51 protein-coding genes, 1 tRNA gene and 1 other RNA gene (1 of these 53 only partly in view) are annotated in these 54,769 nt (G+C 33.9%); 12 read left to right on the top strand and 41 right to left on the bottom strand.

Features of this window, described 5'->3' with window-relative positions:
• Positions 1-407: 407 nt before the first annotated feature.
• From EF514_RS04465 to gltX, 10 genes are all read right to left on the bottom strand, one after another.
• Complete coding sequence (locus tag EF514_RS04465; protein ID WP_127724228.1) at positions 408-608, bottom strand: helix-turn-helix domain-containing protein; 201 nt, start codon at positions 606-608, stop codon at positions 408-410.
• A 9-nt stretch (positions 609-617) separates the two neighbouring features.
• Positions 618-1,088: a DUF2975 domain-containing protein gene (locus EF514_RS04460; RefSeq protein WP_127724227.1), complete on the bottom strand. Its 471-nt coding sequence runs from the start codon at positions 1,086-1,088 to the stop codon at positions 618-620.
• 143 nt (positions 1,089-1,231) lie between these two features.
• The gene (locus EF514_RS04455; protein WP_127724226.1) at positions 1,232-1,627 is read right to left on the bottom strand and encodes a SixA phosphatase family protein; all 396 of its coding nucleotides are present in this window, start codon (positions 1,625-1,627) and stop codon (positions 1,232-1,234) included.
• On the bottom strand, positions 1,624-2,910 hold the full coding sequence (gene eno / locus EF514_RS04450) for a phosphopyruvate hydratase (RefSeq protein WP_127724225.1): 1,287 nt from the start codon (positions 2,908-2,910) through the stop codon (positions 1,624-1,626). The genes EF514_RS04455 and eno overlap by 4 nt, the downstream gene beginning before the upstream one ends.
• 4 nt (positions 2,911-2,914) lie before the next feature.
• Positions 2,915-4,438, bottom strand: a complete 1,524-nt coding sequence (gpmI, locus tag EF514_RS04445) for a 2,3-bisphosphoglycerate-independent phosphoglycerate mutase (protein ID WP_127724224.1) — start codon at positions 4,436-4,438, stop codon at positions 2,915-2,917.
• Position 4,439: 1 nt separating this feature from the next.
• Positions 4,440-5,189: a triose-phosphate isomerase gene (tpiA, locus tag EF514_RS04440; protein ID WP_127724223.1), complete on the bottom strand. Its 750-nt coding sequence runs from the start codon at positions 5,187-5,189 to the stop codon at positions 4,440-4,442.
• 4 nt (positions 5,190-5,193) lie between these two features.
• Entirely contained in the window at positions 5,194-6,387 is a 1,194-nt protein-coding gene (locus EF514_RS04435; RefSeq protein WP_205666369.1) for a phosphoglycerate kinase, read from the bottom strand.
• Positions 6,388-6,436: 49 nt separating this feature from the next.
• Positions 6,437-7,453, bottom strand: coding sequence for a type I glyceraldehyde-3-phosphate dehydrogenase (gene gap / locus EF514_RS04430; RefSeq protein WP_127724221.1), 1,017 nt, complete (start codon positions 7,451-7,453; stop codon positions 6,437-6,439).
• 4 nt (positions 7,454-7,457) lie between these two features.
• Positions 7,458-8,510 (bottom strand): sugar-binding transcriptional regulator, encoded by a 1,053-nt coding sequence (locus tag EF514_RS04425; protein ID WP_240649003.1) that lies wholly within the window; start codon positions 8,508-8,510, stop codon positions 7,458-7,460.
• Between the two features lie 312 nt (positions 8,511-8,822).
• Positions 8,823-10,298, bottom strand: coding sequence for a glutamate--tRNA ligase (gene gltX, locus EF514_RS04420; protein WP_127724220.1), 1,476 nt, complete (start codon positions 10,296-10,298; stop codon positions 8,823-8,825).
• 180 nt (positions 10,299-10,478) lie between these two features.
• On the opposite strand from gltX, the gene EF514_RS04415 reads away from it, so the two are divergent.
• Entirely contained in the window at positions 10,479-11,966 is a 1,488-nt protein-coding gene (locus EF514_RS04415; protein ID WP_127724219.1) for a hypothetical protein, read from the top strand.
• A 122-nt stretch (positions 11,967-12,088) separates the two neighbouring features.
• Here the strand turns inward: EF514_RS04415 and EF514_RS10775 are convergent, their stop codons facing one another.
• The 6 genes from EF514_RS10775 to EF514_RS04390 all read right to left on the bottom strand — a co-directional run bounded on the left by EF514_RS10775 (position 12,089) and on the right by EF514_RS04390 (position 16,300).
• Positions 12,089-12,235 (bottom strand): hypothetical protein, encoded by a 147-nt coding sequence (locus tag EF514_RS10775; protein ID WP_164845541.1) that lies wholly within the window; start codon positions 12,233-12,235, stop codon positions 12,089-12,091.
• Positions 12,236-12,244: 9 nt separating this feature from the next.
• On the bottom strand, positions 12,245-14,392 hold the full coding sequence (feoB, locus tag EF514_RS04410; protein ID WP_127724218.1) for a ferrous iron transport protein B: 2,148 nt from the start codon (positions 14,390-14,392) through the stop codon (positions 12,245-12,247).
• Positions 14,393-14,396: 4 nt separating this feature from the next.
• Positions 14,397-14,633, bottom strand: coding sequence for a FeoA family protein (locus EF514_RS04405; RefSeq protein WP_127724217.1), 237 nt, complete (start codon positions 14,631-14,633; stop codon positions 14,397-14,399).
• 14 nt (positions 14,634-14,647) lie between these two features.
• Entirely contained in the window at positions 14,648-14,875 is a 228-nt protein-coding gene (locus EF514_RS04400; RefSeq protein ID WP_127724216.1) for a FeoA family protein, read from the bottom strand.
• A gap of 1,067 nt (positions 14,876-15,942) precedes the next feature.
• Positions 15,943-16,207: signal recognition particle sRNA large type (gene ffs, locus EF514_RS04395), an RNA gene on the bottom strand.
• Between the two features lie 3 nt (positions 16,208-16,210).
• Positions 16,211-16,300 (bottom strand) — tRNA-Ser (locus EF514_RS04390).
• Positions 16,301-16,423: 123 nt separating this feature from the next.
• Between EF514_RS04390 and EF514_RS04385 the strand changes: the two genes are divergently transcribed.
• The 6 genes from EF514_RS04385 to EF514_RS04360 all read left to right on the top strand — a co-directional run bounded on the left by EF514_RS04385 (position 16,424) and on the right by EF514_RS04360 (position 22,880).
• Positions 16,424-17,401, top strand: coding sequence for a biotin--[acetyl-CoA-carboxylase] ligase (locus EF514_RS04385; RefSeq protein ID WP_127724215.1), 978 nt, complete (start codon positions 16,424-16,426; stop codon positions 17,399-17,401).
• A gap of 136 nt (positions 17,402-17,537) precedes the next feature.
• The gene (locus tag EF514_RS04380) at positions 17,538-18,080 is read left to right on the top strand and encodes an ECF transporter S component (RefSeq protein ID WP_127724214.1); all 543 of its coding nucleotides are present in this window, start codon (positions 17,538-17,540) and stop codon (positions 18,078-18,080) included.
• A 228-nt stretch (positions 18,081-18,308) separates the two neighbouring features.
• On the top strand, positions 18,309-18,830 hold the full coding sequence (locus EF514_RS04375; RefSeq protein ID WP_127724213.1) for a nitroreductase family protein: 522 nt from the start codon (positions 18,309-18,311) through the stop codon (positions 18,828-18,830).
• 90 nt (positions 18,831-18,920) lie between these two features.
• On the top strand, positions 18,921-20,507 hold the full coding sequence (locus EF514_RS04370) for a hypothetical protein (protein WP_127724212.1): 1,587 nt from the start codon (positions 18,921-18,923) through the stop codon (positions 20,505-20,507).
• A gap of 160 nt (positions 20,508-20,667) precedes the next feature.
• A complete protein-coding gene (locus tag EF514_RS04365; protein WP_127724211.1) occupies positions 20,668-21,783 on the top strand; it encodes an MGDG synthase family glycosyltransferase in 1,116 nt (371 codons plus the stop codon).
• A gap of 38 nt (positions 21,784-21,821) precedes the next feature.
• Positions 21,822-22,880 carry a lysylphosphatidylglycerol synthase transmembrane domain-containing protein gene (locus EF514_RS04360; protein WP_127724210.1) on the top strand — a complete coding sequence of 353 codons (1,059 nt, stop codon included), beginning with the start codon at positions 21,822-21,824 and terminating at the stop codon, positions 22,878-22,880.
• Between the two features lie 52 nt (positions 22,881-22,932).
• Here the strand turns inward: EF514_RS04360 and EF514_RS04355 are convergent, their stop codons facing one another.
• Positions 22,933-24,597 carry a DEAD/DEAH box helicase gene (locus tag EF514_RS04355; protein WP_127724209.1) on the bottom strand — a complete coding sequence of 555 codons (1,665 nt, stop codon included), beginning with the start codon at positions 24,595-24,597 and terminating at the stop codon, positions 22,933-22,935.
• A gap of 318 nt (positions 24,598-24,915) precedes the next feature.
• On the opposite strand from EF514_RS04355, the gene EF514_RS04350 reads away from it, so the two are divergent.
• Positions 24,916-25,614: a tyrosine-protein phosphatase gene (locus EF514_RS04350; protein WP_127724208.1), complete on the top strand. Its 699-nt coding sequence runs from the start codon at positions 24,916-24,918 to the stop codon at positions 25,612-25,614.
• A 511-nt stretch (positions 25,615-26,125) separates the two neighbouring features.
• Here EF514_RS04350 and EF514_RS04345 read toward each other — a convergent pair.
• From EF514_RS04345 to ftsE, 9 genes are all read right to left on the bottom strand, one after another.
• The gene (locus tag EF514_RS04345) at positions 26,126-27,220 is read right to left on the bottom strand and encodes a peptidylprolyl isomerase (protein ID WP_127724207.1); all 1,095 of its coding nucleotides are present in this window, start codon (positions 27,218-27,220) and stop codon (positions 26,126-26,128) included.
• A 53-nt stretch (positions 27,221-27,273) separates the two neighbouring features.
• Positions 27,274-30,753 carry a transcription-repair coupling factor gene (gene mfd, locus EF514_RS04340; RefSeq protein WP_127724206.1) on the bottom strand — a complete coding sequence of 1,160 codons (3,480 nt, stop codon included), beginning with the start codon at positions 30,751-30,753 and terminating at the stop codon, positions 27,274-27,276.
• 58 nt (positions 30,754-30,811) lie between these two features.
• Complete coding sequence (gene pth, locus EF514_RS04335; protein WP_127724205.1) at positions 30,812-31,384, bottom strand: aminoacyl-tRNA hydrolase; 573 nt, start codon at positions 31,382-31,384, stop codon at positions 30,812-30,814.
• Positions 31,385-31,388: 4 nt separating this feature from the next.
• Positions 31,389-32,363 (bottom strand): ribose-phosphate diphosphokinase, encoded by a 975-nt coding sequence (locus EF514_RS04330; RefSeq protein WP_127724204.1) that lies wholly within the window; start codon positions 32,361-32,363, stop codon positions 31,389-31,391.
• 15 nt (positions 32,364-32,378) lie between these two features.
• Entirely contained in the window at positions 32,379-33,755 is a 1,377-nt protein-coding gene (gene glmU, locus EF514_RS04325) for a bifunctional UDP-N-acetylglucosamine diphosphorylase/glucosamine-1-phosphate N-acetyltransferase GlmU (protein ID WP_127724203.1), read from the bottom strand.
• Positions 33,756-33,865: 110 nt separating this feature from the next.
• On the bottom strand, positions 33,866-35,035 hold the full coding sequence (locus EF514_RS04320; protein ID WP_127724202.1) for a S41 family peptidase: 1,170 nt from the start codon (positions 35,033-35,035) through the stop codon (positions 33,866-33,868).
• An 18-nt stretch (positions 35,036-35,053) separates the two neighbouring features.
• Positions 35,054-36,226 (bottom strand): murein hydrolase activator EnvC family protein, encoded by a 1,173-nt coding sequence (locus tag EF514_RS04315; RefSeq protein WP_127724201.1) that lies wholly within the window; start codon positions 36,224-36,226, stop codon positions 35,054-35,056.
• A gap of 11 nt (positions 36,227-36,237) precedes the next feature.
• Positions 36,238-37,137 carry a permease-like cell division protein FtsX gene (gene ftsX, locus EF514_RS04310; protein ID WP_127724200.1) on the bottom strand — a complete coding sequence of 300 codons (900 nt, stop codon included), beginning with the start codon at positions 37,135-37,137 and terminating at the stop codon, positions 36,238-36,240.
• On the bottom strand, positions 37,124-37,810 hold the full coding sequence (gene ftsE / locus EF514_RS04305; RefSeq protein WP_127724199.1) for a cell division ATP-binding protein FtsE: 687 nt from the start codon (positions 37,808-37,810) through the stop codon (positions 37,124-37,126). Before ftsE ends, ftsX begins: the two co-directional genes overlap by 14 nt.
• A gap of 186 nt (positions 37,811-37,996) precedes the next feature.
• Between ftsE and EF514_RS04300 the strand changes: the two genes are divergently transcribed.
• Together EF514_RS04300 and EF514_RS04295 are read left to right on the top strand one after the other, a co-directional pair.
• Positions 37,997-38,575 carry a 5-formyltetrahydrofolate cyclo-ligase gene (locus EF514_RS04300; RefSeq protein ID WP_127724198.1) on the top strand — a complete coding sequence of 193 codons (579 nt, stop codon included), beginning with the start codon at positions 37,997-37,999 and terminating at the stop codon, positions 38,573-38,575.
• On the top strand, positions 38,575-39,756 hold the full coding sequence (locus tag EF514_RS04295; RefSeq protein ID WP_127724197.1) for a coenzyme F420-0:L-glutamate ligase: 1,182 nt from the start codon (positions 38,575-38,577) through the stop codon (positions 39,754-39,756). Before EF514_RS04300 ends, EF514_RS04295 begins: the two co-directional genes overlap by 1 nt.
• Before the next feature lie 29 nt (positions 39,757-39,785).
• Here EF514_RS04295 and EF514_RS04290 read toward each other — a convergent pair whose 3' ends face one another.
• The 12 genes from EF514_RS04290 to EF514_RS04235 all read right to left on the bottom strand — a co-directional run bounded on the left by EF514_RS04290 (position 39,786) and on the right by EF514_RS04235 (position 50,820).
• On the bottom strand, positions 39,786-40,619 hold the full coding sequence (locus EF514_RS04290; protein ID WP_127724196.1) for a DnaJ domain-containing protein: 834 nt from the start codon (positions 40,617-40,619) through the stop codon (positions 39,786-39,788).
• Positions 40,612-40,986: a metallopeptidase family protein gene (locus EF514_RS04285; RefSeq protein WP_127724194.1), complete on the bottom strand. Its 375-nt coding sequence runs from the start codon at positions 40,984-40,986 to the stop codon at positions 40,612-40,614. Before EF514_RS04285 ends, EF514_RS04290 begins: the two co-directional genes overlap by 8 nt.
• A gap of 112 nt (positions 40,987-41,098) precedes the next feature.
• A complete protein-coding gene (locus EF514_RS04280; RefSeq protein ID WP_127724192.1) occupies positions 41,099-41,803 on the bottom strand; it encodes a hypothetical protein in 705 nt (234 codons plus the stop codon).
• On the bottom strand, positions 41,793-42,638 hold the full coding sequence (gene ispE, locus EF514_RS04275; protein ID WP_127724190.1) for a 4-(cytidine 5'-diphospho)-2-C-methyl-D-erythritol kinase: 846 nt from the start codon (positions 42,636-42,638) through the stop codon (positions 41,793-41,795). Before ispE ends, EF514_RS04280 begins: the two co-directional genes overlap by 11 nt.
• Before the next feature lie 70 nt (positions 42,639-42,708).
• Positions 42,709-42,975 (bottom strand): Veg family protein, encoded by a 267-nt coding sequence (locus EF514_RS04270; protein ID WP_127724188.1) that lies wholly within the window; start codon positions 42,973-42,975, stop codon positions 42,709-42,711.
• Between the two features lie 171 nt (positions 42,976-43,146).
• On the bottom strand, positions 43,147-44,298 hold the full coding sequence (locus tag EF514_RS04265; protein ID WP_127724186.1) for an aspartate-alanine antiporter-like transporter: 1,152 nt from the start codon (positions 44,296-44,298) through the stop codon (positions 43,147-43,149).
• Positions 44,299-44,341: 43 nt separating this feature from the next.
• Positions 44,342-44,800, bottom strand: coding sequence for an SsrA-binding protein SmpB (smpB, locus tag EF514_RS04260; protein WP_127724184.1), 459 nt, complete (start codon positions 44,798-44,800; stop codon positions 44,342-44,344).
• Positions 44,801-46,882: a ribonuclease R gene (rnr, locus tag EF514_RS04255; protein WP_127724182.1), complete on the bottom strand. Its 2,082-nt coding sequence runs from the start codon at positions 46,880-46,882 to the stop codon at positions 44,801-44,803.
• The gene (locus EF514_RS04250; protein ID WP_127724180.1) at positions 46,882-48,051 is read right to left on the bottom strand and encodes a D-alanine--D-alanine ligase family protein; all 1,170 of its coding nucleotides are present in this window, start codon (positions 48,049-48,051) and stop codon (positions 46,882-46,884) included. Before EF514_RS04250 ends, rnr begins: the two co-directional genes overlap by 1 nt.
• A gap of 10 nt (positions 48,052-48,061) precedes the next feature.
• On the bottom strand, positions 48,062-49,645 hold the full coding sequence (locus EF514_RS04245; protein WP_127724178.1) for a UDP-N-acetylmuramoyl-tripeptide--D-alanyl-D-alanine ligase: 1,584 nt from the start codon (positions 49,643-49,645) through the stop codon (positions 48,062-48,064).
• 8 nt (positions 49,646-49,653) lie between these two features.
• Entirely contained in the window at positions 49,654-50,421 is a 768-nt protein-coding gene (locus EF514_RS04240; protein ID WP_127724176.1) for an alpha/beta fold hydrolase, read from the bottom strand.
• Positions 50,422-50,436: 15 nt separating this feature from the next.
• Positions 50,437-50,820, bottom strand: coding sequence for a hypothetical protein (locus EF514_RS04235; RefSeq protein ID WP_127724174.1), 384 nt, complete (start codon positions 50,818-50,820; stop codon positions 50,437-50,439).
• Between the two features lie 278 nt (positions 50,821-51,098).
• Here EF514_RS04235 and EF514_RS04230 point away from each other — a divergent pair, with 278 nt between their 5' ends.
• Positions 51,099-51,338 carry a glutaredoxin family protein gene (locus EF514_RS04230; RefSeq protein WP_127724172.1) on the top strand — a complete coding sequence of 80 codons (240 nt, stop codon included), beginning with the start codon at positions 51,099-51,101 and terminating at the stop codon, positions 51,336-51,338.
• 56 nt (positions 51,339-51,394) lie between these two features.
• Here EF514_RS04230 and EF514_RS04225 read toward each other — a convergent pair whose 3' ends face one another.
• From EF514_RS04225 to mgtE, 3 genes are all read right to left on the bottom strand, one after another.
• Positions 51,395-51,928, bottom strand: a complete 534-nt coding sequence (locus tag EF514_RS04225) for a HutD family protein (RefSeq protein WP_127724170.1) — start codon at positions 51,926-51,928, stop codon at positions 51,395-51,397.
• 328 nt (positions 51,929-52,256) lie between these two features.
• The gene (locus tag EF514_RS10770; protein ID WP_164845540.1) at positions 52,257-52,421 is read right to left on the bottom strand and encodes a hypothetical protein; all 165 of its coding nucleotides are present in this window, start codon (positions 52,419-52,421) and stop codon (positions 52,257-52,259) included.
• 164 nt (positions 52,422-52,585) lie between these two features.
• A complete protein-coding gene (gene mgtE, locus EF514_RS04220; protein ID WP_127724168.1) occupies positions 52,586-53,947 on the bottom strand; it encodes a magnesium transporter in 1,362 nt (453 codons plus the stop codon).
• Between the two features lie 315 nt (positions 53,948-54,262).
• On the opposite strand from mgtE, the gene EF514_RS04215 reads away from it, so the two are divergent.
• Positions 54,263-54,769, top strand: the 5' portion of a protein-coding gene (locus tag EF514_RS04215; RefSeq protein ID WP_127724166.1) for a manganese efflux pump MntP. Its footprint extends 60 nt past the window's final position; the window shows 507 of its 567 coding nt (coding positions 1-507); the start codon lies at positions 54,263-54,265; its stop codon lies beyond the right edge, outside the window.

Raw genomic sequence — 54,769 nt, 5'->3', positions numbered from 1 at the left:
AGTGTAGTATTACTTAACTACACTTTTAACTTTTTATTTATAGCATTATGAAGCATAAATTTAAAATACCCTAACTTACAAATGTGAATAATTCATTTGTACTTTTCTTCATCCAATCTTTATTCGAAAATTAATTATACATAAAGTTATATTAGCTTCAGTCAATCCCTTAGCTTTTAAATCACTTCCAAGGCTCTCCAATTCTTCTTTAAAAGTCCAAAGTTAAATTATATCATTGAAATTTGGACTTCCCAAAATTTCAACTTGAAGTTTATCACCTTCAGGAATTTAAATTTTCAAAACTCCTCCAATTCTCCTTATAGGCTGGGAATAAAAAATTTTCCAAGTGCAATTAGGGCTAAAATAAATAAAATCCACATTATTAAAACCATTTTTCTATTCCACAATTACTCCTCATATCTTAAAATATCTCCAGGTTGACAATTAAGCACTTTGCAAATGGAATTAAGAGTAGAGAATCTTATTGCTTTCGCCTTTCCCGTCTTTAATATGGAAAGATTTGCCATAGTTATTCCCACTTCTTCGGACAATTGAGTCAATGACATCTTTCTTTTAGCCAACATCACATCTAAATCCACAACTATCATTTAATCACCTCAAATTGTAAGCTCATTGTCAGTTTTTATTTCAGTTCCTTCCCTAATAACCTCTGATAGTAGTTTAAATATCTGATTTCCCAACAAAAATACCAATACTCCGAAACCTACATAGATATTTGTTATTGAACCCCCAATATTTATTTCAGTATAGATTATTATTAAAAGTTGAAAAAACATCCCCGCTAAAAAAGAAAGACTTAAGCCTTGTAAGTATTTAACTGTTTTAAAATTAAATACCCTTCCCCTTCCATACTCAAGAAGAGATAAAAACCCGAAAATTAAGGCGGAAATTGTGGTAAGCACTACCAAGACAGCTAAAACTAAAATTGGTATTCTCATATAAGCTATAGTGGGATACATTTTCGCCACTTCCCTTGAAATAATAGAAAGAAGCGGTATAAAACCAATTAATACAACTATTGTAATCAATAACAAAACTCCTATAAAAACAACTCTGAATTTTTTCATTTAATCACTTCCTTTTAATTAATTATACTATTTTCTTTATGTATTGCAATAATTATTTATTGATATTCGATATATATTATAGCATTTCTTATCTATATTTAAAGTCTATTTTATATCCACATAAAAAATATAGGTGTCTCCACCTATATTTCCACGCTATGAATTGAGCCTCTACTAACAGTTACAAATTCTCCGGTAATTCTATATAGATAATCGGAGATATAGGGCTCATGTCCTACTAGTATATAGTCCTTATGCCCTTCTAGCTTTAAGTCATAAAGCACTGTAGATAAAGCAGCTCCCTTAAGATAACTTTTTACTTCATAGTCCGTATTTAATTTTTCACAAAGTATTTCACAAGTTTGAACCGCTCTTACTAAGGGAGAGGTAAAGACTTTGAAGTCATAACTTTTAAAAGTTTTCACAAACTCTTCAAAGGTCTCATTAAGTTTAATTCTACCTTCAATTGTAAGTTGACGATTAAAGTCTGAATCCGCATAATTTTCCGCTATGCCATGTCTTATAAAAAATATTCTCATTTCTTTAAATTATAAAAACTTTCGAATCCCTTATATTCCGCAATATCTCCCAACTGATCTTCTATTCTTAAAAGTTGGTTATACTTAGCCACTCTCTCAGATCTTGCAGGAGCTCCCGTCTTAATAAATCCTGCATTTGTAGCTACTGCTAAATGTGCAATTGTAGCATCTTCAGTTTCTCCTGAGCGGTGAGAAATAATTGCAGTCATATTATTTTGATTTGCAAGTTCAATGGCATCAATTGTTTCCGTTAAAGTTCCAATTTGATTTAATTTTATTAAAATGGAATTTGCAACTTCTTCCTTTATTCCCATTTCAAGTCTTTCCGTATTAGTTACAAATAAGTCATCACCAACTAGTTGAATTCTATGAGCAAGGGTTTCCGTCATATACTTCCAACCGTTCCAGTCATCTTCATCTAAACCGTCTTCTATGGATAAAATAGGATATTTATCTACAAGCTCCACATAGTAATCAACTAACTGTTTGGAATTAAACAGCCTGTCTTCACCCTTCATATGGTAGACTTTATTTTCATTGTAAAATTCTGATGCAGCTACATCCAAAGCAAGGTAGATATCCTCTCCCGGAACGTATCCCGCCTCTTTAATCGCCTCTATTATTACATCAAGGGCTTCGGTATTACTACTTAGGTTCGGTGCAAATCCGCCTTCATCACCTACGCCGGTAGAAAGGCCTCTTTCATTTAAAACAGATTTTAATTTATGATAGACCATCGCTCCCATTTCCAAAGCTTGAGAAAAACTACTTGCTCCCACAGGCATAATCATAAATTCCTGAATATCCACATTATTGTCAGCATGTTCTCCACCATTTAAAATATTCATCATAGGAACGGGAAGGACCTTTGAATTTACTCCTCCGATATATTGGTATAAAGGAATTCCCAACTCAGTTGAGGCTGCTTTTGCCACAGCTAAAGATACTCCTAAAATAGCATTTGCACCAAGCTTGGATTTATTTTCAGTTCCGTCTAATCTCCTTAGATAATTGTCTATGGAAGCTTGCTCAAAACAATTGTAAAAAGTTAAATTTTTGGCAATTTTTTCATTTACATTTTTAACCGCCTCTAAAACTCCCTTACCCATGTATCTGGTTCCGCCATCTCTAAGCTCAACTGCTTCATGAACTCCCGTTGACGCTCCGCTGGGGACTATTGCTCTTCCAAAGCCGCCCTTTTCAGTTCTAACTTCCACTTCAACTGTGGGATTTCCTCTTGAGTCCAATACTTCTCTTGCATATACATTCGTTATAAAACTCATTTTTCTACTCCTTTATTAAACTTTTCCCCGTCATCTCTTCAGGTTGATCTATATCCAATAATTTCAAAATAGTTGGAGATAGGTCTGATAATTTACCTTCTCTTAACTTAACATCTCCCACACCTACAAGGTAAAGGGGCACTAAGTTTGTTGTATGACTGGTAACAGGTTTATTGTCATCAGTAAGCATAGTTTCACTGTTGCCATGGTCCGCTGTAATTATAGCAGCTCCACCAACTTCCTCTAACTTTTCCAATATTCTTCCAAGACATTCATCTACAGTTTCTATAGCTTTAACAGCCGCCGGAATTGAGCCAGTATGACCTACCATGTCCGGATTGGCAAAGTTTAAAATAATACAGTCATACTTTTTCATTTCCAATCTCTCAAGTACATTTTCAGTTACTTCAAAGGCGCTCATTTCAGGTTTTAAATCGTAGGTTGCAACCTTGGGTGACGGTATTAAAACCCTGTCCTCCCCTTCAAAAGGTTCTTCTCTTCCTCCGTTGAAGAAAAATGTAACATGGGCGTATTTTTCCGTCTCAGCTATTCTAAGCTGCTTTTTATTATTATTTGCCAATACTTCTCCAAGGGTATTTTCAGGTATGGTTTCATCATAGGCTACATCTATATTTGGGATAGTCTTGTCATACTGTGTCATAGTAACTATATATAAATTTCTAAATACTTCTCTTTTAAAACCGTCAAAGTTTTCATCGGCAAGAGCTCTGACAATTTGTCTTGCTCTATCAGGTCTAAAGTTAAAGAAAATCAAACTGTCATTATCTTCTATTAGAGCAACAGGCTTGCCTTCTTTTTCAATTGTACCGGGAATTACAAACTCATCATATATTGCTTTATCATAGTTGGACTTAATAAGATCTTTGACTCTGTTATACTTTTCTCCACTTCCTAAGGTATAGTTATCATAGGCCAGCTTAGTCCTATCCCATCTCTTATCTCTATCCATGGCATAGTACCTTCCGCTTACAGTGGCAATTTCTCCAATTCCAATTTCATTTAACTTCTCTTCCAACTCCAAAAGGTCTTCTGCACCAATATTTGGAGGCACATCTCTTCCATCAAGTATGGCATGGATGTAAACTTTTTTTAAACCATTGTTCTTTGCCAAATTTACAAGAGCAATAAGATGGTCCATATGAGAGTGAACTCCGCCTTTGGAAACCAAGCCCATTAAATGTAGTGATGAGTCATTTTGCTTACAATTTTCAATGGCTTTTAAAAAGTGTTCATTTTTATAAAAACCGCCCTCTTCTATGGATTTTGAAATTCTGGTAAGGTCCTGATAAACTACTCTGCCTGCCCCGATATTTAAATGGCCAACTTCGGAATTTCCCATTTGTCCTTCAGGAAGTCCTACGGCAAGTCCCGAAGCCTCTAATCTAGAGTGGGGAAAGTTCTTCTTTAAACTATCTATAACAGGTGTTTTAGCAAGATATACTGCATTTCCCTCATATTCTTTTCCAATTCCAAAACCGTCTAAAATAATTAACATTACCGGTTTCATATTACTCACCAAAATTTACAAGGCTTTGAAAATCATCGGCTTTAAGGCTCGCTCCGCCAACTAATGCCCCGTCTATGTTTTCATTACCCATAAGTTCTTTTACATTTGAAGGCTTTACAGAACCTCCATAGAGAATTCTCATTGACTGTGAATACTCTTCGTTAAAAATAGTTGAAATACTCTTTCTTATAAATTTACACATACTTTCAGCATCTTCACTGCTGCATGTATTTCCAGTTCCTATTGCCCAAATCGGCTCATAGGCTACTACTATATTCTCGATGTTTTCAGAGATATCTGCCAATCCTTTTTTAAGTTGGTCTTCTACTATCTCTTCATGTTTGTTTTCACTTCTTTGAACCTCATCTTCTCCCACACATAGGATTACTTTTAATCCTTGGGAAAGTGCTCTTTTTATTTTTGCATTTACTACTTCGTCATCTTCACCATAGTAGGTTCTTCTTTCAGAATGTCCGATTATTACATAGGAAACTTCCAAGTCCTTTAACATATTTGTGGAAATTTCACCGGTTCTGGCACCATCTTCATACTCACTTACATTTTGAGCACCCAGCTTTATATCTGTTCCCTTTAATATTTCACCTGCCGCATCCAGTGAAGTAAAAGGAGGACAAATCAGTGCTTCAACTTCTCCATTTAAATCTTTTTTTACAAGTTCATTTAACATAACCTTGGTATCACTTACATTTAAGTTCATTTTCCAGTTTCCGGCTATAAGTTTTTTTCTCAAAAAATCACTCCTTATCTTCAATGCTATCTATTCCGGGAAGAACCTTACCCTCTAAAAGTTCCAAACTTGCTCCTCCGCCAGTTGAAATATGAGAAATTTCATCTTCTATACCCGCTTGTTTAATTGCCGCTACGGAATCTCCGCCGCCTACTATAGTAGTTGCATCTTTAAGCTTTGCTATAGTGTTTGCAATTGCAAAGGTTCCTTTAGAAAAGTCACTTAATTCAAAAACTCCGGCAGGTCCGTTCCAAATTACCGTCTTTGCACCTTGAAGAGCTTCGTCAATAAGTTCTATAGACTTTTCTCCTATGTCCAATCCCATAAGATCCACAGGCATTTTATCAAAATCAACTGTTACCTTATTTATACCCTCTTTAATTTCCCCAGCAACTACAAAATCCACAGGCAAAATTAAATTAACTCCCTCTTCCTTTGCCTTTTCCATAGTCTCTCTTGCCAAATCCAACTTATCGTCTTCCACAAGCGAAGTTCCAACTTCATATCCCTGAGCTTTTAAGAAAGTATAGGCCATTGCCCCAACTATAATAATTTTATCTACTTTAGTTAGGAGGTTTTCTATTACACCTATCTTATCGGAAACTTTAGCTCCTCCTACTATAGCTACAAAAGGTCTCTTGGGATTTTCCACTGCGCCTTGAATATATTCCACTTCTTTTTCCACTAGGAAACCTAAAGCTGAAGGAAGATACTTTGAAACTCCCACATTTGAAGCATGGGCTCTATGACTGGTACCAAAAGCATCATTTACATAAATATCAGCAAGCTTTGAAAGTTCCTTTGCAAAACCATCGTCATTCTTCTCTTCTTCTGCAACGAATCTTGTATTTTCAATAAGTGCCACATCGCCTTCTTTCAAGTTACCAACAGCTCTTATAACTTCTTCGCTTACTACTTTTTTATCCGCTATAAATTTAACTTCACAATTTAAAAGCTCTGATAACCTCTTTGCAACAGGACCTAGTGAAAGTGACTCCACATACTGTCCCTTAGGTCTTCCCAAGTGACTCATTAAAATTACAGTTCCGCCCTTACCTACTATATATTTTATAGTGGGAAGACTTTTAACTATTCTATCGTCATTGGTAATTTTATCTCCATCTAGGGGAACGTTAAAGTCCACTCTGATTAATACTTTTTTCCCCTTAAAATCAAAATCTTTTAGCGTCTTTTTCATAATTACTCCTTAAATATAAAAGCGAAAACTCCAAAGAGTCTTCGCTTAATTTTTATAGCAATCCGGCAACTTTAGATGTTAAATCAACAACTCTTTGAGAATATCCCCATTCATTATCGTACCAAGATACACATTTTATAAGTTTATCCTGTACTAAGGTTAAGCTTGCATCAAATATGGAAGAATGAGGGTTTTGAATTATATCACTTGAAACTATTTGATCCTCAGTGTATTCTAAAACTCCCTTTAATTGATTTTCCGCCGCCTTTTTAAGAGCCGCATTTATTTCTTCCTTAGTAGCTTCCTTGGAAATTTCAAAAGTAACGTCCACTATTGAGCCGGTTGGAACAGGTACTCTAAGAGCAAAACCTGTTAAAATTCCCTCAACTTCCGGAATTACTTTCGCCACCGCCTGTGCAGCCCCTGTAGTTGTAGGAATTATGTTTTCCGCTCCCATTCTTGCACGTCTCATATCCTTATGCATTGCATCATGAATTTTTTGATCATTTGTATAGGCGTGAATAGTATTCATAAGTCCTCTTTCAATACCGAAGTTTTCAAGAATAACTTTAGTTACCGGAGCAAGACAGTTAGTAGTACAAGATGCATTTGAAATAATATTATGAACTGCATTGTCATACTTGTCGTCGTTTACACCCATTACTATGGTAATATCCTCACCCTTTGCAGGCGCTGTAATAATTACCTTCTTTGCTCCGGCTTTAATATGTCCTTCAGCCTTTTCTCTTTGAGTAAAAGCTCCTGTTGACTCTATTACTACATCTACGCCAAGTTTGCCCCACTCCATTTCCTCCAGAGCCTTTCCGTCAATTACAGTGATTTTCTTTCCATTAATTACAAAACCATCCTCAACTACTTCAACAGTTCCCGGATAAGTTCTGTAAATTGAATCGTATTTAAAAAGATGGGCATGATCTGCTATATGCCCAGTTGCTTTTAAATCGGCAATATAAGCAATTTCAAATCCCGGATTATCTCTAAGTGACCATCCTCTTAAAACATCTCTTCCAATTCTACCAAAACCCATAATAGCAACTTTAACTGACATTTTTCTACCTCCTAATATCAACAATTTTATTTGCTGCACTCTCATCTATTACTAAAACCATATCGGGACGCAAAGTGGAAATACTGATTATGGCCTCGGCCTTTTCCTCTCCCCCTGCAACTCCAATAGTATTTGGAATCTTTAAAAACTCCGATAAGGTTATTCCCACACTTTGTGAATGGTAAACTTCTCTGCCCTCTATATCAAAATAATGACCAAAGGCCTCACCTACTCCACCATCACTTAATATTTTTTCCCTTAAATCCTCTGTAGTACCTCTTCTATTTGTCATAACATCCGCTCTACCCATTCCAAAAATTAAAATATCTAAATTTTTTAACTTCTCATAAGCTTCCTTTACTTCCTGATTATCCATTAACATCTTCATAGCCTCAACAGAAGCAGTATCGGGAACCGGAAGTATTTGATATTCGGCATTTAACTTTTGCGCAAGCTTTGATGCAATGGAATTTGACTGGTATCCTGCACTTCTACCTAAAGAACCTCTTGCAGGAATGACAGTGAGATTTTCTCTTTTAACACTTAAGTCCATTTCTTCAGCAATGGCGGAAAGTGTCCTTCCTCCGGTAACTCCAATTTTATCGCCGTCCTGTAATATACGGTCAATTATCTTTGAAGTGGCGGAACCCAAATTGTTAAAGACATAATCCTCTTTAGATACATCACCTTTTACAACTATAACCTCTTTAACCTTTAAGATATCACTAATCCTATTTCCCAATTCCGTCAAATTGTTAAACTCTCTATAAAGGTCTGAAAAACTTTTTAATATAGTTCTTCCCTCGTCAGTAATAGTAACCCCCGCTGAAGATACTAAAACCAGATTCATAATTTTTAATTTATTTACCTCATCTCTTATAACCCGCTCTGAAAGATTGAGTTTTAATGAGATAGTTCTTCTTCCCACAGTTCCCTCTTGAGCAAGAGTTTGAAGTATACCGTACCTTCTCATAAATATATCTTTAAACTCAGGTATAAAAGAACTTAGCAAATCCACATTCACATTATCACCACCGGTACAAATTTGTCCAGCCAAATAGTTTTTGTTCCCACTCTCTGCAAAAAATAATACAGATTACATAATAAATATATCATAAGCCTTATTTTTTATCAAATAAATATTAAGGTTATTGTCCCGTTAAAAATTCAAGCGTCTAAAAACTATAAGCGCTGGAAGTTTGAAAAAAGACATAAAGGAAAATCGCAATTCCCTTCACCCTCCCTCAACATAACAAAAGAAGAGCATAACAATTTCAAAACATTAATACTCACTCAAAACAACCCACATTAAAACTCCATGACTAAAGTTAAAAAAACAAATAAAAAAGGGAGATTTCTCCCCCTAATCCTACATATATTTCTTAACCTCATCTAATCTCTTTAATAGATTTTCCTTGCCTAGTAAACAGATTATATTTTTAAGTTCCGGTCCGTGGATATTTCCCGATATTGCCGCTCTTACAGGCATAAATAAATTTTTACCCTTTACACCTGTCTTCTTTTGAATCTTTTTCATAACTCCGCCTGCAAAATCCATATCCACTGTATCAGTTTCATTTAACTCTTCCTTAAAAGCCTCTATCAACGATGGGACTTGTTCGCCTTTAAGTTCTGCTAAGGCATCTTCTTCAGTAATTGCCAAATCTCCAAATAGGAAGGATACTTTTTCAGGAACTTCTTCAAGTACATCTAAACTCTCCCTCACCGTATCTATTAAAAGCAAGTACCAGTCATAATTATTATTTATTTCCTCTTCAGTCATAAGACCCGCATCCACTACAAAAGGCATTGAAAGTTCCGCAATGGCATCAAGAGGATACTCCTTAATATAATGGGAGTTAACCCAGTTTAATTTCTCTTTATCAAAAATTCCACCGGACTTTCCAACTCTTTCAAAGGTAAATTTTTCAATCATCTCTTCCATAGTCATAATTTCTTCGCCGTCTTCGGGACTCCATCCCACTAAAGCAAGATAATTTACAAGTCCTTCAGGAAGATAACCCCTGTTTCTGAAATCCTCTACAGATACGTCTCCCTGTCTCTTTGAAAGTTTTTTCCTATCCTTATTCAGTACTGTTGGAAGGTGGACAAACTCCGGGGCCTCCCATCCGAGAGCTTCAAATAAATAAACGTGTTTAGGAGTTGAAGGCATCCATTCCTCCCCTCTTACCACATGCGTAATTTCCATTAAATGATCATCTACAACTACTGCTAAGTGATAGGTAGGATATCCATCAGACTTTAAGAGAACCTGATCGTCCATCTCATCGGAATTAATAGTTACCTTACCTCTTACTGCGTCCATAAAAGTAATATCTCTGTTCTTTGGAAGCTTTAATCTTACTACGTGCTCTTCGCCTGCAGCAACTCTTTTCTTCGCCTCTTCCAAGGAAATCCCCCTACAAAAACCGTCATACTTAGGAACTTGTCCCTTAATTCTCTGTTCTTCCCTTACTCTGTCAAGTCTTTCCTTAGTACAGAAGCAATAGTAAGCCTCTCCCTTTTCAATTAGTTCATCTACGTACTTTTGATATATTTCAAGTCTTTCTGACTGGATATAAGGACCTGCTTCTCCCTTTTGAACAATTTCCCCATTCTCCACAAATACACCTTCATCATAGTCAATTCCAGACCATTGAAGCGAATTTATAAGGTTTTCAATTGCCCCCTCCACAAATCTTGTCCTATCAGTATCTTCAATTCTTAAAATAAATTTTCCTCCATGTTTTCTAGCATAGAGATAATTGTAAAGAGCAGTCCTAAGACCTCCTATATGCAAATATCCAGTTGGACTTGGAGCAAATCTAACTCTAACTTCCGACATTTTAATCCCCCTAATCTATTAACCAATTTCATTATTAACACGATTATAACATTATAATTATATATAAGTTTGTGATAATTGTAAAATAATATTAAATCTCATAACCGCCTCTAGCAATTATCTAAAATATATTTTTTATTTTAATTCTTAGTGATAGAATAAAAGCAAAGGAGGGATTTTATGAAAAAGAAATATGTACTTTTAGCTTCACTGTGTATTTTTACTTCAATGGTATCTATAAAAGCGGAAGCTAAAAACATAAGAGTAAGTCTTCCTAAATTTAATATCACAATTAATGACAATCTTATAAATACAAAAAACGCCAAATATCCTCTAATTGTCTATAAGGACATTACTTATTTTCCAATGACCTACTATGATATGAGATTACTTGGAGTTGAAACCCAGTGGAAGGGAGATGACCAAGGACTCTTTATTGAAAAGTCGGACATTGACGGCTCCTATGTTCCAATTACAGATACCCTTAACGGCAATATTCAAAGCGCTACTATTCCAAATTTTCCAATCACTATTAACGGAAAGGTTATTGACAACTCCAAAGAAGAATATCCACTTCTTAGTTTTAGAGATGTAACTTATTTTCCACTTACTTGGAAGTATGCCGTTGAAGAGTTCGGTTGGGAATATAACTTTGATGCCAATAGCGGATTGGTTATAAGGTCAAGCAAAGGCACTTCTACATCTGAAACTGTAATTAATTCCGACAATGTTGCAATCGATGCACCTTATTATTATTTTGCAGAGGCCAATAAAGTATATTCAGGAAAGATTAATTCCAAAGAAAAACCTAAGGAAATTTTTTCCTTAACTGATAAATATAAAGGTCTTTCCCTTACTTCCACAGGAGGCATTACTTACCTTTCCTATAGACCTGATGCCAGTTCAGCAAAAGGTCCTTATTATCATGCCACTTTAAAGGATGGAGAAGTATACAAAGTTCATGATTCCAATAATATTGAAGTGCATTATAAAAATGGAAAAGAATATTTAATCTCTTATTTACAAAATGGATTTTCTATAAAAACCGAAGATAAATCAAGAAATATAAATATTAAAGATTATAATTTAAGTGATTTTTATGAATATAACAATTCTCTATTTATGATACTTACAGATAAATCAAGAGGAACAAAAAAAGCACTCTACTCCTTAGATGAAAAAGATAATTTAAAACTCTTAAGTGAATTGGGAGACGATGTTTTCAGTTACGTACAATGGGACGGCAGTAATATGTACTATGTAAAAAATAATAAGGGTAAATATACAATCTACCAATACAACTTAGAGACAAATGAGACCAAAGAAATCCAAAGCTATAGCAACCTATCAGATGGTTGGGAGTTTAGAGTTTTAAACGGTCATATTTTTTTGAGAAGTGCCGAAACCAACTATTCCCTATCTGTTGACGGCAAGCCCCTAAACGAAAGAGCGGAGATGGGTAACTTTGAAATCTTAAACGACTTTCTTGTTGCAACTTTTATGGAAAAACCTGAAAATAAGTATAGGTTAATGGTAATAGATAAAGAAGGAAACATTGTATATAAATCAGCTGATATTACAGATATCAATAGCCTGTCAATTAAAGACGATACACTGTACTACTTTAATTTAAACTCCAAAAAAATCGTATCTAGCAAATTAAATTAATAATAGATAGCTAATTCTATAAAATTCAAACAATATATTATGATTGTTTTTAGAAAATAAAAACTTTAGTTACTGCTATAATATAAAACAAAAACGGGTGGTCACTTGTAACCACCCGTTTTTTAATGATGACAGCCGGAACATCCTCCACAATGGCTATCATCTATTCCACATCCGCAATCACAGCCCTTAGTTTTTCTAACATGTCTTACTGCAAAGTATATTACCACTAAGAGCAAAATCAGGATTAAAGCTGTTTGTATATTCATTTTCTTCTCCTATTCCGTAACGGATCTTTGAACAGTTGTGTGGATATCCTTATATCTATTAGGTCTAAATATAAAGTATAAGTATATACACAGTATTACTACTGCTACACCTGTCCAAATATTAAAGCTTTGTCCAAGTACTAGTACTCTTCCAAATTGATATATCATAAGAGCAACTGTATATGAAAACACTATTTGGTAACCTATGGCGAAAGCAGTCCACCTCTTGTCATTCATTTCTTCTCTTATAGCTCCCATTGCTGCAAAGCAAGGTACTGTAAGTTGATTGAAGAACATAAAACTGACAGCTGAAACTGTTGAGAAGTTAGATGCTATAAACTGTGAAAGACTTGGGTCTCCAGCTTCTGCATCTGCTATCCCCATTACTACCCCATAAGTTCCCACCACTACTTCCTTGGCAATAAGTCCAAGTATGGTGGCAATAGTTGCTATCCAGTCTCCAAAACCAAGAGGAGCAAATATCCACTGCAATTTTTTCCCTACAAAGGCAAGAAGTGAATCCGTTACATTTTCATCAAAGTCCATAAAGTGACCGTCTACAGAAATGTGTTGCAATACCCAAATCGCCACTGTACATAGGAGGATTATAGTTCCCGCCTTTACAATAAAAGACTTACATCTATTCCACGTGGCCTTAAAGACACTTCTCATATTAGGCAAGTGATATTCGGGAAGTTCCATTACAAAAGGTGCGGGATCCCCATGAAATCTCTTGGTCTTTTTAAGCATAATTCCCGTTATAGCAACAGCTGCAATTCCTCCGAAGTACCAAATCGGCGCATACCACCAAGCTCCTCCAAGGAAAGCTGCAAATAAGGCAATTATATCGGTTTTAGCGCCACAGGGCATAAAGGAGGCTACGACTATTGTCATACGTCTGTCGTTGTCATTTTCTATAGTTCTAGTTCCTACAATTCCGGGTACGGAACATCCTGTTCCAACCAATATCGGAATAAAACTCTTTCCGCTAAGACCGAACCTTCTGAATAATTTATCCAATATAAAAGCTATCCTTGACATATAACCTACATCTTCCAATATTGCTATAAAGAAAAACAACACTGCTATGATAGGTAAAAATCCAAGTACAGCTCCAACTCCTCCTATAACTCCGTCGCCAATTAAAGAAACCATCCAATCGGCAACTCCCAGGCCCTCAAGAAAGCCCATAAAATTTCCCGCTACTATTTCGCCAAAGAAAACATCATTTACCCAATCAGTAACAGGTCCGCCTACAATGGTCATGGAAATATAATATATCGCCGCCATTATCACTACAAATATTGGCAGAGACAAAAATCTATTTGTTAAGATTTTATCCGCCTTATCGGAAGACGTTAAACCCTCTCTTCCTTTTTTAACCGTCTTACTTACAATGTCAGTTACAAAATTATATCTTTCGTCAGTAATAATTCCCTCACCGTCATCGTCAAATTCTTCTTCTGCTCTTTCAATAATTGCACTTACTTTATTTTCAAGATCTTCACTTAAATTCGCATCTTCCATAATCTTAGAATCACTTTCAAAAAGTTTAATAGCAACCCATCTCTTAGGAATATCTTCATCTAAAGTAAGTAAATCTTCAATTTCCGAAATATATTTTTCCACCTCAGGTGAAAAGGCCTTAATTTCAATAATTTTCTTTTTAGAATTTGCCTCTTCAACTGCAACGTCTATTAATTTATCCAGATTTTCATTTCTAATTGCCGAAATTTCAACAACCCTGCAATTTAAAAGTTCCTCTATTTTCTTTGAGTCAATAGAGTCTTTGTTCTTTCTCACAACGTCCATCATATTAAAAGCAAGGACTAACGGAATTCCTATTTCCGAAAGTTGTGTCGCCAAGTACAGGTTTCTTTCAATATTTGTGGCATCTACAACGTCAATAATTACATCAGGACGTTCTTTTAATAAGTAATCACGAGAAACCACTTCCTCCAAAGTGTAAGGAGAAAGAGAATAAGTTCCCGGTAAGTCTGTAATTTTTATATCTCTATTTTTGCTGTATTCCCCCGTCTTTTTTTCAACTGTTACTCCGGGCCAATTTCCTACATATTGATAAGAACCAGTTAAGGCGTTAAACAAAGTAGTCTTTCCACTGTTGGGATTTCCGGCTAAAGCTATCGTAATACCCAATTTTTTAATCCTCCCTAACTATTTCTTCCACTTCAATTAACTCAGCATCATCTCTTCTAATGCTAAGTTCATAATTTCTCACATTTATTTGAACAGGATCACCAAGGGGAGCCACTTTTCTTATGTAAATTTCAACGCCCTTGGTTATTCCCATATCCATAATTCTTCTTTTTAAAGGGCCTTTCCCGCCTATTTTTAAAACTTTATAATATTTTCCAACTTCAACATCGCGTAAAACCATCTAAACCTCCCAGGTTATTTCACTACTATTGCTTTTGCTATATCATTTCCAATAGCTACTCTTGAGTCTTTAACCTTTACTATTAAATTTCCGTTGCATTCATTAACAACTGAAACCTTTGCGCCTTCTACAAAACCAAGATTTGTTAAGTGTCTATCGCAATTATCCATTTTACATTTTTTTTCTCTAATTTTTACAATTTGAAATTCTCTATCCTTTGGTACCATTAAAAGATTAAGCATTTCCTTCACTCCATTCAAAGTATATTTATTTTAAAGCTTTGTTACAAAGTTTTATTATCAATACCAACTGCAAATGATAATTGTTATTGATTTCTATATTCATTATAATACACTTTCTTCAATTTGGGAATGGTTATTTAGAAAAAATAAGTAAATAATTATTTTTACAATTTTTTTGAAATTTTTAATGTATTTTCTTAGTATTTTAAGAATATTTCTTTAAAATTTAATGTGATTTTTAAGTTTTAATGATTATTTATAATTGGTGATTTATAATTTTAAAGATTTTAAAAATTTAACATTTCTATGTGAATGGCTTTTATTTTTTAATGATTATTAATAATATTTCTACTGTAATTTATTATGAATTTTATATTAAAATTTTCAATTTTAAATTTTTAATCTGGTATTAAATGTCTTTTATATTTTTTTCTTCGGTTTTCTATCTATTGATGATTTTAAAGATATGTTAGATATATTTTATCTTGAGGGAGGCGAAGGGAATTGCGATTTTCCCTCATGCCCTCCCTCACACTCCCTCCCATTACACCCTTAAACGCTTGGGCTGTTTTATTTGCAATGTATTTTTAAAATTTAATATTTCTATGTGAATGGCTTTTATTTTTTAATGATTATTAATAATATTTTCACTGTAATTTATTATGAATTTTATTTTATATTAAAATTTTCAATTTTAGATTTTTAATCTACTAATTGAAATGTCTTTTATATTTTTTTCTTCGGTTTTCTATCTATTGATGCTTTTAAAGATATGTTAGGTATATTTTATCTTGAGGGAGGCGAAGGGAATTGCGATTTTCCCTCATGCCCTACCTCACACTCCCTCCCATTACACCCTTAAACGCTTGGGCCGTTTTATTTGCAATGTATTTTTAAAATTTAATATTTCTATGTGAATGACTTTTATTTTTAATGATTATTAATAATATTCCACTGTAATTTATATTGAATATGTTTTAGAATTGGTAGTTTTATTTAAAATGTTTTGTCCAAAATATATGACAATAAAAAAAGAGAAAGCTTTAAAACTTTCTCTACATATGTAGCCATGAACCCACCTTCGAAATGAAATTCCATACGGTACCCAAGTAGTTAACTCAGACCAGGCACCCCTGCGGCACACGTAAAATCTCGCTTAGTGCTGCTTCCGTCAGGACCTGACACGGTTCACGAGCATACGTTGCGCAGGACCCAATCCTCAACGCCACACACTTGGGGCAGGCTACACAATTTCAGCCCTTAGGTGGGAATTCAACCCTGCTGTAGCGAATTGCAGGTTACAAGGCATCGCTAATTCCCCGTCTATCATGGCAATGGCGGAGAGAGGGGGATTCGAACCCCCGAAACAGTTTCCCGTTTACGCGCTTTCCAGGCGGGCTCCTTCAACCTCTCGGACATCTCTCCACGTAATAATAAATTTTAACTTACTTGAACCACTTTGTCAATATTCTTATTATCTACCCTAGTACCCTAGCAGGTTTACCTTTTTAAAATTCTATAGTAAAATTTATAACAGGAGTGAAGCTAATGAAAACCAAAGATATTATTTTAAAAAAACTTGAAGAAAACAGAGATAAATATATTTCCGGTGAAGAGCTGGCAAATGAACTTTCCCTTTCCAGAACTGCCATTTGGAAAGGTGTCAATTCGCTAAAAGAAGAGGGATATATTATAAAAAGTTCCACTAATAAGGGCTATAAACTTGATGAAAAAAACGACAAGATTTCAACTTTCGGAATAGTTCACAATTTAACTACTAATCTAAAGGATATTGACATACTCTACTACGATTCTATTGACTCCACTAACACTGAAGCCAAAAGACTTCTATATACTGAGGACCTTAAAAATTTCACAGTCCTAGTTGCCGATGAGCAGACTGAAGGAAGAGGCAGAAGGGGTAAAAACTTTTCATCACCAAAGGGTACGGGAATTTATATGTCCTTCGTCCTATTTCCTGACAGTGATTTTAATCTAAGTTCCTTTGATCTTGTAACTATTAGAGCAGCGGTGGCAGTTGTAAATGCAATAAAAAATAAAACCAATCAAAATCCAGAAATAAAATGGGTTAATGATATTTTTTTAAAGGGAAAGAAAATTTGCGGTATACTATCTGAAGCCGATTCCGACTTTGAATCAAGACAGATAAAATCCATTATTGTAGGTATAGGTATTAATTTCACAACGGACATTTCCTCTTTAGATGAGAATGTTAGACTGGTGGCAGGATCTTTAAACGAAAAAAATTTACTTAGAAATGAATTAATTGCAGAGATAATAGTTCAATTTCACAAGGCCTTTTATAAAATGGAGGAAGCTGAAATTTTAAAAATATATAAGGATCATTCTTTTCTTCTGGGGAAAATCGTAACCTTTGAAAGAAATTCAAAAAATTATGAAGCCCTAGCTATTGATATCAACGATTCAGGGAATTTAATAGTTAAAATGGAAGATGGAGAAATAGTAACCCTATCCAGCGGAGAAGTTTCTGTAAAGGCAAAATAATTTGAAATTTAATTCTATTGATGTTAAAATTAAGTTTCTCTAAATCCACCTATGTGGTACTTGTTCGAGAACTCCAAGTATAAAAAACTAAACTATACTTTGCTGTTCTCCTTACTTTAAGGAGGAAATTTTAAAAATGAAAATAAATACAAAAAAACTTACTTTTATTTCTTTTTGTGTTGCAATAAATATTGTGGGAAGTTTAATTGCTTTTTCTCTTAAACTTCCTATTTATCTTGACAGTATTGGAACTGTATTCATAAGTTTATTATATGGCCCCTATGCCGGAGCTTTAACCGGAGCTTTAAGTTCCGCTTTAAGCGGTATGATTTTTGACATCTACTCTTTCTACTTTATACCAGTTCAAATTCTTTTGGGAATCCTTATGGGACATTCCAGAAGCATTTTGCAAAAACCCTTAAGAGCTAAAATAATTAAAGTCTTTATTATTTCAATACCCATTTCTCTTATTGGAGCTGTTTTAGTTGCAAGTGTATTTAACGGTGTTACAAGTTCAGGTTCCGCATATATTGTACAGCTTTTAAGAGCTATGGGAATCCACTTAGTACCTGCAGTTTTTATAACGCAGTTCGCAACGGATTTTTTAGATAAATTATTTGCAACTTTTTTAGCAGATAAAATATTAAACTCTAAATCCTTTCACTACATTGGTTTTTAAAACAAAAAAGAACGCTTACTAAGCGTTCTTTTTATGTATAGCTGGGAAGAAAAAAGATGATTGAAGAATTTTCACTAATGTGAAATATCTACAAGAGATATATTACCATGTTTTAAATTATTTTGCAACGTTTTTCCGCTATTTATTTATCTGACTAAATTGCTAATATTTTTAAAATTTATATGGATTTTACTCAGCAATGTGGTATATATAAGTTGAGGTGAAGACATGCTTAAAGAAATAATAAAAAACAGAAGAACAATTAGAAAATATGAAGATAAGCCGGTGGAAAAAGAAATTTTAGAAGAATTACTACAATTTGCCTTAATGGGACCTTCCTATGGAAATGCAAGACCTGTGCAATTTTTAGTAGTTGAAGATAAAGAAAAATTAAAAAAACTATCTGAGATTGAAACTTTCAGCACCAGGTTTTTAGCAGATGTCCCTCAAGTTATTTTAGTTATGGCCGATACTGATATATCTAAAAAAACTTGGGTTGAAGAATGTTCCATAGTGGCAAGTTACTTACAACTTCTTGCTCAGGAAGAAGGTCTTAGCACTGGATGGGTAAACTTAAAAGAGGGTGAAACCAATCAAGGCGTTGAGATTCAAAGTTACTTAAGGGAACTTTTTGACATCCCTAAAAACTTCAATACACTATGTGTAATGCCAATAGGATATGGTAATGAGAGAGTTAGAAAAAGACAGGAGTTTGACGTATCATCTAAAGTTCATTATGAAAAATTTTAAGATCAGATTATTCTGATCTTTTTATTTATAGCAAAATAGCTATATGGTAATATAGTAATATATAAGAATACTAAGGAAAGGAGTAATTATTTGAAAACCAAATTATTTAATAAGAACAGTTTTTTAATTCCCCTTGCGGCAGGACTGATTATTAACTTTATTATTTTCTATGTGGTACTGCCGCCAATAAATATTTTTTCTTTCGATTTCTATGCCTATCTTTCTATTTTTACAGTCATTTTTTATCTTTTGTTTTCTATTTTTAACAAGGATAAATTTATTAAGGTAACTAAGCTGCTAATTAAGTTTTTAGTTTCCGTTTGGGCTATTTTCTTTATTATGCAGATAATCTCCAGTATTCCTTTTCACGCTAAAAAATATGCAGCCTTAATTGAAAGGGAGGACGGTATTTTCAGCGAAGACGTTGAGCAGGTGGACTTTAATAAATTACCTGTTGTAGACAGATCTACAGCGCTTAAATTGGGCTCCCGAAAGATGGGAGAAATGGGCGACTTGGTCTCCCAGTATGACATTGATTCAACTTACAGTCAAATAACTGTAGATGGGAAACCCGAAAGAGTTACTCCCCTAGTTTATTCCGACATTATAAAATGGTTTAAAAACAGCAGAAACGGAATACCCTACTATATCTCAGTAGATATGGCAAGCCAAGAAGTGGACTTGGTTAAATTGGAAAAACCCATTAAATATTCCTTTACCGATAAATTTTCCAGAGACATTAAAAGACATATTAGATTTAAACATCCAACTGCAATAATAGATGAAATCAACTTTGAAGTTGACGACGAAGGTCATCCTTACTGGGTTGCTTCAACTTTAAAACCCACAATCGGACTTATAGGAGGTATGGATGTAAATGCTCTTATAGTAGTTGATGCAGTAAGCGGTGAAGTTAAAAAGTACGATGCCGATAATGTACCTGAATGGATTGACAGAGTTTATTCAGCTAATTTAGTTATTCAACAGTTAAATTGGAACGGCAGACTTAAAAACGGATTTATAAACCAGTACTTTGGCCAAAGAGGGGTAACTAAGCCCACTGACGGATACAATTACCTCTCCATTGGAAATGACATCTACCTTTATACAGGTATTACCTCCGTACTGGCGGATAACTCCAATATAGGCTTCGTCCTTATTAATATGAGAACTAAGGAGACTAAATTTTATCCCGTTTCCTCAGCTGATGAGTATTCCGTAATGGAATCGGCGCAGGGAGCCGTACAAGAGAAAGGATACAAGGCCACTTTCCCGATTTTAATTAACCTTTACAACAGACCTACCTACTTTATGTCTCTAAAGGACAATGCTGATTTAACTAAGATGTTTGCCTTTGTAGATGCTCAAAACTATCAAAATGTAGCGACGGGAAGTACTATTAAACAAGCTCTTTCAAATTACGATTCCTTCGGTTTAACTATAGATGGAGAAATAGACGAAAGCACATTAGAGGAAATGACTGTAACAGTAAGTGAAATTTATCCTGTTACTATTGACGGCAATACCCATTACTTTATTAAGGGAGTTGGAACGGACTTAGTCTTTATTGCTCCAATTCAAACAAGTAATAAGCTGCCTTTTATAAAAGCAGGTGATCTTCTAGAAGTAAGCGGCGAAAATATGGGAACACAATTTAATATTAAAACAATAGACTAAGGTACTTTAAGTGCCTTTTTCTATTGTATATTCCACATCTGCAATATCCAAATAAGATTAACGAATTTTTATTAATTTCTTAAAACTTTTTTAGAAGATAAGAAAGATTTCGTTAATATTTCTCCTGTATTATCTATATAAGAGAATAAGGAGGATAACAGTGAATATTTTAATTTTAACAGCAAGATTTGGAATGGGCCATATTTCCGTAGCCAATACCATTGAAAGAGAACTTAAAACTTTGGACTCGGAAATAAAAATAAGTACAGTGGATTTAATTGAATATGTTTATAGTGAAAGAGCAAAAATAATTTATAACGGATTTTCTCTACTGGTAAAGAATCATCCGGAAATTTATAATTTACTCTATAAATTTTCAGAAAAAATTGAAATGGATATAAAGCTGCCGGGAAGCAGTATTAATAAAAAATTAAATAAGCTAATTGAAGATTATAGCCCCGATATAATTATTTCAACTATTCCAATTTGTGCAAGGACTATTTCCGCTTTTAAACGCTCTACTAATTTAAATTCCCTCTTGGTTACTTCTATTACCGATATCAGTACTCATATTGAATGGATTGCTCCGGGTACGGACTACTATTTAGTTCCTTCAAAAGAAATTAAAAACCACTTAATAAAATACGGAGTGAAAGCTTCCAGGGTATTTACAACGGGAGTACCCGTAAGTAAAAATTTCAATATAAAAAAGGAAGGCTCTGCAAAAACTAAAAATATTTTAATTATGGGCGGAGGTCTTGGACTACTTCCGAAACTTGAAAACTTAATGGATAGACTTGTAAAAGAACCTAACATTTGCGTAACTATTATAAGCGGAAAAAATAAAAACAGCTATGATAGACTCTTAAAGAAGTATCCTCAAAGTGAAATAATAGGTTTTACAAAAGAAGTCCACAAATATATGGAAAAAGCCGATATTATTCTTACAAAACCCGGAGGCGTAACTTTATTTGAAGCTATTTACAGTGAAACTCCAATGTTTATTATAAAACCCTACTTGGCTCAGGAAAAAGCAAATGGAAAATTTATTGAAGAGTATATGTTGGGAAAGGTAGTATGGGAAAATTCAGAAGATATTCCAAATCAACTAATGGATTTTATAAAAGCTGAAGAAGTTCTTAACTTTATAAGAGAAAATATGAGGCAGCTTAAAACAGAATTTCCCAATGTGAATTTGAAAAATACATTGAAAACCATAGTTGAAAAAGCAAAGAGAAAAAATTTATATAATATTAATCTTGCCGATGTTATATAATAAAAATGATATTATTCTAAAAATAATGAGTTGGTATTATGAAAAACTATGGTAAAAATAAAAATTTCATATTTAATATATTAATATTAATCTTTTTGTCCGCTGTGGTCTTCTCCATAATATTTAAAAATGAAAATAAAAGAGCTCTAATGCTTTTACTCTTTTCAGCTAAGAAAATTTATATATTTTTCGGAGTCCTATGTGCTTTAATCTTTATAGTGGGCGATGCAATAAATACCAAAAGACTTCTCTATATGTTCAACTATAAATTTACCTTTTTAAGGACTTTAAAATATGCCTTTGTAGGGTTTTTCTTCAGTGGAATTACGCCGTCGGCAACAGGCGGTCAACCTATGCAAATATATGAAATGAAAAAAGACGGAGTGGAAATATCCCGCTCAACGTTGGCTCTCTTTGTAAGTATGCTTTCAAATCAATTGACCTCATTTTTTCTGGGTGTCCTTTGTCTAACGTGGTACTTAAGTCAAAATTTATATGTGAGCAAGGGTATTTTATCTCTGGTAATTGTCGGACTTATTATTAACATATGTGTAATAGCCTTTATACTGCTTTGTATCTTTAACCCCAAAATCTCTCTATCCTTTGCAAAATTTCTAGGCTTTATAATAAATAAATTGCCCTTTTTACAGGAGGGAAGAAAACAAACCTTAAAATTGTCGCTGCAAATTCAAATTGAAGAATATAATATATTTTCCAAGTACATTGTAAAGAATAAATTAACTCTTTTTAAAACCTTTCTAACTACCTGTATTCAAATGGTTAGTATGTTTGGAGTTTCCTACTTGGTCTACCTGTCCCTAGGACAAGACAAGTATTCAGTTATGGATATAATTTCAATGCAGTGTCTTATATATATTGCCTCATCCTATATGCCCCTACCTGGTTCGGTGGGAGTTAATGAAACGGGATTTCTTCTTCTCTTTGCGGATATTTATCCTAAAAATTTAATTAACGGAGCTTTACTGCTGACGAGAGGAATTAACTTTTATCTGTTGCTTATAATTAGCTTTTTGGCACTTATTCTATATAAACTTTTTTCAGCCGGAAAATCTCCCATTAATATTTCAAAAACATAAAAACAGACCTCTAAGCACTGAAGCGACCTAGAGGTCTGTTTTATTTTATATTTTATCTTGTTTTTTTATTTGCTCTCTCCACAGTTACTTTAGAGCCCTTAATATGTTTATGGTTTAACTTTGAAACCACCTTATCTGCAGATTTTTCACTAATGTCCACAAAGGTAAACTTATCATAGACATCTATATTTCCCACTTCTTTCGCAGAAATACCCGCATCATTACATAAAGCTGATAGAATGTGTTTCGCAGATACGCCCTTTTTCTTTCCCACATTTAAAAATATTCTAGTGGAATTTTTCACAGTTCTATTCTGCTTTCTGTCGCCTCTTTGGTCTCCGTCCCTCTTATCTCTTCTGGTCTTCCTACCGCCCGGCGCTTTCTTACTATTATCTACTGCATCTATCTCCTCATGTCCGTCCAGTCTATTGTCCTTCATATACAACTTTAAAATTGCAGCTGCAATATGAGTTGCAGAATATTCTTCGCTTTCTAAAAGACTTACCGTTTCAATTTGCTTTTCAAGATTTTCATTTTCCAAAACATTTCTAATTTTTTCAACGGTTTTTGAAAACTGTTTGGTTTCAATGTCCTTTAATGTAGGTAAACTTCTTCTTTCAATTACAGTCTTCGTATATTTTTCAATATCCCTTAGAATATTAAAATCTCTGCCTGTAATAAAACTTATTGCCGTTCCCTCTCTTCCGGCTCTGGCAGTCCTTCCTATTCTATGAACGTAGTATTCATTATCCTGAGGCATATCATAGTTTACCACCAAGTCCACATCATCTACGTCAATGCCTCTTGCCGCAACATCTGTTGCCACTAAAATATCAATGGTGCCTTTTCTGAACTTATTCATTACCACATCTCTTTGAGCCTGCTTTAAGTCACCGTGAAGTCCGTCGGCAAAATAACCTCTGCCCTGCAATTCTCCCGTTAACTCATCTACTTTTTTCTTAGTATTACAAAATACCACTGTCAATTTTGGATTGTAAATATCTAAAACTCTGGAAAGTACTTCTGTCTTTATACTTCCTCTTAATTCATAGTAAAACTGGGTAACCTTTGGTACTGTAAGTTCCTTTTTCACCACTTTTATAACTTGGGGATTCTTTTGATATTTTTTAGCAAAATTCATTATTTCCCTATCCATAGTTGCGGAGAAAAATAAAGATTGTCTTTCATCGGAGGTATTGCCTATTATTAATTCAATATCCTCCCTAAAGCCCATATCAAACATTTCATCCGCTTCATCTAGGACAAACATCTTTATATTGTCTATTTTTAAAGTTCTTCTTCTAATATGATCTATTACCCTTCCAGGTGTTCCTATAACAATTTGTACGCCCTTTTTTAAAGCACGCAGTTGTCTGTCAATTGACTGTCCTCCATATATGGGCAGTACTCTTAAATTTTCCTTGTACTTAGCCAATTTTGCTATTTCCTCTGAAACTTGGATACATAGTTCCCTTGTTGGACAAAGTACTATTGATTGCACTTCATTTAAACTGGAATCCACTCTTTCAATTATGGGTATTCCAAAGGCAGCCGTCTTTCCCGTTCCCGTTTGTGCCTGTCCTATTACATCTTCTCCATTCATTAAATGGGGTATTGCCTGCGCTTGAATTGCAGATAATTTTTCAAAGCCCATATCTGAAATGGCATTTAATACTTCCTGTGAGAGATTTAACTCTTCAAATTTTTGTTCTTCCACTAATTAATTTTACCTCTTTCTCATACTCTTAATTTTATATATTCACTTAAAAGAAAAAGCAAAACTCTATAAAACATAGAATTTTGCATCTTAGTTTACTATTTCAACCTAATTCTATTAATCCCGATTGCGTATTTATAATACCACAAATTCGTATAATTGTCATTTTAATATTTACGCTTTCCAAATTTTTAAATTAACTATAATTTAGTTTTCAAAATTTAATTAAAGTTTTGGTTTTTGAAATTTCTTAAAATTAATTCCAAAGGTCAATTATGTTATAATTAAGATAAGAAAATATGTGGAAAGGATATTGAAATGAAGAGTAGAATTCTTAAAATTGAAGGCGTTAGAAACGTCAGAGACCTTGGAGGAATTGAAAATCGAGACGGGAAAATTTTAAAGCGCGGTTTTTATTTTAGAACGGGTTCTCTCTACAACATTACTGATAAAGGCCAAAAAACTCTTGTAACTTTAGGTATTGACACTGTAATAGATTTACGCTCAAGAGTTGAAGTGGATAAAAAACCTGATAAGGTAACAGTTAAAAACCACTATTGGATGCCAATGTTAGATGCCTTTCAAGCTGAAATGCTAAAAGGAACCCCTCCTAAGACGGCCTTAAATGAAATGTATATGTCCCTTATAAGAGGGCAGGAGGCTGAGTTTAGAAACATTTTTAAATTAATTGCAGACCATTCCAACGGAAAGGGGATATTATACCACTGTACTGCGGGAAAGGACAGAACGGGTATACTTTCCATGCTCCTACTATCCGCTGCAAATGTCAGCTACGATAAAATTATTGAAGATTATTCAATGACATACCCCTCTAAGGAAGTTTTGGAAAAATATCCTGAGCATCTTAGATTTTTATTCTATGCCCCTCCTGAGGCAATGGACTATACTCTTAAGTGGATAGATGTAAATTATGGAGGTCCCTTAGGTTATTTAAATAAGATAGGCGTTGTTGAAAAAGAATTGGATATAATTAGAAATTCCTTTGGAGTTCTTTAATAATTTTATATTATCTTAGGACTCCTACCTGTAATTACCACTCTTTAGATTATAAATTAAACTTTACATTAGTTTACAGAAAGTTTACTCCCATTTACTTTACTTTACTATTCTAACTTCTTATAATTTAGATGTAACGTTTTCTAAAGAGTTGATAGAATAACAACCTCTATTTATTATTTGTTAGCCGTCAACTCTTCCTCATTTTAACATCCCTTATTTTCTACATAAACTAACATAGAAAAATAAAGCCTTTTAGGGCTTTATTTTTTACATTATACTTTATAAATTTACATTGAAATAGCTTTTTAAATTTTATCCCATTATTAATAAGACTTTCCAATCTAAAAATCTCTACAAATTAAAAACGGATTCTATTAAGTATATAAAATATGTCAATTTTATTTAGTAAATTTTTTATATTACAGCAATTATAATTATTTTAATTGATTTTTAATCCTGAATTTTTGAGAATAAAAAAGACACAGCCCGACTGTGTCTTAAACTTTATTTATTCTTCTGCAGTATTTTCACTTTCAGCATTACCAGTTTCAGCAGTTTCATTTTCAGTTGGAAGAGTGTTATTTACCGGTGCACCTTCTCCGGTTGCCTCTTCAGTTGGAGCAGGTTCCGGTGCTACTAGATATTCTTCTGAAACTACTATGCTAGCCGGTTTCATATACCTTTTCACGTCTGCTGCTTTTTCCACATCATTAATGTAGGTTCCAAATTTTTCCTGAGTAACTATTTGTAAAATTTGATTTTTAACATTGTCAAAAGAGTTGTCCTTTTTACTGTCAAGTCTAATAATGTGGTATCCGTATTCAGTTTGTACCGGATCGGAAACTTCTCCTTCTTTCATAACTTTAATTGCATTTTCAAATTCCGCAACCATTGTTCCGCTGGTAAACTCTCCCAGATCTCCTCCAGATTCCACACTACCCGGATCTATTGAGTTCTCCTTTGCCAGTTCTGCAAAGTCAGCGCCCTTATCAATTTCTTTTTTCAGCTTTATAGCTTCCTTTTCATCTTCAACTAAGATATGAGCAGCCTTTGCCACAAAGAAATCAGATTTATGCTCATCATAGTATTTTTGAGCATCTTCATCAGTTGCCTCAACTTCTTCAGCTATTTGAGCAGCATACTTATCCATTAATATATAGTTTTCTATATTAGATCTATAAAACTCAGGTGTAATCTTTAATTCATCAAGAGCTGCAAGATATTCCTCTTCGTTTTCATACTGCTCAATAATTGAGTTTAATCTTTCATCTACTTCCTCATTGGTAACTTTTATTCCCTTACTCTCTGCATCCTGTCTTAGGATTTCCATTTGAATCAAATCCTCTAGAGCAGTTTCTCTTAAAGATTCATCTATACTTTTAGAAGGATCGTCAAAGGAAGACTTCTCTAATATCTCCTCACTACCACCATAAAGTACCATTTGATTTCTCTGTGATACATAATTCATTATAAATTTTTCCTCCGGAATGTCCACTCCGTTTACAGATGCAATCATTCCCTCCGGTCCCTTATTACAAGCAGTGGTAAACAGCAAAATTCCCAGGGAGAAAAATGCCACTAGCTTTTTATTAAAACTTTTCAAAATATCATCCTTTCTGTATTTTTTTAATCAACTTATATTATTATACACTAATATCATTTTTTTAATATGAATTTTTTGTGTGATTTTATAATATTGACAGCTTTCTTTAAGTCCTCAATGGGATATTTTAATTTTGAAAGAGTAAATCCATGTTCCTCTCCCAATTCAAAAGTTATACTTTTAAAAGCATCTTGAAGCTCATTTATAATATTTAAATTTAAATTTTCATTCATTTTTATTTCATAGCTGTCATGCTTTTGAATTATAGAAGTAATTCCCACAGACTTGGCATTATGTCTTAAAAGAGATACATCCATTAAGTTGGAAACCTCTTCAGGTATGTCTGAAAATCTATCTATTAATTCATCTACTAAATCTGAATAGTCATCTTCACTTTCAATCGTTGCTATCTTCTTATATATTTCAAGCCTTTGAGCTTCATCAAATATATATACGCCCGGTATATAGGAGTCTAACTTTATATCCACTACAGTATCGTTCTCTTCCAAGACTTCCTCTCCCTTTAATTTGGATACGGCATCTTTTAAAAACTTAATGTAGAGGTCATAGCCTATGGAGTCAATGTGTCCGTGTTGCCTTGAACCCAAAATACTTCCCGAGCCCCTGATTTCCAAATCTCTTAGTGCTATTTTATAACCTGAGCCGAATTCCGTAAATTCCTTAATGGATTTAAGTCTCTTCTGAGCAACCTCCGAAAGCGATATGTCTCTTTCATAGGTAAAGTAAGCGTAGGCAATCCTATTTGATCGCCCTATCCTTCCCCTTAGCTGGTAAAGTTGGGACAGTCCCAGTCGGTTTGCATCAGCTACAATCATAGTATTTGCATTTTGAACGTCCATTCCCGTTTCTATAATTGTAGTACATAGTAGCACATTAAATTCATTATTTATAAAAGATATCATAGTATCTTCAAGTTCTCTTTCACTCATTTGACCATGAGCTACTTTAAAAGTTGCTTCAGGCACCAACTCTCTTAATTCAATTAATTTTTGATCTATACTTTGAACTTTATTATAGACAAAGTATATTTGACCTCCCCGCTCTATTTCTTTTAAAATAGCCTCTCTTACCATTAAGTCATTATATTCCAACACATAGGTTTGAACGGGAAATCTCTCTTCAGGCGGTTCTTCTATAACGGACATATCTCTTATTCCAATCATGGACATTTGAAGCGTTCTCGGTATTGGCGTTGCAGTCAGCGTTAAAGTATCTATATTTTCCTTTAACATCTTTAACTTCTCCTTATGTCTAACTCCAAATCTTTGCTCCTCATCTATAATAAGCAAGCCTAAATCTTTAAATACCACATCTTTGGAAAGCAACCTATGGGTACCTATGACTATATCTACAAAGCCCTTTCTAATATCCTCAATGTCCCTTTTCTGCTCAGATTTCGTCCTAAACCTGCTTAAAATTGCAATTTTAATGGGAAAGTCCTTAAACCTTTCAACTAAAGTGTTGTAATGCTGTTGAGCTAAAATCGTAGTGGGAACTAAAAAAGCCACCTGCTTTCCATCAATAACCGCTTTAAAGGCAGCCCTAATAGCCACTTCAGTCTTTCCGTAACCCACATCGGCACAAAGCAACCTGTCCATAGGTCTTTCAAGCTCCATATCCTTTTTTATCTCTTCTGATGAACGCAACTGTCCCTCAGTTTCCTCATATTGAAAGGCATCTTCAAACTCCCTTTGCCACTCAGTATCTTCACTAAAGGCAAATCCCTTTATTTCCTGTCTTTTAGCATAGAGTTTTATTAAATCCTCTGCCATGTCCTCCACATTTTTTCTGGCTTTGGCTTTGGTCTTTTTCCACTCAATGCTGTTTAGCTTATTAACTCTTGGTACTTTACCCTCGGAACTTACATATTTATAGATTAAATCCAAACTTTCCATGGGTAAAAAGAGCTTATCTTCTCCCTTGTACTCTATTACAACGTAGTCCTTTGTAATACCTTGGACTTCCAACCTCTTAGTACCTATGTACTTTCCTATTCCATGACTTTCATGGACTACATAATCTCCAAGGTTAAGGTCTTCAAAATTTAAAACTTTGGACTTTTTAGAAGTTTTTTTCTTTTCGCTTTTACTGCCGTAGATTTCAGATTGATTTATTACAGCAAGCTTTAAATCCACAATTTCAAAACCTTCGTTTAATGTACCTTCTGTAACTACTACTTCAGAGCTTTTTATTTCACTGTCCCTATCTTTTTCATATCTCACAGGAACTTTTAAATCAACCAGCGTTTGAAATAATCTCCTTGTCTTGTCTTCCTTACCGCCAAGTATTACAACTTTATAACCTCTATAGATATAATTCTTTAAGTCCTCTACAAAGAGTTTCATCTTCCCCCTATAGTTGGTCATAGACTTCATATTTATATTGACTATGCTTCTTGGATCTATACCCTTAGTTGCAACAGTAAGACTGTTTAAAGTAATTAGAGAAGATTCTTTAACTCTTTTAAAAGTACTTTCAAAGTCAAATTGAATGTTTTCATGGCTATTTAATGCTTCTCCAAAGGACAACATCTCACTTAAGTTATCCTTTTCTTCTAACTCCAAGGTTTTAACTCTGTCTATACTCCTATTCGGATCTTCCATTATAAGTAATGGGTCCTCTCCAAAGTAGTCCAGAATTGAATGGAAATTTTTACTATCTGAAAAGGGAAGCACTAAGTCCGTATTAGGTATATTCATATCCTCTTTTAAAATATCCACATATTTTAAAAACTTATCTTCCAGTCTTTCTTTTGCACTGCCTTTTAAATTTGAACTTTTTAATGCCCCTTCTAAGCTTAAAGTCATTTCTTCTCTTTGCTGTGAAGTGAAAATCAAATCACTTACCGGTGCTATCTCAATTTTAGAAAGATTTTCCACAGACCTTTGGCTGCTTATTTCAAAAGATCTGATTGAATCAACTTCCACATCAAAAAGTTCTATTCTATAGGGACTTTCAGGAGTATATATATCTATTATGGAGCCCCTTATGGCAAACTGTCCTACTCCCTCTACTTGAGGATACCTTTCATATCCCATTCCCACAAGCTTATTCTCCAGCTCCTTTAAATCCAATTCCTCAGATTGACTTATGCTTAAAATATATTTGGCAAATTGATCTTTAAGTGTAACTTTGTCTCTTAAGGCTTCAAGAGTTGTTACCACCACATCACTTCTCCCTTGAAGTACATCTACAAGGGTTTTAATTCTCTTTCTCATTGTATCAAAGCTTTTAAAATCTCTATCATATAGAAATACTTCTCTTTTAGGATATAGAGAAACTCCTTCTTTCCCTAAATTTTTCATATCTTCATAGATTTTAGCAGCCTTTAAACCGTCGGGAGCTATAATTAAAAGAGGTTTCTTCATATCGTAATTTAAACAATGACAAAAATGTCCGGTTCCACTGGCCGTAGTACCAAAAATGGAAATAGGATAGTTTTTCTCATCTATATTATTTAAAACTTCTTTGTAACTTTTTAAATTATGCATTACATCTATCAAAAAATCCATTTTTACCTCTCTAATTTTAAAATCGGGAACTCAGTTTAACTGAATCTCCCGATTTAAGTTACTTTGAAACTCTTTTATTGTACTTATTCATTGCAGAATCTATGCCATTTTCTATAATTTCAATTACGCCATCTACTGCAATTTTTACGGTATCTTCAATTTCAGCACTTTCGGACTTGGTAAAACCACCCAATATGAAATTTGCCAGGTCCTCATTGTCCCTTTTTTTTCCAACACCTATTTTAACTCTTGGAAAATCATCTCTTTGAAGTTGGTAAATAATTGATTTTAAACCGTTATGTGTTCCGGCCGATCCCTTTTGTTTTATCTTAACTGTGGCAAATTCAATATCTATATCATCTACTATTACGATTAAATTAGAAGGTTCCACTTTATAAAAATTACAGATTTCCCTAATAGATTCGCCACTTTTATTCATATAGGTTTGAGGTTTTATTAAATAAACTTTCTCACCAGCTATTTTCCCCTCACCTACAAGTCCCTTAAATTTTATTTTTGTAACATTTACATTAAGTCTCTTTGCAAGTTCATCAATGGCTGCAAAACCCACGTTATGTCTAGTTCCTTCATATTTGGAACCGGGATTTCCAAGTCCAGCTATAATATACAATCTATCACCTTTTATCAAACATTTCACTTACGGAAGTATTTGCATTAATTCTCTTTATTGCATTTGCAAATAGAGGAGCCACACTTACAACTTCAATTTTACTTCCAATAAGTTTCTTTTCAGTATCTATAGTATCTGTAATAATAAATTTCTCCATTACACTTTTTTCTATTCTATCTATTGCAGGACCTGAAAGTACTCCATGTGTTGCACATCCATATACTTCCTCCGCTCCGTGGTCAACTAAAGCCTTAGCCGCCTGGCAGATAGTTCCCGCCGTATCTACTATATCATCTATTAAAATACAGTTCTTACCTTCAATATCTCCAATAATATTCATTACTTCAGATACGTTGGCTTTAGGTCTTCTCTTTTCAATAATTGCAATTGGCAAATTTAATTCATTGGCAAAATTTCTAGTTCTGGTAACTCCTCCCAAATCTGGAGAAACTACTACAAAATCTCTTTTTTTACCTTCTTTAGGATTATTTACAATTTCTTTAAAATATTTTGCCAAGTAAGGTACTGCTGTTAAGTGATCTACAGGAATATTAAAATAGCCTTGAATTTGACCAGCATGCAGGTCCATAGTAAGTACTCTGTCCGCTCCGGCAACTGTTAATAAATCTGCCACTAATTTTGCAGTAATAGGTTCTCTAGCTCTTGTTTTTCTATCTTGTCTTGCATAGCCATAGTAAGGAATTACCGCATTAATTCTTCCTGCAGAAGCTCTTTTTAAAGCATCCAGTAAAATTAAACACTCCATTAAATTGTTGTTTACAGGACTTGATGTAGATTGAATTAAAAATACATCCTTTCCCCTTACAGTTTCGCCTATGTCTATAGATATTTCACCGTCGGAAAAAGTCTTTACTTCGCAATCCACTTTTTCAATACCAAGATTTTTACAAATATTATCCACCAATGTAGTATTTGAATTTCCTGTAATAATTAAAATATCGCCAACACACATATTCATAATTTTCCCCCCAAATTATTTTAGACCTTTTTTTTCTACCCAACCATCTACATTTCTCTGCTTAGCTCTTTCCACTGATAACTGTCCTTCAAGTACATCTTTAGTTATAGTGGAGCCTGCAGCAATATAACCGTATTCTTCAACTTTTACCGGTGCAACTAAATTTGCATTTGAACCTAAGAAGGCATTATCTCCCACTTCAGTCCTATGTTTGCCCTTGCCGTCATAATTTACAAATATAACGCCGCAGCCTACATTTACATTTTCTCCCACATCAGCATCGCCTATATAGGCCAAATGTCCCGCCTTGGAACCGTTGCCGAAATTTGAGTTCTTCACTTCTACAAAGTTTCCGATTTTAACATTGTCACCTACATTAGCCTTAGGCCTTAAATGAGCATAAGGACCAATTTTCGTACTGTCTCCCACAGTGGAATCTTCTATTAAAGCATTGTCAATAGTAGTATTATCTCCTATTTTGGAATTTACTATTCGTGTAGTTCCATAGATAGTACAGTTCTCTCCGATTTCCGTACTTCCCTGTAGTATTGCACCCGGATATATAACAGTATCCCTTCCTATTTTTACGGAACTTTCTATTATTACGCTTTTAGGATCAATAAGAGTAACTCCCTCAAGCATGTAATATCTATTAACTCTATCTCTCATAATCTCAGTACATTTTGAAAGATGGTCCCTTGAATTTACACCCAATATTTCGCTGTTGTTTCTCAATCTATATCCGCCTACGCGCTTTCCCTCTTCAAAGAGTGTTTTTATTAAATCTGTAAGGTACAACTCTCCTTGAGCATTGTCAGTATTTAAAGATTTTAAAGTTCTCCTTAAATCCTCTCCCTTAAAAGCAAATATTCCTGAGTTAATTTCTCTAATTAACTTTTCCTTTTCATTGGCATCTTTTTGCTCAACTATTTTATAAATTTTAGCATCTTCATCTCTAACTATACGTCCATATCCATAGGGATTTTCCATTTCAGCCGTTAAAATTGTACATGAAAAATTACCTTGTTCGTGATATTTTATAAACTCGTCCAAGGTTTTAGATTCTATTAAGGGAGTATCTCCGTTTAATATTATTACCGTATCTTCATCATTGTAGTCGCCATCGGCCTGCATTACTGCAAATCCTGTACCATAGGGGATACCCTCGCCCATGGGCTGTTCTCTAAATACAACATCCTTAGTTTGAAAATACTCATTTATCTTTTCTTTACCATGCCCAATAATTACGCTTACTTTTTCTATATTTGATTCTCTTGCACTGTCAATTACGTACTCCAACATTGGCTTGCCCAAAATCTCATGAAGCACTTTAGGGGTTTTGGACTTCATTCTCGTACCTTCGCCAGCTGCAAGGACAATAGAAATTTTCATTAAAAAAACACACCTCTTTACTTTTTTACTAATTCTATTATAACCATCACCTAAACTTAACTCAACAATTAAAATGGACCTGAAAAAACTTTCAAGTCCATTTTTAATTGTTATTCTCTATTGCTTAATATTTCTATTGCTTTCTGCAACTGTAGGTCCACCTCTGAGTATTCAATACCTATACCTTCAATGTCATCAGGAAGTTCAACTTCCACATCAGGTTTAATACCTATGTTGTGAATATTTTCTCCCTTAGGCAAAAAGTATTCAAAGGTGGTAAGTCTTATTCCGTCGCCATTTGCAAATTGTTTCTGACTTTGACCTATTCCCTTTCCAAAGGAGTTCATACCCACTATAGTACCCCTTCCATGGTCCTGAATTGCACCTGCAAGTATTTCCGAAGCTGAAGCGCTATACTCATTTATTAAAACCACTATTGGAAGTTCCGTTTGATTAGAATCGGAATTGTAATCAAAAACTATGTCACCGTCCTTGTTTTTGGCATAGACTATAACTCCCTCAGGAAGTAACGCATCGGCAACTTCAACGGCAGTTTCCACATTTCCGCCCCCATTTCCTCTAAGGTCCACTATTAGCCCCTTTACATTTTGAGCTTCCAATTCACCAAGTGCATTTTTAAAATCCGCACCCGTTTCATTTTTAAATTGAGTTATTCCTATATAGCCCAAATCTCCAATTTTGTCGGAAATAATAGTGGGATCTTTTATCTCTTCTCTTTTAATAGTGACGTCAAAGACTTTATTGTTGGAAGGTCTTAACAGTTTTATATCTACTTCCGTTCCTTCCTCGCCTTTCATGGAGTTAACTGCATCGTTTATCTTGTCTGCAGTGTAATCTTTTCCATCTATGCTTATTATTTTATCTCCGGCTTCAATTCCAGCCTTATCTGCAGGAGAACCCTTTACCGGTGAAATTACTGTTATAAGTCCATCTTCACCTGCACTTATATAAACTCCTATGCCGTGAAATCTTCCCGTAATATCCTCAGTGGCCTCTTGAAATTCATCTTTAGTCATATACATGGAATAAGGATCGTCCAGCCCTGCAATTACTCCTTTTAGTTCACCTGCTTCAAGGTCTTCATCTGTTACTGGGTATAGGTAATTTTCTTTTACAAATTCCTCTAAAAATCTAAGCTTTACATACTTGTTTTCACTTACTGCGGAATGTCCAATTATTGCCACATTGAAAGTAACTATATTGGTAATTACTATTAATGCTACAGCCAGTATTAAACTGATTTTCTTTCTATCTTTCATAAAATCCTCTTCTATAGATTATAAATAACTTTGCGGATTTGTAGTCTTTCCATTTACCCTTACTTCAAAGTGAAGGTGTGGTCCCGTAGAAAGTCCTGTAGAACCTACAAGAGCTATTACATCTCCTTTTTTCACCTGTTGTCCCGCACTTACCTTTAAAGCACTGTTATGCCCATAAACTGTAACCAGACCTCCATGGTCAATCATAACCATGTTTCCCAGTCCGCTCATGGTCTTTGCCATTAAAACCGTACCGTCTTGGGCAGCTATTACAGGCGTTCCTGTAGGAGCCGGAATGTCAATTCCATCGTGAGTTTTATAGGTCTTTAATATAGGATGAAGTCTGGTTCCATAATAGGATGAAATCCTAGTATGCCCAGGGAGCGGCCAAGCTAACTTTGCCCCCGGATTTAACTGTACATCTATATTTCCCGGTGTTCCTGAAGCCGATTGACTTATTTCCCTTTGAAGTCTAAGTATATCCTGTTCCAATTGAGCACTTTCAGCCTGTGCTTTGTCGTAAGCCTTTTGATAAGCTACAATGTCTGCTTCAAGAGATGCCATATAGGATTGTTTTTCACTATTTGCCGTCTCAAAACTGCTCTTTTGACTTTGTAATTTATCCTTATTTGCAACTAAAGCTCCCTTATCTCTATCTAATTTAGCCTTGGCTTCTACAATAATATTTACTTGCTCTTCAATATAATCTACAAGCTCCTTATCAGATTGGGCAATGGTGGATATTATTTCATTGTTTCTAATTAACTCCTCCATGCTCTTGGAATTTAAAAGCACTTCTAAGTAAGAAACTTTTCCATCCATGTACATTACCTTAACTCTTTCGCCAAAAAGCTCTTGCTTCTCTTTTAAATTTTCCTCAGCTGCAGTTAATTCAGCTTGAGTCTTTTCAATTTCCACATTTAAAACTGAAATTTCACCTTCAAGAGAGGAAATACTGGAACTTAAATCAATTATCTTAGCATCTAACTCCGCCATTTCACTTTCAACATTTTTAATAGTGGCTTTGTTTTCCTCAATTTTATTTTTATTTTCATTTAATTCCTTAGTTATTTCATTTTTTCTCTGTTCTTTTTCTTCTTTTTGCTTTTCAAGTTGACTTGTGGCAAATACACTTTGAGTAGTTAGCACAAAGGCCAAACCCAAAATTACAGGCCCTTTAAATTTCTTCATTAAAACAACTCCTAAACATCTAAAAATCTCTCTGTGGATACTAATGAACCCAAGTATCCAATACCTGAACCGATACATAAAAATATTACCGACAGATTATTTCTAATTTCATCAGGCGTTGAAATCCCCATTCCAAATAGATTTTGAATTTGAATACTTATCTTGTCATATAGGAAAATATATCCGTAGTAGACTATGAAAAAGGCCAATACAGCCCCAAAAAGTCCGAATATAATCCCTTCTATTAGGAAAGGTCCTCTAATATAGGAATTTGTAGCTCCTACATACTTCATTATGTTAATTTCCCTCTGTCTGTTAGATACTGCAATTTTTATAGTATTGTGAATTATCAAAACTGAAACCAAGAGCAGTATTAAGACTATGGCATATCCAATGTACTTTACTCCCTTTTCAAATACCATCATCTTTTGAACCAGCTCGTAGTGGTAGTCCACTCTTTCAACTCCCTGATTTGACTTTACCTCCTGTGCTATTTCACCGGCATAGGACAGATCTTTTAAAGTCACTACAAGAGAAGCCGGCAAGGTATTTTCAGGAAGAGATTCCAATATATATGCCTTTTCTCCAAAGCCTTCCTTAAAATCTTCAAGGGCTTTTTCCTTTGAAGTGTATTGAATTTGTTTTACTCTCTCGTCTTTTCCAATGTCGTCTATTAATTCATTAATTCCCTCTGTGGACAAATCATCTTTTAAATATACTACAACTTTGTCCAATTCGCCGCCTAGATGGTATACTGCGGAATTTATATTTAAAATAAGTAAAAATACAAAACCGAAAAGAGTTAGCATTGCCGCAACAGATACTGTTGAAGCTAAAGCCATAGTCATATTTCGCCTAAGTCCTTTAAAACTTTCCTTTAATATATTTACAGCCTGTCTAATTATCCTCATAATAGCCACCCTTTTCTACATCATATACAATGTGACCATCTAAGATTTTAACTACGTGCCTTTGCATTTTATTTACAATTTCCACAGCGTGCGTTGCCATTATAACTGTCGTTCCTCTTTCATTTATCTTTATTAAAGCCTGCATAATGTCCCAAGCAGTATTTGTGTCAAGATTTCCCGTAGGCTCATCACATACCAATATAGGAGCGTTATTCACTATTGCTCTTGCTATTGAAACTCTTTGAGATTCCCCTCCTGAAAGTTCATCGGGATAGGACTGTGCTCTATTGGACAGATTTACAATCTCAAGGGCCTCCGTAACACTTTTCTTTATTTCATTCTTACTTGCTCCTTGAATTTCAAGGGCATAAGCCACATTTTCAAATATGGTTTTTTTATCTAAAAGCCTAAAGTCTTGAAAGACCACTGATATATTTCGTCTTAACTTAGGTATATCTTTTTTTCTAAGTTTAGTTATATCATTTCCATCTATTAATATCCTTCCGCGAGTTACTTTTTCTTCCCTTATTAAAAGTTTAATCATAGTGGACTTACCTGCCCCGCTACTTCCAACTAAAAATAAAAAATCTCCCTTGGGAATGGACAGATTAATATTTGAAAGTGCCATTACGCCATTTGAATATTCTTTATATACATTTTCAAATTGAATCATAATTTTCCCTTTCCATATAGTATAATTATCAAGTACATATTATATTACAAAAGAGTTACAAATTACAACTCTATTTCTTAATTTGCTTATACTAGGAGAAATTTCTTTGCTAAGGTGCGGTTTTTAAAGATTTTTATAAAATTTTTTTAAAATTAGTGTATAATATAAGCTGTTGGAGTGATAATAATGAATAAAAAAGAATTTAGAAAAGAATTAATTAAAAAAAGAGACGCTCTTTCCCTTGATTATATGAAGGAAGCGTCGGAGAAAATAGCAGAACATTTATATAATTTGGATTTGTATAGACAAAGCTCCAATATATTTATCTTTGTAAGTTATAAATCCGAAGTCGACACCCACAATATAATTAAAAGGGCACTGTCTGAGGGAAAGAATATTTTCATTCCGGTAGTCGATAGGGAAACAAAGACTATGAAAATTTCCAGATTAAAAGATTTTTCACAGCTAAGCGAAAGCTATATGGGCATATTGGAGCCAAGAGATGAAGAAATTGACATAGTAGATCCTGAAATTTTGGATTTAATAATTACACCGGGCCTCGCCTTTGATAAAAAAGGATATAGAATCGGCTATGGCGGAGGATTTTATGATAAATTTTTCAGTAGCTTAAAGAAAAAAGTTACTAAACTGGGCATTGGATTTGACCTTCAATATGTTGAATCTTTGCCCCATGAAGATTATGACATTCAAATAGATTATTTTCTATCTGAAATAAATTTGTACACAGGGGGAAATAAAGATTAATGGAAAGGTATATAGGTACTGTTGTTAGAGGAATTAGGACTCCTATAGTTAAAAGCGGAGACAATCTTGTTGAAATAGTCTTTGATTCAGTTATTAAAGCTCTTGAATCAGAAAATATTTCCATGAGAGATAAAGATGTCGTTGCCGTAACCGAATCGCTAGTTGCAAGAGCTCAGGGAAACTACGCGGATATTGATCAAATTGCAGAAGATATCAATAATAAATTCGACTCGGACATCGGTTTGGTATTCCCTATTCTAAGTAGAAATAGATTTGCCATAATACTTAAGGGAATTGCACAAACCGGGAAAAAATTACACATTTTACTTTCCTATCCCTCAGATGAAGTTGGAAACCATTTAATGGATGAGAGAATTTTATATCAAAAAAATATAAATCCTTATTCTGAAGTTCTCAGTGAAGAAGAATATAAAAAGTTTTTTGGAAACGAAGTTAAACATCAATTTACAGGCGTTGACTATGTAAAACTTTATAAGGAAATTGCAAAGAACTGTGAAATTCACTTCTCCAATAATCCAAAGACCATACTACAATTTACAAAGGACGTACTTGTATGTTCCGTACATTCAAGGGAATCTGTAAAACAGGAACTAATTGATGCAGGTGCTGAAAAAGTATATGGACTTGACGATGTTTTAACTGAACCCATAAACGGCTCCGGTTATAATGAAAAATTCGGACTGTTGGGTAGTAACTTGGCAAGTGACCATTCAGTTAAATTATTTCCAAGAGATGGGGATAACTTTGTAAAAGCACTACAGAAAAAATTAATTGAATATTCTAAAAAACAAATTGAAGTAATGATTTACGGAGACGGAGCCTTTAAAGATCCCGTTGGAAAGATTTGGGAATTGGCAGATCCTGTAGTTTCACCGGCATATACCGAGGGATTACAAGGAACTCCAAATGAAATTAAAATAAAGTACATTGCCGACACTGAACTCTTAAATGTGGACAATGATACGGCTCAAAAGATTTTAAAAGAAAAGATTTCACATAAAGACGATGATTTAACAGGTTCAGATGAAACTCTGGGAACAACTCCTAGAAAAATCACAGACCTTTTGGGATCTCTTTGTGACTTAACGTCAGGCTCAGGTGATAAGGGAACTCCTGTAGTATACGTTCAAGGATATTTTGACAATTTTGCAAATAATTAAAGAAGTTAGCTAAAAGCTAACTTCTTCTTTTAATTTGTAGTCATATTTTTATACCTTTGAATATTGGAGTCATTTAAATATTCATAGGCGTTGTTTATCTTTTGAAACATTTCCGTTGCTCCGGGATCTTTGTTTATATCGGGATGGTACATCTTTGCCATCTTCTTATAGGCAAGTTTAATTTCATACTTGTCCGCAGTATAAGGAACTCCTAAAATATCACAAGCCCCCTCATATTCCTGTTTAAAGGAGGATGAAGTTGTAAACTGGCCACCTTGTTGCTGACCCTGTTGGTAATATCCTCCCTGACTTTGTCTAAAGAAATCCTCAAAGTCTGAAAAATCTCCAAAGCTCCAATAGGTTCCGCCACCCTGCTCAAACCTTCTCTTCCACTCTTCTTCCTGTTGTCTTCTTTGCTCTTCCTCTTTCTTTCTTTTTTCCTCTTCTCTTCTTCTTTGTTCGGCTTCTCTATCTCTTCTATACTTCTCTCCATAGTCCTCCATTTTCTCATAGGCAGCCTTTCTACCTAACAAGTAGTAGTCGGCTTTGTCATAGAAAAACTCTGTTGCCATATAATGTATATATTTAAGATAGGAAACTGCAATTCTACCTATAATAGGAACTAAAATAGATAGGAGAATCAAAGTCAATACAACAGGATTTGATAGTATTAAAGCCACAAACCAAGGATTAAATAAAAATAAAATAATTAAACAGCCGGCCATTGAAAATACAAGACCGAATATCTGTCTAAAAGATGCAAACAAACTTACTAAAAGGTCTATTATATAAATAAGCCCTCTTAAAAAGTAATCTATAATTGTACCCAGTACTTTATTAAAATATCCCAGAATTTTATTCATTCTTTCTCCTCTTAAACTCCATTAAAAATTTTGCATCTTCTATTTCCAAGTCCTTTTCTCCCGCCAGAAACTCTAAGTGGTGGGTGATTTCATGGTGTAGCGTCGACCTTACCTTATCTTTTAAAGCCTCTCTGGACATATGCCCGTAAAGTTCCATAAAAGAACCGTAATAGATCAATATGCTCTTTCCCAAAATGTCTCTTTTATAGGCACCTAAAATCACCAATCCCCCATCTTCATCTGCAGGATGGTAGCTTATATCTTCCACTATTCTTATACCGCCGTTTAAACCCTCAAGTATCCGTTTTGGAAGCTCGTCATATAATTCATTTAAAATTTCTTCAAATTCTTCAAATCTATCTACCATATCTCACCTATAAAAAAAGCAGCTCAAGCCGCTTAAATTATCTAACCACTTCCTAATACAATATTATAATATAATTTCCAATTATTACAAATAACTATAACCTAAATAAAATCTATATTTTGATTTTCCTCGTCCTTATGTAGCTTCTCTTAAATAAATCTTCACAGGCCGTATAAAAAGCTATCCGATAATCTGTTACGTAGTAACTGGACTTTCCGCCTTCTCCGCTTTTTAATTTCCCTTGAAGTTCCTCTAAGATAATATCGCTTAAAAAATAAAACTTTATTTCAGGATAGAGTTCTAAAAATTTTCCTTTTAAAATACTTAAATTACTATCCAATATAAATAAACTCTTACTATCACCTAAGTACTCCTCCATTAACTTAGAGACAATATAATCGTTACTGTCTCCCATATTAAGAGAATTTATTAAAATCTGCCCATCTATTATGTTTTTATACCCTTTTTCCTCTAAATATTCCTTAACATATTTATTTGAAAGTACGGTAATGTCCTTGTTTTCTTTTATAATATTAAAACTCTTCTCCAAGCCGTTTATAATTTCATAATCTACATTATAATTTAAATTTAAAGCTATGGCAGGATTTGTAACTATCAAGAGCTTTATAAATTTCTTTTCTATGGCCTCTTGAAGATTTATAGACAGATTTTTAATTTGACTTCTCCTAAGAGAATAGGGGAAATTTTTATTGTCGGAAATCATTATAAAATTTTCGCTACAACAATTTTCTATTGAATTTATAATAAAAACTCCTCCAAGAGAGTCATCTATAATACCCACATTGTTAAATATCATCTTCTCCTCCAAGAGTATGTGCCATAAACGTATAGGGATACTTCCCCTTAAATTTATTAAAAGCCTTTCTTATGGTTTTGGAATCCTCAAACAATCCAAATACCGTTGCACCGGTGCCGCTCATAAGAGAAGCTGCTCCCATTGATTCCAGCTCTGTTTTAATCTCTTTAATATCTAAATGTCTTTTAAAGACATAATCTTCCATTTTGTTTTCCAGGACTCCCCGTAATTTTAAGGGAGAGTTCTCTTCCATAAGATCAATTATTTTTTTAAAGTTTATTCGTCTTGAACTTAGGTCTAAATTTTCATAAACTTCCTTTGTGGAAATCTCATAGCCCGGATTTACAATTAACACTTCTATTTCATTAAAGGACTTTAAAGTTTTTAACTTTTCTCCTATTCCCTCTGCAAGGACAGTGCCTCCTTGAAGCATATAGGGAAAATCCGCTCCTAATTTTAAAGACATACTTTGCAATTCTCCAAGGGACAATTTTAAGTTATACAGTTCATTTAAGGCCTTTAACGTAAGGGCTCCGTTACCCGTACCACCAGCAAGACCTGATGCAAGCGGAAGATTCTTTTTAAGTCTTACTTCCAAGGGAAGCTCCTCGCCTACATATTGACATAGGGCTGCCCAGGATTTATAAATTAAATTTTCCTCCAACTTTAAAGTTAAGTTGGAATCTATTACTATTCCCCCACTGCCTTTTTTAAACTCCATCTCATCATAAAGCGAAATTTTCTGCATAATGGTCTTTATATTATGATATCCATCTTCTCTTTTATTTATTACATCTAGAGCCAAATTTATTTTCCCATAGGATTTTACTTTCATAGCATTACCTCAAAATAATTATATCACAATATAAAATATACAGAAATAAAAAGAAGACCTTTCGGTCCTCTTATGAAATCTTCTTCACATCTGTATATTCAACATCATCTTCTAATATTAAAACTCTAACTGTCTTAGTCAACACATCTGAATAGGTAAAGGTTGACGTAGTCTTTTCATTTCCGTTTTCTAAATCAATTGAAAACAAACTTGGATAAACGGCTTTAAGCACTCCACATTGAGTTATATACTTTTTTCTTCCCTTATTAGCCTTAACAATTACTTTTTTGCCCAAATTCTCCTTTAATTCATTTTTTATAAGTGTCATTTGATTCATAGGCACATCATATCCCTTCTATTTTAAAAGACAAATTTTACTCATTTAGTATAACATATATTTAAAGGAAAATCAAGTTATATATTTTACTATCAAATTCATATAAAGTCAATTACTTTTTTTATATAGTTTTCTCTCTACTATATATTATTTTAATAATTAGAATATTTCCTAACTAAGTATGAAGACGACTATTTGAGGCATAAGTATTAGAGAAATAGTTGCTATAGGTTGACAAACCGCATAATAAGGCGTAACGCTATCATCTGATATTGAGATTAAAACGTTTAGAGAAGGAGCTGCCGTCATAGCTCCCGTAGTAGCTCCCAGCGCTGCAAGCAGCGGCATTTTAAAAATATACTTTGCAATTATAAAAGCCAATAAAATTGTAGCAACACTCATAAATGCTCCAATTATAAATATAATAAAACCGTACTCCCTTAAAATCTCCAAGAAGCCGTGACCTGCATTTAAACCGTTATAAGCTAAAAATAAAGATATTCCCAAATCTCTTAAAGTCTTTAAACAAATTGGCGATGTCTTTAGAGATAACTTTCCAATATGACCTAAGTTGGAAATCAAAAGACCTGCTATTAAAGCTCCGCCTGAATTCCGCAGAGAAAAAGTAGTTGTAGGTCCTAATTTAATTTCAATTCCCCCGATTAAAGCCCCAAGTATTACAGTTAGACAGACTACAAAAATTCCCAAGTCATCTATTTTTAAAAGATTGTCGTGATCCACTTTTCTAGTAGGTTTAAAACTGATTTCCTCAAGGACTTCCAATTCTTTTTTTATATCCGCCTTAAAGAGTTTTGGTACCAGCTGCACAAAAAGTACTACTGAAAGCGTTCCGAACATATAGGTAATACCATAACCCACACTGGCTATAGTGTCTCCCGTAACCTCAATTGTAGAGCCCAGGGAGGAAGTTGACGTCAATGCCCCTGAGGAAATTCCCAAAGCTAAAGATACAGGCATATCAGTCAGTTTTACAGTAATTACAACCATAATACCGCCAAGGACTACAACTCCTAATGAGGTACAAAAAAAAGCAAGAAAATTCTTCTTCATATTCTGAATAAAAGAAGATCCTGCTATTAGTCCTACGCATCCCAAAAAAAGTACTATTCCCACATCTCCAACTACACTGGGCATATAAAAACCTAAATGACCTGCCACCAAAGCCACAACTAGGACACCCGAGACGCCTAACTGAACACCGAAAATACTGATTCTGCCCACTAAATATCCCAGTCCGAGAATTAAGAATACAAGCATAACTTGGTTATTTAAACTGCTTAAATAAGTTTCTATAAACCCCATATTAAAACCTCCAATTGCCAAAAATAAACATCCTTAAATTAACTTAATTATTTTTAAGTGCTTGCCTTATTCGCCTGTCAGAATCTTTTTTAGCAATGGCCTCTCTTTTATCGTAAAGTTTTTTACCTCTGGCAACTGCAAGTTCCATCTTTACTTTTCCCCTGTTTAAATATAGCTTTAGAGGAATTAAAGTATAACCCTTTAAGGTTATATCCCTTTCAAGTCGGCGTATTTCTTCTTTATGAAGTAGTAGTTTTCTTTTCCTCAAAGGATCTACATTATAGATATTTCCCTGTTCATAAGGACTTATATGCATATTCTCCACAAAGACTTCTCCATTTTTAATCTCCGCATAGGCATCTGCAATATTTGCCTTTCCCTTTCTAAGAGACTTTACCTCCGTTCCCTTTAATTCAATTCCCGCTTCAATCGTACTTTCTATAAAATAATCGTGCCTTGCCTTTCTATTTGTGGCAAGAGTGTTTTTAGATTCCTTAGTCATTTAATCACCTACTATTTCAAAATCTATAGTTCCCCTTGTAACATTGGTATTTACCACTTTAATTTTAAGCTTATCACCTATTCTGTAAACTTTTTTACTATCTCTTCCCACGGCACTATAATCATCTTCATTAAATTCAAAATAATCACTCATGCTTTGGTAACTTATTAATCCTTCAATGGTATTTTCCAACTGTGCAAAGATTCCAAAACTTGTAATTGAAGATATAAACGCAGAATATTCCTCGCCTATTTTATCTTCCATATATTCAGCCATCTTTACTGATTCAACCATTCTCTCCGCTTCCTGCGCTCTTCTTTCAGTATCGGAAACGTGTTTTGCAACTTCGGGAAGTATAGATTCCAAATAGTCCATCTTACTTTCAGATAACTTATTGTGAATTATGGACTTTATAACTCTGTGAATTACCAAGTCGGAATACCTTCTAATAGGCGCCGTAAAATGAGAATAGTACTTGGCGGCCAATCCAAAGTGAATGTCATTTATTTCCGAGTACCTTGCTTTTTTTAAACTTCTAAGAACTAAGGTACTTACAAATACTCCCTCTTCTTTTTCCTTAACCTCTTCTATTAACTCCTGAACACTTTTTGAATCTAGGTTTTGAGTATTTAATTTATATCCCAAGTGACGCAGCACTGCATTTAAACTCACTATTTTTTCTTCGTCAGGCTCCTCATGAATTCTGTATAAGAAGGGAACTTCCATCCAAAAATACTGTTCAGCCACAGTTTCATTACATAGGAGCATAAATTCCTCTATTAGTTTATTTGCAATTCTACGCTCTTCTCTCTTAATCTCTGTAGGTCTTCCATTTTCGTCTACTATAATTTGCGCTTCAGGGAAATCAAAATCAATGGAACCGCTTTCCATTCTCTTCTTTCTCAATATCCTTGCAAGTTTATCCATTGACTTAAGTTCACTTTCAAGGCCTTCTAAACTTTTATCAACTCTTCCGTCTTCAAGAAAGTCCGATACGTCATCGTAAATAAGTCTTCTACCGGAGCGGATAACTCCTTCAGTTATCTTACTATCTACAACTTTGCCCTTTTCATCTACTTCCATTAAAACAGAAAGCACAAGCCTATCCACACCTTCATTTAAAGAACATATTCCATTTGACAACTCCTCAGGCAACATAGGTATAACTTCATCTATTAAATATACTGAGTTTCCTCTATTATAAGCTTCCTTATCTATTTCATCATTTTCTCTGACATAGTGACCAACGTCGGCAATATGAACTCCTAGACGTAAATTGCCGTTCTCTAAAGTTTCAATAGAAACAGCATCGTCAAAGTCCTTTGAATCTCTTCCATCTATGGTAAAAGTCAGCAGTTCTCTAAAATCCTCTCTGCCTTTAAGGTCTTTTTCTTTAACAGCAATTGGAATTTTCTTTGCAAGGTCTAAAGTTTTCTTATTAAATTTCATAGGAAGTTCCAAACTTGCAGCAATACTAAGTATGTCCACTCCCTTTTCATGTCCGTACCCAAAGACTTCTATTATTTTTCCTTCGGGCTTTTTACCTCTTTGAGGCCATTTTTCTATTTGAACTAATACTTTTTGACCGTCTCTTGCTCCCAACATATCTTTCTTGGAAATAAATATATCATAGGCAAACTTATTATCATCAGCTACTACAAATCCAAAACTCCTCTTATCTTGAAAAGTTCCGACTACTTTCTCATTAGCTCTTTTTACAATTCCGATTATTTTAGCCTCAGCACTGTCCCCATTTCTATAATCCAACATTTCCACCACGACTTCGTCGCCGTTTAATGCGGAGTTCATATTATCTTTGGGAATAAAAATATCCTCATCTTCCTGAAGTAAAAATCCAAATCCTTTTTCATTTCCCTGAACAATGCCTCTTTTATATTTTTTACCATCTATTACAATATATTTTCTTCCGTCAAAATAAAGAAGCCCGTCTTTAATAAGCTCCTTTAAAAGTTTATTAAAGTCTGCTTTTTCCTTATTCTTTATTCCAAATTTTTTTACTAACTGTTCCTTAGTCATAGGACGGGAATCTTTTATGATTTCAAAGATCTTTTCTTTTATCATTATAGTTTTGCTCCATAGGAGGTGTTTTTATATAAATTGGAGTCATAAGAGGTAATATTTTCAGCTTTTTGCTCATACCTCACCTTTGAAAGTTCTATTAACCTCGTAATTAATTCCTTAAAGGAAATCCCACTTTCTTCCCAGAGATAAAAAGCCAATGAACCCGGCAAAGTATTTATTTCATTAACGTATACAGTATCTCCCTCTAGTAGAAAGTCAATTCTGGCATCTCCCATTGCGTCTATAGCTCTAAAAGCTAATTTTGCATACTTTTCAATTTCCTCTCTCACTGTATCGGAAATATTTGCAGGAAGATTTTTTTTCTGCCCCTTCATACCTTTAGAACCTTTAGGCCCTGCAACATACTTGTCTTCATATTTTAGCAAGTCCTTCCAACCCACAGGCTCTTCACAGGCTGAAACTACCAGGTCATTTTCATATCCCATTACGGCAATATTTATTTCCCTTGGATTTTCCACTGCCTTTTCCACTAATATTTTTCTATCATACCTTATGGCAACTTCAACAGCCTCAATAAATTCCTCTTTATTCTTCGCCTTTGAAATCCCCACAGAAGAACCCAGGTTAGCCGGCTTTACAAATAAACTATAGCCTATTTTTTCAGCCTTCTCTATTATTTTTTCCTGTTCCTTCCACTCATCTCTATAAAAATAGAAGTATTCAGTCATTGGAATATCCTCTGATTGAAATACTTTTTTCATTATTACCTTGTCCATTCCCACACCTGCAGGAGTTACGCCGCATCCCACATAGGGAACCGACATAAGTTCAAGTAAGCCCTGAAAACAACCGTCTTCTCCATAGGTGCCGTGAAGAGCGGGAAATACTACATCAACTTTGGCAAATACCTCTACATCCCGGCTGTCCTTGCCAAATAAACCTCCCTTTTTACTAGATACTGTATATAAATTGAAATCTTCATTATAACCTTTAAAAAACACTTCTACAGCCTTTGAAAAATCATTTTCTTTAAAAGTAGTGAAGTCCTTTAATACATCTCCCGATAAAAACTTACCCTCCTTTGTAATATATAGAGGTATGGGATTGTACTTTGACTTATCCATATTTTCCATTATCTGCATTCCCGTAATTACGGAAACTTCATGCTCCACACTTCTACCACCGAATACAACTGCTATATTTTCCATAAATATCTCCTTAATCTTCATTGTAATTATCGGGCAAATCATTTTCAATAAGTACTATGTCCCCAACTTTTGTCAAGTGAGCTGAAACCTTAGTGGCCTCATTTAAACTGTTAACTACAAAGACATTTTCCATATTGTACTTAGAATCTGTAAGTCCCCTGTATATTGGCTCAGTTCTCTTTTTGCCCACAAGGATTACATAATCGCAGACCTTGCCAATTTCAAAGCCGATTTTATAATTTTCCTCTTCTTCCATATCTCCCAACTCTACCATTCCGGGAGTTATGATAATTTTCCTTCCGCTTTTAAATTCCCTTAACACATCAAGAGCAGCTCTGAAGCCCACCGGATTTGAATTAAAGGCATCATCAATAACTATTACACCTGTTCCGCCGTCAACTATATTCAATCTGTGTTCCACAGGCTCAACTTTTTTAATGCCCCTTGAAATTTCCTCTAAACTAAGACCCAGTACATAGGCCGCCGTTGCAGCTGCAAGTAGGTTTGAAATATTGTGAAGTCCAAGTAATTTGCTTTCGCAGAAAATCTCTCCCTCACCTTTAATTACCAAAGTAAAGTTAGATCCTCTCTCATCTACCTTAATATCCTTAGCATATACGTCCAACTTTTCCACATTTTCAGTTCCATATCTAAGAGTTCTCTTTTCAGTTTTATCAGCCAGAACCTTTACATAGTCATTGTCATAGTTGAAAATAGCTATACCGTCTTCAGGCAAATCCTCTATTAACTCATACTTTGTAGCCATAATATTTTCAATAGTTTTAAATAAGTGCATATGAGTAGGTCCGATTCCCGTAATAATTCCTATGTCCGGCTGTACCAATTGTGCTACTTCATCTATTTCACCCTTTTTATAAGCTCCAAGTTCCGCAATAAATACCTCTCTATCCTCTGTAAGTTCATTATTTATTACCTTTGACAGTCCCATTGGAGTGTTGTAAGAGGAGGGGGTGTTTTTTACTTTCAATCCCTCTGATAAAATAGTATCTGCAATTACCTTTGTAGAAGTCTTACCGAAAGAGCCTGTAATTCCCAAAACCTTAAGACCATAATTTCTTTTGTATTCGGCGATTTTCTTCTGTGCCTGTTTATAAAATCCCATATTTATCTTTTTTTCTCTTGGAACTGAAATACTGTTGGAAATCAACATAATTCTGTATTCAAAAAAATAAACCAAAAAACTTCCCAGTATTAATACCGCTAAAGCCAAAGGAAAATTATCCGTAATTCCAAAAATCGTATTTACGATTAAAAGAACTACTACTAAAAAACCGATATTTACCAAGTAGTGAATTTTAAAAAGTCGCTTTGCTCTGTCGGTCCACACAAGGGGAGTTTTCTCCTCGGTATTTACTTTTACGTAATGACTTTTAAAACCAATAATACTTCCTTCTGCATTTACCCTATACCAAAATTTATTTACTTTATCTTTATTTTCCCTAAGCCAATTTTTATAACCTTCATTCTCATAGCCTTCTAACTGCAACATGTGCAAAGGATAGTTACTTCTTATAATCCCAAAATAAAAAGTAATGAAAATTATTATAAACTCAGCTATTAATAATTTAACCATACACTCTCCTAATCTAAAAAGGAATTCAACACTGCGCTAAATGTCCCATAATCATCTATATAACTGTAATGTCCCGCATTTTTCAACACTACCAGTCCACTGTCCTCTATGTTATCCTCAAATACCCTTGCCATATAAAGAGGAGTTTCATCATCATTCTCCCCCCAAATAATAAGTGTAGGAGCTTTAATATTTCTAAAATATTCCACAGTGGATTCATTTACCACCTTTACAAAGGTCTTTCTCATAACTCCTTGAGAATTTTGATAGTCATCGGAACCGAACTTCTCATAAAATTTCCTTATGCCATCTGTATTGTTATTCCAAAAAAACAGCTTTGTGTAAAGAAATCTAAGAGTTTTAAAAGTATAAACTTTAAAATAATACTTTAAAGTTCTCTTAGGTATTACTCCCGATGCATCTATTAAAATCAATTTCTCCACCATCTCAGGATGTTTTGCAGCAAAAATAGTCAGAGTCTTGCCTCCAAAGGAATGTCCTATAAAGGTGGCCTTTTTAATATTTTTTACTTTTAAAAATTCAAAAAGGTACCTATAATAATCCTCTGTTGATAAAGTGTCAGAAGGCTCTTGACTGTCGCCAAAACCGGGAGCATCATAGGCATAGATCTTATAACCTTTGGGAGCTGCATTTACTATGGGAGTAATGGATTCAATATTTGCGCCCCAGCCATGAAGAATGACAAGGGGCTTTCCCTCTCCCACTTCTATATAACTCAGTTCTGTAGATAGAACTTCCAATCTACTTTTTTCCATCTTACCTCCAAAGGATTACTTATTTAAATCTTCCTCGTCTATATAAACTATACTTTCAGGTTTCCCGCTTTTAAAATCACCTTCTGTTTTTTCCGCAGTAAAACCCGTTTCCAATTTCATCTTTAAGGATTCTATCTTTGCAACTACTATATCTATTTCTCCAATTTTAGATTCAATATAGTCATTACTATGATTTGAAAGCTTATTATGTTCTTTATAAAAAGTTTCTCCAATATCTCTATACATTGAAGCTAACTTACGTTCTTCCTTGGATATTTCCAATCTAATTGCAGTTTGTTCCTTTAATTCCTTGGAATTATTCTTTATCAGTTCAGTAAAATCCTTAACAGTTGATTTTAAATCATCTAAATTTCCAGAAAAATTGTCCAATAATGACATTTATTTCACCTCTAATCTTTCTCATTATATCAAAAAAAAGCTATTTTTTAAATGTTTCAGTTAAATCAATAGGGGTAAATAAATTTTATAGCTCGCAGGTATTGTAGATGGTTAAATATCTTAATAAAATCTTTTTTTAAAGCACTAAATTAAAATAATTAAGGTGCTGAAATTTTATAACATATGTAAAAGTTTTTAACAAAGATAATTTAACTTGTAGACCTGTCTAGATACTACAAACCTACTTAAAGAAAATTGATATTAGATTGGAGAATGAAATGGAAGATTTAAAACTGTTTACAGGTAATTTCTGCCCCTACTGTATAAAAGTGGAAAGATTTATTAAAAAGAACAATATAGAGGATGTGGAAATTGTAAATATTAATAAGGACTTGGAAGCGCAAAATTATTTAATTGAAAAAGGCGGAAAGAGACAAATTCCTTGCCTTTTTATAGACGATGAAGCTCTTTATGAATCAAATGACATAATTAACTACTTACAGGAAAAATTTCTTTAATATGTAAACTAAAAAACACTCAATCGAGTGTTTTTAAGTTATTATTCCAAAAATATTTAATTCATTTCACAGATTATTAAACTTCCATAGCCTCTAAAGTTAACTACTTCATCTATGTCTAAAACTATGGCGCTGAAAATTTCAAAATCTTTATTATTAACTTCTATTTCAGAGTCATTATTAAATATCAACATCTTCTTTGAAAAGTTTTCTATTCTGGCCTGGCCATTTACTATAGTAGAATACATTTTTCCGGACAGACCCTTTTTAAAAATCAAATTAAAATCACGCACTTTACTGTAGCCTACCACACTGTCCGAACCGTCAAATCTATATACTTCATAAGGTCTAAGTGTAATTTCTTCATCACCGTTTTTTAAATTTAAATTTGCATCAACAGGAGCTATAAATCTTACAAAGCCGCTGTAATCTGAAAACACACTTTCATCTAATTCGCAAGTTGCTGTGGAAACTCTATAGTCAAAATCCCTTTCTGACACATTTGCTCCCTTGGGACTGATATAAACCTCTGTAGTAGTTCCTCCACTCCAATCAGTAGTTACAAATTCTTCTTTTTTTATTATTTCCATATTTAACACCTCATTTTAATATTATAATCCCTTTACATATAATTCATCTATTATTATTTATAATTGCTTTTCTATACTATTACTATTTTAATCTAGCGCTTAATTCTTTTTAAATAATACTTAGTAAAAACCCAGGACGTCACCGCTATTATAACTATTAATAAGCCCATAACATTCGGGTACAACGGGCTAAAATCTTGAAACCCTTTTTTAAAAAAAGTAAATAAAACTAGACCTGTAGCTGCCGCCATATTAATTAAAACTCACATTTTTTGTCCTTTGCGAAACATCTCTTCACTTTGAAGTGATTCTTTAAAATAAAACCCTCCTAATATTTTTTATCTTTAATATTAGGAACTACAGCTTTATTATAATCAGCTATGAAGATATATCTAATAAGACTTATGGATAGATAAAACAAGAGAAAAACCATAGTTAAAATTAAATTTTCATGATTTTTCAAAATGCCTTCCAATTTTAAAAATACTTTCATAATTCGTTGCCAGTAAAGTTAAAATAAATGCAATAATGAAATCATACTTATAATATTTAAGAAGTTTCATAATTTATCCGTCCTTTCAATTCTCTTTTAAAATCAAAAAGAATTGTTTTCTTTCTCTAAAACTTATAGAGTTCCCTTTACAATTTTTTTCTAAATTATAAGGGTAAAAAACTTGCTGCCAGACCAAAATAAATTAAAAGTACTACTGAGTCAATAATAGTGGTGATTAAAGCCGATGCCATTATGGCAGGGTCTAAATTCATTCTCTTTACCAACATTGGAAGTGCGGCTCCTAAAAACTTTGACAGCACCACAGTTATAAACATCGTAATTGAAACTAATACTGCAATGGTCCTATCTATATTTGCTATAAAAATCAATCTTAAAAAGTTTACAAAACTTAAAATACCGCCACAAATAATTCCAACTTTCACTTCTTTAAACATAACTCTCATTGCATCGGAAAGTCCTATCTCTCCTGTGGCAAGCGCACGAATTACAATTGTAGAAGATTGAGAACCTGAGTTACCGCCTGTGTCAGTCATCATTGGTACAAAGGAATTTAAAATCATATACTCAACAAGAATATAATTGTACCTATTTATAATCCCACCTGTAAAGGTAGCTGAAATCATAAGTATTAAAAGCCAAGGTATTCTGTTCTTGGAAAGCTGCCAGGGAGTTTGATCCAAATATTCATCTTCTGAAGGATTTATGGCTGCCATCTTATGAAAGTCTTCAGTGGCCTCAGATTCAACTATGTCCATAATATCGTCAAAAGTTATAATACCGCAAAGCCTATATTCTCCATCAACTACTGGAAGTGCAATATAACCGTACTTTACAAAAGCATCGGCAACTTCCTCCTGATCCTCTAAAGTATTAACACTTACTACGTCTTCAATCATTATGTCCTTAATTTTCTTACTTTCATCTGAAACTACTAAGGTTCTTAAAGATACGAAACCTATTAACATTTTATACTCATTTTCAACGTAACAGGTATAGATAGTTTCCTTGTCCATTCCAACTTCTTTAATATGGTCCAAAGCTTCTTTTACAGTCATCTCCGGTTTTAAAACCACATATTCAATAGTCATAAGAGAGCCGGCGGAATTTTCCGGATACCTTAAAAATTCATTTATTAATTTCCGCTCATTTACCGGTGTTCCCTTTAGCACTTTTGTAACTACGTTAGCGGGCATTTCCTCCAAGATGTCTATTCTGTCGTCAAAATAAAGTTCATCTATTATTTCGCTTAACTCTTTGTCTGTTATGGAATTTACTATTCTCAACTGGTCATTAAGTTCCATATAAGAAAAAACTTCGGCACTTTTATCCTTGGGAAGCATTCTAAATACCAGTAACATGTCCTTGTCTTCCATATCCTCGATTATTTCCGCAATGTCCACTACGTTACTTAATTCAGATACAGATTCCTTTAATTCTTTCAGTTCTTTTTTCTCAATTAAACTTTTAAAATAATCCCTATACTCTTTATACTCTTGATATTCCATAAGTTCACCGCCTCGCCTTCCTTAGCTTTCTTAAATCTATTAAAATATTAACATATAAAGCAGGTAATTCAAAGTCTTGAATAAAAATTGAAAATCTTTTATCCTCTTTAAAATCACACCATACTTTCTAAGATAAATATTATAATTTAATTGAGAAAGGACATTCTTCGTTAAATCATTCTCTTAAATAGGCCCCTTGAAATGAAGTTTTTTATTTGTTAAGATTGATATAAATTAGTTGACTGAGGGTAAGTCAACTGGCTATTTTTGACTTATCTCAAATAGATGGGTCTTTTTTAATTAATGGGGTGTAATATGGAAAATTTACTTAGCGTATCCTTAATTGGATTGGGCTTATCAATGGACGCCTTTGCCGCCTCGGTTTGTAAAGGTCTTTCTCTTCAAAGAAGAGACTTTAAAAAATCAGTAAAGGCCGGTACTTATTTCGGACTTTTTCAAGGACTTATGCCTGTTATAGGCTTTTTACTGGCAAATAATTTTGCCAATGAAATAAAGGACATAGACCACTGGGTTGCCTTTATACTACTTGGAGTTATTGGACTTAATATGATTAAGGAATCCTTTGACAAGGACTGTCCCATTGACTGCGACTTTAATTTTAAATCAATGGTTACTATAGCAATTGCCACAAGTATTGATGCCTTAGCTATTGGCGTTACCTTCGCCTTTTTAAATGTAAAAATAATCCAATCATCACTTCTAATTGGAATTATCACTTTTTTTATTTCCATACTGGGAGTGGAACTGGGAAACATCTTCGGCATCAGATACAAACAAAAAGCAGAATTTGCCGGAGGAATA

This window comes from Anaerosphaera multitolerans (assembly GCF_004006535.1).
GTDB lineage: Bacteria > Bacillota > Clostridia > Tissierellales > Peptoniphilaceae > Anaerosphaera > Anaerosphaera multitolerans.
This window is presented reverse-complemented; position numbering and strand designations above follow the sequence as displayed.

What these genes read in the sequence shown, in the direction of transcription:
- EF514_RS04465 (WP_127724228.1), bottom strand. Translation starts at nt 608, where the DNA reads ATGATAGTTGTGGATTTAGATGTGATGTTGGCTAAAAGAAAGATGTCA.
- EF514_RS04460 (WP_127724227.1), bottom strand. Translation starts at nt 1,088, where the DNA reads ATGAAAAAATTCAGAGTTGTTTTTATAGGAGTTTTGTTATTGATTACA.
- EF514_RS04455 (WP_127724226.1), bottom strand. Translation starts at nt 1,627, where the DNA reads ATGAGAATATTTTTTATAAGACATGGCATAGCGGAAAATTATGCGGAT.
- eno (WP_127724225.1), bottom strand. Translation starts at nt 2,910, where the DNA reads ATGAGTTTTATAACGAATGTATATGCAAGAGAAGTATTGGACTCAAGA.
- gpmI (WP_127724224.1), bottom strand. Translation starts at nt 4,438, where the DNA reads ATGAAACCGGTAATGTTAATTATTTTAGACGGTTTTGGAATTGGAAAA.
- gap (WP_127724221.1), bottom strand. Translation starts at nt 7,453, where the DNA reads ATGTCAGTTAAAGTTGCTATTATGGGTTTTGGTAGAATTGGAAGAGAT.
- gltX (WP_127724220.1), bottom strand. Translation starts at nt 10,298, where the DNA reads ATGTCGGAAGTTAGAGTTAGATTTGCTCCAAGTCCAACTGGATATTTG.
- EF514_RS04415 (WP_127724219.1), top strand. Translation starts at nt 10,479, where the DNA reads ATGAAAAAGAAATATGTACTTTTAGCTTCACTGTGTATTTTTACTTCA.
- EF514_RS10775 (WP_164845541.1), bottom strand. Translation starts at nt 12,235, where the DNA reads ATGAATATACAAACAGCTTTAATCCTGATTTTGCTCTTAGTGGTAATA.
- EF514_RS04405 (WP_127724217.1), bottom strand. Translation starts at nt 14,633, where the DNA reads ATGGTTTTACGCGATGTTGAAGTTGGAAAATATTATAAAGTTTTAAAA.
- EF514_RS04400 (WP_127724216.1), bottom strand. Translation starts at nt 14,875, where the DNA reads ATGCTTAATCTTTTAATGGTACCAAAGGATAGAGAATTTCAAATTGTA.
- EF514_RS04385 (WP_127724215.1), top strand. Translation starts at nt 16,424, where the DNA reads ATGAAAACCAAAGATATTATTTTAAAAAAACTTGAAGAAAACAGAGAT.
- EF514_RS04380 (WP_127724214.1), top strand. Translation starts at nt 17,538, where the DNA reads ATGAAAATAAATACAAAAAAACTTACTTTTATTTCTTTTTGTGTTGCA.
- EF514_RS04375 (WP_127724213.1), top strand. Translation starts at nt 18,309, where the DNA reads ATGCTTAAAGAAATAATAAAAAACAGAAGAACAATTAGAAAATATGAA.
- EF514_RS04360 (WP_127724210.1), top strand. Translation starts at nt 21,822, where the DNA reads ATGAAAAACTATGGTAAAAATAAAAATTTCATATTTAATATATTAATA.
- EF514_RS04350 (WP_127724208.1), top strand. Translation starts at nt 24,916, where the DNA reads ATGAAGAGTAGAATTCTTAAAATTGAAGGCGTTAGAAACGTCAGAGAC.
- mfd (WP_127724206.1), bottom strand. Translation starts at nt 30,753, where the DNA reads ATGGATTTTTTGATAGATGTAATGCATAATTTAAAAAGTTACAAAGAA.
- EF514_RS04330 (WP_127724204.1), bottom strand. Translation starts at nt 32,363, where the DNA reads ATGAATATGTGTGTTGGCGATATTTTAATTATTACAGGAAATTCAAAT.
- glmU (WP_127724203.1), bottom strand. Translation starts at nt 33,755, where the DNA reads ATGAAAATTTCTATTGTCCTTGCAGCTGGCGAAGGTACGAGAATGAAG.
- EF514_RS04320 (WP_127724202.1), bottom strand. Translation starts at nt 35,035, where the DNA reads ATGAAAGATAGAAAGAAAATCAGTTTAATACTGGCTGTAGCATTAATA.
- EF514_RS04315 (WP_127724201.1), bottom strand. Translation starts at nt 36,226, where the DNA reads ATGAAGAAATTTAAAGGGCCTGTAATTTTGGGTTTGGCCTTTGTGCTA.
- ftsX (WP_127724200.1), bottom strand. Translation starts at nt 37,137, where the DNA reads ATGAGGATAATTAGACAGGCTGTAAATATATTAAAGGAAAGTTTTAAA.
- ftsE (WP_127724199.1), bottom strand. Translation starts at nt 37,810, where the DNA reads ATGATTCAATTTGAAAATGTATATAAAGAATATTCAAATGGCGTAATG.
- EF514_RS04300 (WP_127724198.1), top strand. Translation starts at nt 37,997, where the DNA reads ATGAATAAAAAAGAATTTAGAAAAGAATTAATTAAAAAAAGAGACGCT.
- EF514_RS04295 (WP_127724197.1), top strand. Translation starts at nt 38,575, where the DNA reads ATGGAAAGGTATATAGGTACTGTTGTTAGAGGAATTAGGACTCCTATA.
- EF514_RS04290 (WP_127724196.1), bottom strand. Translation starts at nt 40,619, where the DNA reads ATGAATAAAATTCTGGGATATTTTAATAAAGTACTGGGTACAATTATA.
- EF514_RS04285 (WP_127724194.1), bottom strand. Translation starts at nt 40,986, where the DNA reads ATGGTAGATAGATTTGAAGAATTTGAAGAAATTTTAAATGAATTATAT.
- EF514_RS04280 (WP_127724192.1), bottom strand. Translation starts at nt 41,803, where the DNA reads ATGATATTTAACAATGTGGGTATTATAGATGACTCTCTTGGAGGAGTT.
- ispE (WP_127724190.1), bottom strand. Translation starts at nt 42,638, where the DNA reads ATGAAAGTAAAATCCTATGGGAAAATAAATTTGGCTCTAGATGTAATA.
- EF514_RS04270 (WP_127724188.1), bottom strand. Translation starts at nt 42,975, where the DNA reads ATGAATCAAATGACACTTATAAAAAATGAATTAAAGGAGAATTTGGGC.
- EF514_RS04265 (WP_127724186.1), bottom strand. Translation starts at nt 44,298, where the DNA reads ATGGGGTTTATAGAAACTTATTTAAGCAGTTTAAATAACCAAGTTATG.
- smpB (WP_127724184.1), bottom strand. Translation starts at nt 44,800, where the DNA reads ATGACTAAGGAATCTAAAAACACTCTTGCCACAAATAGAAAGGCAAGG.
- rnr (WP_127724182.1), bottom strand. Translation starts at nt 46,882, where the DNA reads ATGATAAAAGAAAAGATCTTTGAAATCATAAAAGATTCCCGTCCTATG.
- EF514_RS04250 (WP_127724180.1), bottom strand. Translation starts at nt 48,051, where the DNA reads ATGGAAAATATAGCAGTTGTATTCGGTGGTAGAAGTGTGGAGCATGAA.
- EF514_RS04245 (WP_127724178.1), bottom strand. Translation starts at nt 49,645, where the DNA reads ATGGTTAAATTATTAATAGCTGAGTTTATAATAATTTTCATTACTTTT.
- EF514_RS04240 (WP_127724176.1), bottom strand. Translation starts at nt 50,421, where the DNA reads ATGGAAAAAAGTAGATTGGAAGTTCTATCTACAGAACTGAGTTATATA.
- EF514_RS04235 (WP_127724174.1), bottom strand. Translation starts at nt 50,820, where the DNA reads ATGTCATTATTGGACAATTTTTCTGGAAATTTAGATGATTTAAAATCA.
- EF514_RS04230 (WP_127724172.1), top strand. Translation starts at nt 51,099, where the DNA reads ATGGAAGATTTAAAACTGTTTACAGGTAATTTCTGCCCCTACTGTATA.
- EF514_RS04225 (WP_127724170.1), bottom strand. Translation starts at nt 51,928, where the DNA reads ATGGAAATAATAAAAAAAGAAGAATTTGTAACTACTGATTGGAGTGGA.
- EF514_RS10770 (WP_164845540.1), bottom strand. Translation starts at nt 52,421, where the DNA reads ATGAAAGTATTTTTAAAATTGGAAGGCATTTTGAAAAATCATGAAAAT.
- mgtE (WP_127724168.1), bottom strand. Translation starts at nt 53,947, where the DNA reads ATGGAATATCAAGAGTATAAAGAGTATAGGGATTATTTTAAAAGTTTA.